The following is a 57671-nucleotide window of genomic DNA, read 5'->3' as shown; positions in this document are numbered from 1 at the left end:
GTTTCTCCATGCTGCGCGTTCGGCCTGATGTCGCTGTAGGCGAACCGTCCGGGCCTCGTCCAGGTGGTGGCCCTGGGCGATGCTGTCCAGTTCGACGGGGCCCCGCGCAACCGTCCCGCGTCCGGTGCGTTTGAGCAGGCCGGCTACTTCCAGGTCGAGCACCATGGCATCACCGGTGGCCCTGGCGACCGCGGCCGCCGCGTAGATGTCGGCTTTGTTGGTCAGCCCGTGGTGGGCGACCAGTTCGTAGATGCGGCGCAGGTGGTGCCCCAGAACAATCCACGCGTCGTGCACTGGTTCAATGCGTACCCGTTCCGCGTCTGCAGGATCGTTGGTTACGCGGTTCTGCATCGTCAGCGCGTACACGTCGGCCTCAGTGCCGATGTGTTGTCTGGCCAGCACTAGGGGCGCTCCGGGCCTTTCCCGAAGGTCAGCAAGTACCCGCCAGACAGTGTCTTCGCTCAGGAGCCCGCAGCTCAGTGAAAGGGTTCTGCCGCCGACCCCGACCAACCACGTCCCTGATCGGTGTTCTCCGGCGAGCACGGCGTAGAAAGCCATGCTCTGCAGCACTGCGTGCACTGTCCAGCGGTACCTTTTGCCGGCGAACTCTCGATCGGCCCACGCCGTTGCATTGGCGAGCCAGTCCCGCAGATCCTTCGGCCCACGCGGTCCTGGTATGTACCCCCCCGGTGTGTTCTTAGTCTTGTGCCGCGGGGGAGATGACTTTAAGACGTTGGTGATCAACCAGTGGAATGCTTTGGCGACGTCGCGTTCGAGGGCTTGGTCGCTGCGGTGGTTGTAGCGGTGGTAGGCGGCTCCGAGTCCTCGGCTCCAGGGTCCGTCGGGGGCGATCATTTCGCGCAGGGTGGCGAGGCTGTGGCCGCGGGCGATGGCGTTAACGACCACCGATTGTCGAGCCTCGTGATTGGACTGCCATGTGAGTCGCGCGGGGTTGATCGTTCCGTGGGTGGCATAGGCGGCGACGTCGGCGGGGAGTGGATCGTGGCGGACATACTGGCCGCTGATGCGTCGGTCTTCGCCGGCGCCGACGGTGTATTCGGTCGTGGTTTCCGGGGAGTCGGTCGTGCTGGCAGAGCGCTGACGGGCGGGAGGATTGAGAGCGCCGAGGAGCATGAGCAAGCGCGGGAGCAGTTCGGGATCGGAGCGTGTGGTCAAGGCCTCGACCGCCGCCTCCAGGGTTCCGTCGAGCTGACGGTAGCCACCTTCTCGGCATGGAGATCCTGGCGGCGTCATGCAGCCTGTGTCGGCGTTGGTGTTCGGGGTGATGTCGAGTGTGGGGAGCCGGGCAGCCAGAAGCCGCACTAGGTGTTTCATTTCGTCAAGTGACGCTGAGGTGCCGATGGCTAGTGGGCAGATCAGGTGTCGGCCACCGCTGCTGGATCGGTCGGTGACTACGACGCCGCCGCAGTCAGTGAGCCATTCGGCGGCGCGGGCCACGTCCGCGGCCACGGCCGCGGGCCCATGCAGCTTGGCATCGAAGTCCAACCACAGAGTCTGGGTACGGCGCTGCGAGTAGAGGTAGACAGCGGCTGGCCGGCTCGGCAGTCGCTCGCAGTGTTTGGTTGTGTCGCTGAACTTCCCCGTATCAGGGTTCCACAGACGCATCCGGTTGCGACCAGGCGCAGCCAGGAGTCGTGCGAGCCGATTCCACACGACCTCCGGTGCGCAGGCCGGCCGCGTGCGACCGGCGGGGGATACCGCCGTTGTCACGGGCTGGTCGCGGAACAAGGGTGCGGGCAGGGCTGCTTCGGCCGTTCTGCACCCGCCAACGTTGCATTGGGATGTCGTTCATTGCGGCTCACAAGGGCGTCCTCTATCCTGGAGCCAGCCTTGCGTGGCTGGCCCCAAAATCGGTCTCAGGCAATTCGGTTGTTACGGGTCTCTGAACGGAAGTTGGCGCTTCAGTTCAGGTTCGGATATCCCCGCTTCGGCGGGGATTTCCGGTTTCTGACCCTGCTTCGTCGTAGGCTGCGGTGCAGCGCCTGACGCGTCAGTGAAGTGCTAGGTCTGTCTCCTTACGCTCGTGTTGACGCCGAGTTTGTCACGAGATGCCGGTTAAACCGGTCAGACACGCTGGTCATGCCCCTTGTTTGTCGAGCGGATGCCCATCAATGGCCTTCCTTCCAGTTCCTCGCCCGGCTTTGCAGGCTCCTGCGCGTCGTGTCAGCCGACGGCAACAAACAAGCTGCGGGGCGGCCCTGCGGCCCGAATTTCACCGCGCGGGTACGCCTGGAAACGTGTGACGTCGGCGGTGTCTGGCAGCTAAGCCGCGGGTCGTCAGCTGACACAGCGAGTCGAGTTCCGAGCAGCGCACTGACGTCCCGTGTGACCTGCCGGGATGCGCGTCCCGGGTTAGCACATCGGACACGTCCCGTACCTCCGCCACCACAGGCCCGACGAAGCTCTGATCCGCCGGTCGCGGTGGGCGAGCCTGTGATCGCTGTCCGGGCGGGCTCTCTGCCCTGCGCCCAGCTGCCCTGCGCCCAGTTTCGTTTGTAGGTCCTGCGCTGGAGATGTGGCATTTGGATGCTTGAACGCCCTTTCGATCCGAAGGCGACATACCCTGTAGTTACTTCTCGCGCTGTAAGAACTTCTCACGTGGTTCCTTGCGTCCGATGGGACGTACAGTACACAATAGAGCAGTTCGTGAACACTTTAAGCACATACACGCACGGTTCAGGAGAGGCGAAGCGATGAGCAGCACCCAGAAGATCAGCTTGGACCCCCAGGCTGCGGCAGCGCTGGCTGACCGCTACGACCGCTACGCCGAGGAGTTGGAGCAGTACGTGGCCTCGACCCAACCCGATATGGCGCAACTGAGCACCCAGTTGGGGCCGATCTATGCGGCGTTCATTCAGGCCAAGGCGTTCGAGACGACCGAGCGTGCCCTCGGCTACGAGCGGGTCATCGCTCAATACCGCGCTCACGCGCAGAAGTTGCGCAACCACCGCAGTGGGTTTGAGATGGCCGACGACGACACCGCCCGCGCTATCGACGCAGCAGTACAAATCTGACATCGTGCATTGGGTATCGGCGTGGTGACGGACGCGGGACAGGGTTGACATGGTTGACATTTCGTTCGATCCCACCGCCCTGGTTGCCCACGGCCGCGACCTGGCCGATGACGCGGCCAGCCATCCTCCGTCGTGCACGGGCTGCCAGCCAGCAGCCCCCGACGAAGTGTCGACGGCGGTGGCCGCCTCGTTTACTGCGTGGGCCACAACGTTGGAGTTGCTCGTCGCCCAGTCGGTGGCACACCGGGTGGCCGGCGGGCTGGCAGTCTCGGCGACCGGTGTGGGGCTAGATCAAGGCGACTCCGAGGCCGCCGCGGTGATTGCCAGCTATGGGCAGGCACCGCAATCCTCGCCAGCTCCCGTGCTTCCCACCGCCGGTACACAAACACCACCGCTTCCGGTGGCTCCTGCGGTGCCTGCGGTTCCGGCAGCGATGCCAGCAGAAACATGGGCGTCATTCATCCATGGCGGCCCGGGCTCGGAGCCACTACGAACGTTGGCCACCCAGTTCCGCACCGCCGCAAGCGAGTTAGAGAAGCAAGCCGGCGAAACCGAACGGGCCGCACGAGGTGTCGATGCGAACTGGAACAACGGGGATCAACCGGCCGGGCGCAATCTCGCTACTCATGCGTCGTGGCTGACCGATGCGGCAAGCTACGCCAAAACGCTGGCTACATCGGCAGACTCGGCGGCGAACACCGTCGATAACGCCAGGACCGCGACACCGACACCGGAGACATTTCAGACACTGCGCCGCGAGTACCAGGCAGCCCTGCAAAAGTTCAATGCCAGCGCTGGAACCGTCAGTGAACCGTTGGTCATCGCGAAGACCAACATGTCCACAGCGCAGGCTGAAGCCCTGGCCGCACAGACCAGCTATGCCACGGCAGCCAATGTCGATACGGGCACCGTTCCCGCGCCACCGCCCGCACCACCGCCGATCGTTGGAGAAGCACCGGGGGGCGAAAACCCCGAGCAGCCCAAAGAGTCCACTGACGAAGCCGACGATCAGCAGCAGGACGACCAGCCAGAACAGATCGAGAAGATCACGGAAGGTCCCGCGGCCAACAAGGCAGGGACCGACGGCGACTCGGCCATGAACGCCGAAACCGATTCGTCTGCGCCCTCACCAGGAGAAGTCGCCGCCCTGGACGGTGCATCTCCCAGCGATCCGGCCGCGGCTAGCCGCGCGATGGCGCCGGCTTCCGATGCCACCGCCGGGACCGCCGGTGCGGTCCTGGGCAGCATCCTGGGCACGGTGGGACAAGCGGCGTCGGGCATGATGCCCGGCGGCGGGGGAGGGTCCCCGTTATCGGCGCTGTCAGGACTTTCAAGTATTCCGGGCATGGGAGGCCTCCCTGGTACCGGTGGCACAGACATGGGGACCCCGCAGGACATGGGCTTTGATGATCTCAGCCCCGACGAATGGGGCACGACGCCGGCCAGCAGCGGCGGGGGAGGTGGCGCGGGCGGGCTGCCCGCCGGCGGTCCGTCAAGCTCAGTGTCGGCCGCGGCACCCGGTGCAGGCGTTCCTGCCCCCGCTGCCACCGCCCCGCCCCCCTCAGCAGGAGCAGCGGCGACAGGCCGCGTTGGCGGGCCGATGGGCGGCATGATCCCGCCGATGATGGGCGGCATGGGCGCCAACAACTCTGGCGAGCGAGATACAGACCTGCACCCCGACAAGCGTGTCGTACATCGCGAACACGTCAACACTGAACCGGTGTTCGGGGAGTTGGAACAAGTGCGGAAGCGTCCTGGGCGGCGGAAGTCGACCAAGACTCAGGAGGAGACCGATGGCGACACCGATTAATCAGGCCGCTGAAGCGGCATTAGCACCGCTGAACAAGATGCTCGACGCGATCTATGCATGGGACGAAGAAACTGACGCGTTCCTGTCCAGCACCGGCGACGATGACGACATCATCGTCGTCCACGACTCCCGAGGCCGTCTCATCGACCTCGATGTTCGCGAAGGGCTCCAACAAGAACTGACCATCCAGGAACTCAACGAGCAGATCAGCGACGCACTGGCCTCTAACGCTCGCCGGGCCGCTGACGGCATCGACGCCATCTCCGAAAAACTGTTCGCCGAATGCGCCAAGATCGCCTCACCGGAACTGCTCAAGCACCCCGTGGCCGACCAACTCGCCAAGGCGCTCAAGAGCCCGAACAGCGAACGGAGACAATAGAAATGCCAGCAGTACCTTCCTCCTCGGGCCAGTCAGCCGACAACATCGAGGTGAAGCCGCAGCAACTGGCCGCTGACGGTGCGAATACCGTTGCCGAAGCCGCCAGCGTTGTCGCCTCCACAGCAGGCACGATGGTCGGGGCGGCGGCTACGGCCTCCGGTGTCGCGCCTAACGCGGTGTGCGTGGCCATCACTGCAGCCATGAGTCCCTGGCCGGCCCAACGGGCTCTCTGGGAAAGCCAGGCCGCGGAGCTCGCGAGCCAGACCGCGGCCACCGACTCGACCTGTGCTGCAACGACGGAGGCCCAGGATGAACAGAACGGCGCCGATATCGCTGCCTCCGTGGCCGGCCCTCCCGTCTATTCGGTATGAGCGGCGTTTCAGCCAGGGTGTCGCGCTCCAGCAGTAGGCTCTAGACCACACCCCAGACCCAGGAGATAACGATGAGCCACCCCATCACCACCGGGCCCGGCGGGGGGCCAGCATACGGGTCGGGCTACCAGCCCGCCGTTGAAGGGACGCACTACCAACCGCTCCCCTCATACGGAGTCGCCCCTCCACCACCAGCACAGCGACGCGGTGTACTCATTGCTGCCATAGCCGCTACCGCACTGCTCTCCGCTGGGATTGGTGCCGCGGTGGGAACGGTCGTCGCCAACTCATCCGCGCCGGATACTTCCATGGCGGCACCGCCCGCTCCGACTCCGGGCACTGCGACAGATACTGGCGCCAGTGGTCACGCCCAAGACGTCGCGCTGTGCACACGCTACGCCATCGTCAACAGTGCGATTCCAAAGCCGTACGACAATGCGATGGACATTCTGCCTGCGGCGGCTGCTTTGCAGGCGTCGTTAGAGGAATACGCAGGGGCGAGCCAGCCGGTGCGGCAAGCAATTTCAGATGTTGTGTCCGCCTACTACGCCCGTATGGCAGTCTTCGGCGGTGTCAGGGAAAGGGGTCTAGCCGAGCCCCCTGACGACGATAGGCAGGCCGCACAGGCCGCATATGACCGGGCCTGGGAAGTCTGCGAGCTCGGCGCAGGATGACGGGTAGCGCGGAGACGACGTGGCTGCAGTAGGAAATCCAGGAGACCTTCAGCGGCCGACCGGGGCCGCCGCTGAGATGGCGATCGGTGAGTATTGGCCTGACATCAGCGAGACGTCCATTCAGGACGTCGCCGAGGAACAACGGGCCGCCGCTACACGCTTTTCCACCTACGGTGAGACCCTGCACCAGAAGGTCACCAATAGCCCCGACCTCTTAGAAGGGCAAAGTGGCATCGCGCGGGTTCAACGTCTCAAGAAGATGCGCAACCACGCCTACGACGCCTCTGACCAACTTGAGTCCACAGCCGTCACCGCCGAGTCCTACAAGAGCACCGTGGTCGGCCTCAAAATGGACCTCGCACGCATCGGTGATGCTGCCCAAGAAGCCTGGGAGAGCGCACAAAAGAGCAAGGCGGCGTTTTCTGTTGCTCCGTACAAAGCAGAGGCCGCGACCGTCTTCAGCACCGCACTCGGAGACATCGCCAGCGCACCGGCCCCCTTGCCCGGACCCGTAGAAGATGGCTCAGCCACTCCAGTCGATCACAAGACCCAAAAGGACGAACGAACTACCGAAAAGGAAGACACGGGTGCCGAGGAGAAGGCAAACACGCCAGACGAATCCGCGTCAGGGCAAGTGGATAAGAACATCTCTGAGGCGTCAATGCTGGACGGGAGCACACCCGACATAGAGAGCACTGGGCAAGCTGATGCGCCCATAACGGAGGCTCCTGCTCAAACTGTTCCCGATCCCGCAGTAGCTGCAATGTCGCCCGTTTTAGGTGCACCGACGACCGGTTCACCCGGCATGCCGACCTCGGGAGCATCGTCTGCGGGGAGCGGCCTGGGCGCGATACGGCCGCCGCAGATGCCGTCGGGCCTGAACGCGCTAGGCGGGAATTCGTTGAAGGATGCGGCGACGGCTCCGGCGTCGTCGATGTCGGAGGCATTTAGCAGTAGTAGTCCGTTGTCGAGTGCTGCGAGCAGCTTTCAGTCGGGTCTGGCATCAGGTATGGGTGCCTCCGGTGCTGTCTCTCCGACCTCAACTCCACCGTTGGAGAAATTCGCTGCGCAGCATCCTTCGGTGGCTTCTGTTGGGGCGCCAGGCCCGCAGGGTCCGGTGGTTCCCGCTCAGGCGACGACGGCGCCTGCACCGAGCGCTCCACCTCATGTAGGCGGTGGTGGTGGCGGCATGGCACCGATGGTGCCACCGGCCGGTGGCGGCGGCGGGTTGGCTCCCTACGTGCCACCCGGCGGGGGCGGTGCGGCGGTGCCGCCGGCTGGCGCGGGCACGGTGCCGTCTGCCGCTCAGTCTGCGCCGCCGCCGGTCGCCCAGCCGTCTCAGCAGGGTGGTGGTGGCGGGGCGCCGCTGGTGGCTGGCAGTTCCGGGGCAGGTGTTGGCGCAGTCTTGCCGGAAGCGGAGCCCAGCGCTGAATTGGTGCTGGCGCGACGGGTTTTGGACGGATTGGTGCGCGGCACTGAAGTCCGTGAGGACTTGCTCAATGGCGGTTTCGTGCAGTGGGCAGTGTCGGTGGTGCACCTGCCGTCGGGGCCTTCGGTGTCAATTGCATCGAGTGCAGGGGGCGGCGCGTATGTGCCGCCGGGAGTCTTCATTCCCAACTCGGCGCATCTGGCGGTCTTTGATGAGTTGTTGCCGCAGAGCTGGGCGAGCCGGTTCATGGGGGTTGAGCAGCCGACGGCGGTGTTGGCGGCTCACGCCGAGGAACTGTCTCGGCACGTTCCGGGCGCACGTTGGTCTGCATTGGTGACGACGGAGTTGGGAGTTGCCCGTCCGGCGGGCTGGCCGGAATTCGAGACTGTTCGTGCCGTGGACATTCTGCATACTCCGGGAGAAGCTCCGGGCGTCGGCGGCGGTTACGTGCATCGGTTGATGACGGTGGATGTGCCGGCCTGGCAGAAGGTGCAAACCGTGCTCCAGCAGGGGCTGGGTTTGCAGGCTGCCGGGACGATCACCGAGGGCGTCTTGGCTGCCGCGGCCGCGACTCACAGTCCAATGACGGGCGTGCACGGCCAGGTCCGGTTGATCGAGCAGTACGACGTCGATCATGTGTTGGAGCCGTTGCGCAGTAGGACAGCCGTGGACTGGGATGCCCATCATCACAACGTGCTGCAGCGCCACAACTCAGCGGTTTTGCACCCGAGTATGGCCGGGGCGGTACTCGACGCTGACGATTCGGAGGTATCGCAGGCTTCACGCCAGGTCTACGCGCACTTCTACCGCGCAGGTCTGATGATCGAATTACTCCGGTGTTGGCGGGAGCAACCCCCGTCGCTCCCCGACATCGTGTACTGCGCGAAGATCGCCGGCTTCGGCCACGTTGTCGATGCCGTGTTGGCACCGCCCCAGCAGCAGAGGTGAGCCCGTTCCCAGAGATGGCCGATTGCGGCCGAGGGGGTACTGGCACGCTGCGAGGACGGTGTACTTCCCCAGCGCACCCGCCACCCAGTAGGTGCTCGGGCTGGGCGTCACTTCGCGACGTCGTGGCCAGGACTGCGTGGATGTGCCTCAAGTGCTGTCATGCGGATTCCGTCGCGGAGTCGGGTCGTTTCCTCGAGGCAGTACCAAAGGCTGCGGCCCCTGAACTGGGCAAACGCCACATCCGAGCATGAAATGACAGCGCGGATGAGAAGGTGACACCGGATCTGAGACCCTCTAACCACACCAAACCCGCAGCAAATTGCCTGAAGTGTTCACGAAGTGCGCCACGGACTGACTCATCATGTATATTGTGTCTATCAACACGCGGGTCGGGTGACTTGGGTGTCGGTGTGGAAGGGGAACCGTGACTGAGCAACAGGCGTCAGGAGCTGAGACGGTCGACGATCTCGCCGCGCGGGTTGCAGCAACGGCGATCTCGGCGAAGCGCACCGTGTTTGTGCAAGTTAACGCACTTGGGTTCGTGTGTGGCGTGGTTTTGAAGCCCGAGGCACGCAATTGGGATGCGGTGACGCTGAATAACCGGGTCCGCAAGGTGGCCGCGGTGGCACACGATCGCTACCTGGCCAACCTGGGTATCGAGGGGACGTATCCGACGCTTGACGCGGTAGCTGCCGCCGAGCGTGCATTGGCCTTCTAGCTACGAGGAGTAGTTGCATGTCGTGGGACATTGTCGGCAAAGCCGTCGAGACGGTTATCTCGAACGCCATCGGTGGAATCATCCGGCTCGGTCCGTTGCTGACGGTGCCGTCGTTGCCGGCTTCCTCGGGACCAGGACAGTCGGGCGGGGCTGATAGCCCGCCGCCTCCGCCAGCGCCGCCAGCGGAGGCCGAAGGGCCGGCGGCCGAGGCCGCCAAAGAGGAAGCCCGGCGGATGGGCGAGATGCTGGAGCAGTTGGTCGAACTCGACAACGCCGGGATCAGCGTTGAAGACGTGGCCGCTGCCGGGGAGGCCGGGCGCAAGGAGCTTGAGGATATTCGCGCCGATGTGAACGCCAAGATCACCGAGATGAAGGCCGACGGTTCGCTGTACACCGTGGAGGGCCAGAAGGCGTTGATGGAGTTCATCAAGACACGCCTTGAGGAGGCCAAGGACATCATCGAGAAGGCCGCTGCGGATTCCGAGGACAAGGCTGCTGAGGCTGAACAGAATGGCAATAACTACGGCGGTGTGGGCACCCCTGTCGATGGGGGAGGCTCGCACGATCACGGCGCCGCGAGCGGCAATGATGCTGCGGTAGAAGATGATTCCGCTGAGGAAGCCGCGACGACGCCAGCGGGGATACTTGGTCAACCGGGTCTGGGCATGGGTATGCCGATGGGCGGCGGCATGCCGCTGGGCGGCGGCTTACCTGGCTTTGGTGGCGGCGGGGGTGGGCTCCCCGGTTTCGGTGGCGGTGGGTTGCCGTCGGGCCTGATTGAGCCGTTGGCGGCGGGTTTGTCTGGTCTTGGTGAGCAGGAGCCGGTGGAACCGCTGGAGCTCAAAGACGACGACGCTCATGGCCCAGACGATGCCGAGGGTCCCGAACTCAAGGATGAGCACGGCGGTCCTGATGGTGATGCGGCTGCCGAGGACGCGGGCGATGCCGCAGCGGCTGAGGACGATGAAGCGGCGCAGACTCAGGCCGCTGCTGCAGACCAGTCGGGGCAGCAAGCCGAGACGCTGGAGCCGCCGGCCAAGTCCACCGATGTGCAGTTGCCTGATGAATCGGTGACCGAAGCTCGCACAGCGCAAGGTGCGGCGGCGGTGCGGGCGGCCCTCAACGGCACCCCGGTGGCTGAGGCATGGCAGCAGGCCGCTGGTGTGGCGTTGCCGCCGGCGGGCACGCCGGTGACCGAACCGGTCCCGCCCACCCAGCTCAAGGCCGGTGATGTGGGCATGTGGAAGGACCACATGGTGATGGCGTTGGGCAGCGGCAAGGTGTTGGTGTCCGGGCAGGTGCAACCGTTGGAGAGTGTGAGTTCTGGCCCTGATTTCTTGGGATGGTTCGATCCGACTGCCGCAGCTGGCAAGACGGGGTCGCCTACCTCGGCGCCCACCGCTGACTGAGTATGAGGGCGTGTGACCAATGCTGACCCTGCCGAAGGCCCACTGACATGTCGGTGGAGGGGTTTGTGCGTGCGGCCGGGGGTGTGATGGGGCAGGCGCGGGATGGGTTCGGGACCGGGGTCGGGGTGTTGTTGCCGGTGCCGCCGTTGGTTCCGGTGCCGCCGCCGACGATCACTCCGGGTGAGGGCCAGGCCGCTGACGGCCAGCAGGACGCCGCCTCGCAGGCCAATAACGCCACCGCAGCGTTGAGCAGTCTCGATGACACCGGTCGCGCCGACCTCGACGCGTCGGTGGCCTCGGCTGCGGGGGGCCGGGTGAATATGGAGGCGATCATCGGTCAAGCGGTGGCCGATGTGCACGCTCTGGGGTTGAGCACCGGCACTCCGGAGGGCAAGCGAGCGCTGATCGCGGCGATCAAGACTCGGTTGGAGGAGACGCGCGGCACGGTGGAAACCGGCAGCGGCGAGGCGGGGACCCATGCCGCGGCCGCGAATGCCAACGCCGCCGGGTACGGAGATGTCGCTGGCCTGACCCGGCCGGCGGGGATGCCCGCCAACCCGCTGGGCGCCATGCCGATGGGCGGCGGGATGCCGATGGGCGGTGGGATGCCAGCCGGTGGTGGCGGAATGCCCGGATTCGGCTCCCCACTGTCCGGCTTGTCCGGCCTGACCGCACCCTTCACCCAAGCCGCCAAGTCCGTCAGCGGTGGGGGCAGCGGTAGTGCCTCGGACGGCGCGGGGCGGCCGAAGGCCGCCGTATCGCCGGCGGCGAAGATCCCTCTGAGTGCGGTGCGCTATGACCGTCAAGACTTCCCGATGGGCAAGGACGCCTACCGCAAGTACATCAGCGAGGCTCTCGATGTCATGGGGGTCGATGATCCAAAGGCGCGGGCCCGGTGGACGACCGGACTCATGACGGCTGCGGCGCGGGAGTCCAGTTTCAATCCGCTGGCGGTGAACACCTACGACATCAACGCGACTCGCTTGTCTGGCAGTGGACCCGACGGGTTCCCGGCGGGGTCGTCGCGTGGCGGCGTGCAGACGATTCCCGAGACCTTCGCCAGCTTTCATCAGCCGGGGACCTCAACGAACATCTATGAGCCGGTGGCCAATATCTGCGCCTCGATGAACTACGTGATGAGTCGGTATGGCGTTGATCCCAGCGGTTCGAACCTGTCGAAGGTCGCACAGTTCAACCCGAATTCGGCGGGCGGTGGTTACTGATGTCGGTGGAGGGGTTTGTGCGTGCGGCCGGGGGTGTGATGGGGCAGGCGCGGGATGGGTTCGGGACCGGGGTCGGGGTGTTGTTGCCGGTGCCGCCGTTGGCTCCGGTGCCGCCGCCGACGATCACTCCGGGTGAGGGCCAGGCCGCTGACGGCCAGCAGGACGCCGCCTCGCAGGCCAATAACGCCACCGCAGCGTTGAGCAGCCTCGATGACACCGGTCGCGCCGAACTCGACGCGTCGGTGGCCTCGGCTGCGGGGGGCCGGGTGAACATGGAGGCGATCATCGGTCAAGCGGTGGCCGATGTGCACGCTCTGGGGTTGAGCACCGGCACTCCGGAGGGCAAGCGAGCGCTGATCGCGGCGATCAAGACCCGGTTGGAGGAGACGCGCGGCACGGTGGAAACCGGCAGCGGCGAGGCGGGGACCCATGCCGCGGCCGCGAATGCCAACGCCGCCGGGTACGGAGATGTCGCTGGCCTGACCCGGCCGGCGGGGATGCCCGCCAACCCGCTGGGCGCCATGCCGATGGGCGGCGGGATGCCGATGGGCGGTGGGATGCCAGCCGGTGGTGGCGGAATGCCCGGATTCGGCTCCCCACTGTCCGGCTTGTCCGGCCTGACCGCACCCTTCACCCAAGCCGCCAAGTTCAGCGATACCGGCAGCGGCACCACCAAACTCGCCTCGGCCGCGACCGCAGCCCTGGATACCGCTGGGGCGGGGAAGGCCGACGAGAAGGGCCTGCAGAAGTACACCAAGTTGATGAACCGCGCGATCTCGAACGCTTTTCCCGAGATCAGGGAAATCGGTGGGGTGCGGCCGGATTCGCTCAAATGGCATCCGAACGGATTGGCCTTGGATGTGATGATCCCGAACTGGGATACCCCCCAGGGCCGTGAACTGGGGAATCGAGTGGTGAACTTTCTGATCCGTCATCAGAAGCCGCTGGGGTTGGATCACATCATCTGGCGTCAGCAGACGATCCAGCCCGACGGCAGCTCCACGATGATGGCTGACCGTGGCGACGCGACCCAGAATCACTTCGACCACGTCCATGTGGTGTCCTTGGGAGGGGGGTTCTAACTGTGCAGGAGTCGGAAAACAGCCACCGGGCCGAGCGCCGCCGCGGTGGCACCGGTCTGACGTACGCGTCCCTGGAACAGGTCGCTGCCTGGCGGTTTCTGTGGCATCGGATGGCGGTGGCAGTGGCCCGCCACTCGGTTCGGCTGGTCCACGATCCATCGAAGAACTACGGTGCGGCGGCCACAGTCGGAGTGGTGATCGGAGCCTTGGCGCTGGGAGTGTGCTTCGTGTTGGCCTGGCTGCGTCCGGCCGGGCAAATCGGCAACGCCAAGCTGGTGGCTGATCGCGGCAGCGGCGCCCTCTACGTCGATGTCAACGGCACCATGCACCCGGCGCTGAACCTCGCCTCGGCGCGGCTGATCCTCGGCCAGGACGCGTCCCCGACGCTGGTGCCGATGGCGCAGATCGAGCAGCGCCCGATTGGTCCGACCGTCGGGATCGCGGGAGCCCCCAACGATCTGGTGGCGCATACCCCGACCGAGACCGGGTGGGGATTGTGCGACACCGTCGGCACGCCGGGAAGGCTCGTTGTTCCTCGGGTGACCGCGTTGACCGGGTTGCCGGAGTTGGGTGAATGGGCCCACGAGATGCACTCCCCGGAGGCGGTGCTGATGTCCTACGGCGGCAACAACTTCTTGGTGACCGACGGGCATCGGTCCATGCTCGACTTGGCCGACAAGCCAGTCATGCTCGCGTTGGGGTTGCAGGCGGGCAATCTGCGACCTACGCCGATGTCACGGGCGCTGTATGAGGCGTTGATTCCCACGGCTCCGCTGCGAGTTCCCGATGTCCCCTCGCCAGGCGGTCCAGTCGGATACGCCTCGACGGCGCTGCCGGTGGTGTCGGGATCGGTGATCAAGTCCCAATCCGCAGCCGGTACCGACCAATTCTTCGTGGCGTTGCCGGCGGGCCTGCAACTGATTCCCGAAACCGTCGCGCTGATGTTGCATAACGCAAACGTGTCGGGGAAAGGCAAGGTTCTCGATGTGCCCGCCCCGGTGGTCACCGCTGCTCCGCAGGCCGTCGGGTTCGACATCACGATGTATCCCAACGGGCCGATCAAACTGTTGGACAAGGCCGCCGAACCGGTCACCTGCGTGCTGTGGCGCAAGGATTCCGGGGCACCGCAGGCCACGGTGACCACCGTTTCGGGGCGGCGGTTGCCGATCCCGCAAGGCGATGAGTCGCGAGTGATCAAGATGGTCTCGGCGCGATCGGGCCAACAGTCCGCCGACGAGGTGTACCTGGGGCGGCAAAGCGCGAACTTCGTTCAGGTCACCGGTGTCGAACCGGACTCCAAGCGCAGTGAGTCGCTGTGGTGGATCGGCCAGAGCGGGGTGCGCTTCGGTATCGAGACCTCAGATAAACAACAAGATCCGCGTTCGGCGTTGGGCATCAAGGACTCGACGCCCACCCCCGCCCCGTGGGCGGTGGTTCGCTGGCTTCCGGCGGGACCAGCGTTGTCGCGGCAAGCCGCGATGGTCGAGCACGACACGTTGGCGGCCAACCCAGCAGCCGCACCGATGCGGGAGAAAGGCGCAGGGCAATGACAAAGAAGGGTTTCGACAAGGAGAAACCGCCGGCACCGATGCTGCCGACACGTACCGTTACGATGCCCGAGATCGGGGAAATCTCCCGGCCGCCGCAGCCTCGACCGCCGGTCTGGGTGTGGGTGCTGGTCTTTGTCGTCGCGGTGATCGTGTTGCTGGTCATCATGATTCGCACCGGTGCCCGCTCGATCGGATTGGGCGGCATGATCTTCATGCCGCTCATGGCGTTCTCGCTGTTGATGATGATGCGTAATCGAGGTAGCGGGGCGAATGAGAAGACCAAGCCGGCCGCGCTCAACCAGACCAGGGTGGACTATCTACGCAATTTGGATGAATTGCGCGACGAGGTGGCAGTCGGAGCCAAGGAGCAGGCTGCAGAAATCTCCTACCACCATCCCGACCCGTGCAACGGGTCACTGCTTACTGTGGTGGGCACCGGGCGCATGTGGGAGAGACGTCCCACCGACCGGAACTTCGGCCATGTGCGGATCGGGCGGGGTATGACCGGGCTCAACACCATCATCAACCCGCCGCAGAAGGTTCCGCCGCCGGAGTACCGAGAAACCTCGACGGCGATTGCTGCGCGAGATTTCTTGTTGGAACAGAACGTTGTGCACGATGTTGGCCGTCCGCTGCATCTTTTCGACCAGATCGGGTGGGCCTTCTTTGCCGAGGAGGACCAACGGCCGCTGGTGCAGGGCACGTTGCGGGCACTGGTCTGCCAATTGTGCGTGTTTCACGGTCCCGACGTGGTGCGCCTGGCGGTCATTACCGATGACCCAGCGGCCTGGGATTGGGCCAAGTGGTGGCCGCACATTGCTGACCCTGAGTTGGTCGATGCGTGCGGGCCGGCGCGGATGATCTACAGCGATGTAGGGGAGTTCATGGAACGCTTCGGCGAGCAGTGGCGCAGCCGCTCCCTGTGGTCACCGCCGATGGAGGGTCAACCCCGCGCTGATGACCATTGGGTGATCGTGGTGGACATGCCCGGCGCCAACTGCGCTCCACTGTTGGGGAGCTCCGGTTTCGCCGGGGTGGCGGTGCTGGAGGCCACCAATGACTACTACTCGCCGCTGGCGACCTCAGCCACCGCGATGAAGTTCGATGCCGTCGGAAATCTGCTGCGGGCCAGGGAGGTTGTCTAGATGGTTCGGGTATCGCCGGTGGTTGAAGCCGGCCTTGCGTTCGCGGCCGCACCGGACGTCATGCCGTTGGTGGAGGCTGAGGTGTTGGCCCGTGCGGTGGCCGCCTGGGAGCCCGAGGATGCCGCGACCCGGTTCGTGGCCGAACGTGCCGCCGACGCGCGGGCGGGACAAGATTTCCTGGACTTGTTTCAGATTGAGGATGCCCGCGTGTGGGATCCGCACGCGCTGTGGTCTCAGCAGACTGTGACAAGCCGACTGCGCGCTCCTTTGGGGAAGAATCCCACGACCGGTAAAACGGTGTGGCTAGACCTCAAGGAAGGCGCCGAGGGCGGCATGGGGCCGCACGGCATGCTGACCGGGGCCACGGGGTCAGGCAAGTCGGAGACTCTGGTGTCGTTCTGCTTGGGGATTGCGATGCTGCACCCGCCTGAGACATTGCAGATGATCTTGGGCGACTTCAAGGGCGAGACGGCGATGATGAAACTCGCTGCGCTTCCGCACTGCCAAGGAGTGGTGTCGAACTTGGCCGGATCCACCGCGCGGCTCGACCGGTTCGAAGACATGATCAATGGTGAGACCGCCCGGCGGGAAACACTTCTCAGTCAAGCGGGCTACAAGGACGTCCGCGATTATGAGCGTGCACGGGCCACCACCCGTCCCGATCTGCCGCCGTTGGGGACCTTGCTGATCGTGTTGGACGAGTTCAGCGAACTGCTGCGGATTCGCCCGAAGGTGGCCGAGACATTTGATGTCGTGGCGCGGAAGGGGCGCGGTCTGTGGATGCATATCCTCAACGCCTCGCAGCGCGTGGAGACTGGTCGGATGGCCGGCATGATCGCCCAGCAGACGTACTCGATCGGTTTGAAGGTCAAAGACGCCAGCCAATCACGTGCGGCGATCAACTCCACCCGTGCCTACGAGGACCTCAAGGGCGCACCGGAGGGCACCGGCTTTCTGGTCTTCGACGATGAGCACACCCTGTTTCGGTCGTACTACGTGTCAGCACCCTTCATCCCCCCGGTGGCGGGAAAGCAGCAGCGGCGGCGGCAGGCCGGCCAGTACATCGATCCTCGGCCGTTCAGCGCCGCGATTCAGCCGTTACCGCTGGACATCGAGGTCGGGGAAGATCCGCAAGATAGTGCTGGCGAGGAGATCTCCGCTGAACAGATGAGCGTGGACGCCGACACCGTGGTGTCGGTACTGGTCGAGCGGCTCGCCGCTGCGGGCCGTACCACCCGCGCGATGCACCAGTTGTATCTGCCGCCTTTGGACGAGACCCCGGTACTGGCTGTCGATGATGTGGCCCAGGAGTTCTGGGGACGGGACTGGCTTGATGTCTCACCCGATTCCGGGTTGGTCGTTCCCTACGCCCGAGAGGACGACCCGTTCGACCACAGTCAGAAGTTGCTCAGCGTCGACCTGTCGGGAAGTAAGGGCAACGCCGCCATCATCGGGGCGACGCAGAGCGGCAAATCGACTGCGCTGCAGACGCTTATGGTCAACCTTGCGGTCTCGCATAGCCCTCAACGTGTGCAGTTCTACGGGATCGATCTTGGTGGCGGCAAGCTGCAGAGCATGTCAATGCTGCCGCATGTCAGCGGCATCGCCGGGCAAGGCAACGAGGAACGGATCACGCGGATCATCAGCGAGGTCGAACGGTTGCTTACCGCCCGAGTTCGCAGTTGGGAACTGGCCGGGATCGATCTGGCCGAGTTCCGCGCCCGCAAGTTCGCCGGCAAACCTGGCGAGGTTCCCGAGGATGACCACGGCGACATCTTTTTGATTGTGGACAACCTGTCGGCGCTCAAGATCAGAGACCAGGACCTGTACTCCCGGATCAGCGAACTGGGTGCGTCCTCAGCGCTGAACTACGGGGTCCACCTGCTGATCACCAATGATCAGTGGATCAGCTTGCCCTACAACCTCAATAGCAAGTTCGGCACTCGCATCGAGCTGCGGATGACCGATTACCGCGAATCGGAGATGGGCGATCGGGAACGGGCCAAGACGGTCCCCGACCAGCCTGGCCGCGGGCTCAAGCAGGGTGGGCTGCACTTCTTGATGAGTGCACCTGTGGCCACTGCGACCTATGCCAACTCCTCGGCTGCGCAAACGTACGAGCAGTCCGCGGTGGAAACCACCTGCGGGTTGATCGCGCAGTCGTGGCAACAGCAAGGCGTTCCTGCGGCCCTGCCGCTGCCTGAACTGCCCACCGAACTGGCATTTGACCAGCTTGGCGAGGTGCCAGCGGGCACACTGAAGCTAGGTGTCGGTGAGATCGCGCTGGACACGATCGGAGTGGATCTGACCGCAGCGCCCAACTTCTATGTGGTGGGCAGTAGTGGTTCGGGCCGCACCACGGTGATGCGCACGCTGGTGACAGCGATCCAGCAGACCTTCACCCCCGAACAGGCCAAGATCATTGCCTTCGACCCCGATCTGAAGTTGGCCGCTTACATCGACGCGCCCTATCTGGCAGTGCACGTGGATAACCCGTCGGCCGACGTCGGCGCTATCGCGGCGAGCATCGCTCAGCGGTTCACCACACATCGTCGCCCACCCGAGAACGCCACCGCGTTGGAGCGGGCGCAATGGCGCTTCAGCGGCCCCCGCTACTTCATCGTGATCGACGACCTCAACCTGTTCAATGCGCCCGGTTCCACCACGCAGTCACGGCTGATGCCCGCGTTGGAGCCAGTGATCGAGCGCGGCAGGCAAATGGGCGTCCACATCCTGGCCAGCCTCAACATCTCCGGATGGATGGCAACCAGTGCCCACAACAAAATGGTGGTCGCCATGGACCGTGCGGGGGCGGGAGTTTTGATCCTGGACGGCAGCCCCGCCGACGGGGCCATCGTGGACAAGATCCGCGCCGCACCGCGGGCACCTGGACGCGGTGAACTGGTGTATCGCAAGCTGGGACGGCAACTAATGCAGGTGTCGCTGCCGCCAGCGCGGGAATCTCACCAGGACCATGGGGACGATTCATGGTGAACTTAGTGACAACGTCGGCACTCCGTGGTGGAGTAGCAGAGCAAACACGCAGCCAACACACACCCAACAACCAAAAAGTGTGCAGCAGGTGTTTACCTACTGACTAAATGTGTATTAGTCTGCAGTAGCGGGGAACAGAAGGAGTAACGCAATGTCGGCTTTGTCGATTTTCTTGGAGCCCGGCGGGGTCGCCGCCGCGGCAGCTGCCACTGCCGCGCTGTCGTCGGAGGCCGCCGGTCACACCGGCCAAGCTGCGGCGAGCGCGGCCGTCGTGGAGCCGGGCCTCGATGACATCTCGATCGTGAACGCCGCCAAGATCAGGGCCTACTGCGCCGAGGTGACAGCCATCCTGGCCTCGGCGTCCGCGCAGCAGGCGCTTTACGGCCTGGCCAATAGCAGTGCCGGGGTGATGACCACGGTCAGCGACGCCGCAGCTGGCGCCGTGATCGACTCGGTCATCTAAGAAAGACAGGTTGACGCTATGCCGCCGGGGGCTTATCAAGCCGAACCGCCCGAGTTGACCTCGGCCCAATTCTGGCTTGGCCCTGGAGCCTCGACGTTTTTTGCCTCCGGTGCCAACCTGCAGGCGCTGGCCGGGGCGATCATCGGGATGCTCGGCGGCCACGTCGCGGTCGAGGGGGCCATGGCGGCGAGCTGGCCGTCGCTCAGCGGCGAGATTGCCCGCTTGGCGCACCTGCCGCACTTGGCCTGGTTGGGTTCGGTGGGCGCGATGATCGCCGAAGCGGGCATCGCGGTGGATGCGACCGCTGCGGCGTTTGAAACAGCAAAGTTCAGCACGCCGCAGCCAGGCGAGGTCGCGCTGAACCAGTCCGAACACGTCGCGCTCAACGGCGCCAACTTCCTGGGCATGCTGACCCCCCTGATTCTGGCGAACCGCGCCGACTACGGGCGCATGTGGGTTCAGGGCGTGTCCAGCAAGTACGCCTACGAAGCCGGATCGGTGCCACTGCAGACAGTGCCGCCCTTGCCGCCCCCGCCACCGTCGACGGTGAGCGGATCCGGGGGCGGTTCACCGGAGTCCTTGGAGAAGACGGCTGCCGAAGCTGGTCTCCCGATGGAGGGCATGTTCCAACAGCTGACGAGCATCCTTCCGGCGATTGGGCAGGTGCCGATGTCGGTGATGCAGTCGGCCGGCAGTGGAGGTCCGCTCAAGAGCGTGACCGAGCTGCCCCAGCAGATGCTCGGCCAGCTCGGGTCGCTGGCCTCTGCAACCGACTTGAATCCCGACGCGGGCCTCGATGCCGTCGGCGGGGGTTCTGACTGGGTGACCGCAACGCCCCTGGCCGGGGGTGCGGTAAATGCGTCGTTGGCCGGCGGCGGGGGTGGCGGTGGCCTTGGCGGTGCGGGCACCCTTTCTGCGGCCTCCGCATTGCGCAGCCCCGGTTCCTGGTCCTCAGCGGTCAGTGCCGCGGGATCGGTGGGCGGGGAGGCCACTTCGCGATTCAGCGAGGTTCGCGCCCAGGCGACCACCGTTCCGGCATCAGCCGGTGGCGGTATGGGCGGCATGATGGCGCCCATGGCTCACGGCGCGGCCGCTGCTGGAGCTCAGAACAACAACGAGAACAAGACGGCGCAGACCGATTCCAGCCAGGTTCTGGCCTCTGCTGCCGATCTGTTCCGATCGCCCGATGCCATGCCGGTGATTACCGGGGGAGGGGGCCTTTCCCAGGCCGCCGGTCCCGGAGGCAAGGAGGCGCCGGTGTGACAGGCGAGCGGGAGACCGCCAACGCTGAGCAGTAATCCCAATCCGGCGCTCCGGGGCGGGGGGAAACGAACCAATCTGGAAGGAATTTCGAATGGATATCTTTGGTGATGTCGACTCCATGCACGGCGATTCTTCGGCGCTGTCGGAGAAGGAGGAGCGGCTGCGGTCGATGGTGCAGCAGCTCGGCTCGATGCTGGAGCACGCCTCCACCGGCATGCAAGGCAAGGGCCGCATGGCGCTGCAGCGGGCCGGCGAGGACCTGCAGACCTACGGCAACCAGCAGGCCATGATGCAGGGCGAGCACAGCGAGAAGATGAACACCTCGGCGGCACACCTGACCGCCGGCGACGAAGACGCCGCTGGCTACCTGTCCAGCATCGACACCATGCCGGTGTGACCAGCACCAGCTGACCTGAGCTACACAGACGAGAAAGCGAGCACGATATGACCATCCAGTACAACGTTCCCATCGTTGAGGAGTGCAAGAGCATGCTGGCTCAGTGCTCCGTGCTGACCCAGGAGGTCCACGGGGACGCAATGATGCTCAAGGCCAGGGCCGCCGAGCACTTCCGCGGCGGCGGCGGCGAGGGCTTTCAGGACGACTACACCCGCGTCATGACCTACGTCGAGGGCTTGGCCGAGAAGCTCAAGAATGCCGAAGTGGCACTGGGGATGGGCCTCGATGGGATGGTCCAGAAGGACGCGGCGATCCGGTCGCAGTACGTCTAGGACTCTGTGGCGCGTACGCCAGAGAGGCCCCGTGGCTCGACGACGGCCCGGTCCTGCACCAACTGGCAGGGCCGGGCCGTCGCCGTGACGGGGTAGTGGGGAAGTGGTCGACATAGAAGGCGGGGTATAGCGGTGCGACCGACATTCGTGAACCGGCCGGCACCAACGGTGGCCGGTCCGCAACCAGCCACGTCGGTGGAGTTGACCCGAGATGCGCTGTGGCTTCTGCAAGCACTGTGCGGCGTGGAGCGGATGCCCTCGGTGCTGGTAACCAGGCCGTTCACCGACACCGGAGATCCAGCTGAACGACCCTGGGGACATCCCGGCGTGGCCATTCTGCGCGACAAAGGCCTAGTGTTCGGCGATGCCGTACATCCCCAAGTCCGGATGTGGCTGGAGACGCTGGGAGCACCAGATCTGGTGCTGGCCTGCCTCATTCGACGCGGCGAGAATCATTTGCGCGTCGCCATCGCCCGGCGCGGGGACATCACCGTCTCTGCCATGCAACACGTCGATGACATCACCATCGAGTACCTGGGGCACGCCGCGACGGTGTCGAGTTTGATCGATCGGCTCCTGCCAGTGTGCGGTGCGGCGATCGAGCCCGCACAGTTCGATACAGTGACGGTGCCGACCGCGGGCCTGCTCGATGGACTGGGCAAGGTCGCCCGTGGCGAACACAGCGCAGCGGTGGTGTTCGGCGACCTCGGAATGGACAGTGACCAGTATCGAGTGATCACCGCTGCTGCTGACAACCCGATCATGGAACTGTCGATTACCGCGATGACCCCCGATGAGTCCGGGCAGATCCAAGTGAGCAGGACCGCGGCCACCGTCACCGATACCTCGCAGGGCCGGGTGCTAACTGGGCCTGTGCGCAGCGACAACGGTTCGTGGTGGACGTTAATCACGCCGGGCACGACCCCGGCAATCAAGTCCGCGGTCGCCGCGGTGTTGTCGATGGTGGGCTTCCGCAACTGGGGCGATTCAGCACCTCAACGCCCGTAGCGGCGCTCCCGCGAAGGTGGCTGACCCCACTCAAGGAATGATGACATCGATTACCGCACACCAAAGTCAAACAATTTGGGTGTACAACATATGTGTCTGAACTGCATTAGTATGTATGATATGTACGGCAGCAGGCAGTGCTAGGAGGTAGGCCGTGAGGCGCAAGGGGAACGAGTCACCGTGAGCGACAACGACTTTTACAGCCGATACCTGCAACCGGAGGAACATCCAGCACCGGGTGCTGATGCCGCAAGCATTCCCCCCGAGTCCCAGCCGAGCGGCGAGCGTCTGACCGACGCCGGCGCCGCCGAGCACAACGACCCACACACCGATCCACGGATGCCCGTCGCCGGGGACCCCACTGCCACCCCAGCGGACTGGCCGGACACGCCCGCACCGCCGCCACCAGGTGCCACCACGGCAGCGAGCTGGCCGGAAACACCACCTCCGCCGCCCCCGGCGGCCACCCCGCCGCCAGGCTGGCCTGAAACGCCTCAGCCGGCGGCCGACGCAGACAGCGGCGGCAGGCACGCGATGGGAGCCATGTCCGCGCCGCAATATCCGGGGACTTTCCCCCCATCGCAGCCTGGATATCCGCCGCCGGGGCCGCCGGTGCCCGGCTACCCGGCACCACCGGGTCCACCTCCTGGGTATCCGGCGGCGGGGCCGCCGCCCAGCGCACACCCGGCGGCTCCGACACCGCCGCCGGCCTGGTCTCCGCGTCCGCCGGAAACACCGTCGTGGCCTGCTCGTGGTGGCGAGTCCGTCGGCCCGATGCAGGCGCAAGTCCGACAAGCCGATCTAGTACGTCCGTACAAGCAGTCGCCGGAAACAGGCTGGCGCAGAAGGCTTTACAAGACCACCCGCATTAACCTCGGGCCGGGTGCCAGCGAGCGCGAGTGGAACGACCTGCGCCGGCGGTTGAAGGTCAACCTGCGGGGCACCTACGTGATCGCGGTGCTGCAGCAAAAAGGTGGGGTGTCAAAGACAACGACCACCCTTGGCATCGGTGCGGCGCTGGCGCATTACCGCAGCGACAAGGTCGTCGCTATCGACGCCAACCCGGCGTCGGGCAACCTGGCGAAGCGGATAGACGAACCCAGCACTGGGACCTGGCGAACACTGCTCGCCGACCCGAACCTGCATTCCTACAGTGACTTCCGGCATCACCTGGGCATGGATTCCACCTCAGGGCTGGAAGTGCTCGCCGGCGACCCCGGCGACGCGGTCCTCACCGGCCGTGAGTTGACGATGGCCTGGCAGCGATTGGCCCGGCAGTACCCGGTGGCCTTGCTGGACTGTGGCAACCAGATGCGCGATGACATCACCGCCGCGGTGCTGTCGATGGCCGATGCGGTGGTGGTGGCCTCAACCACCCGTTACGACGGCGCCGAGGCGGCGCAACAGACTCTGAATTGGCTTATCGCGCATGGCTATCCGGGCCTGGTGAACTCAGCGGTCATGGTGATCAGCAATGTCAACAAGATCACTCCGACCAAGGCTGTGCGCAATCTGCACGAAGGGTTCGAACGCGTGGTACGCGCGGTGCATGACATCCCTTATGACCCGCACCTCAGCGACGCCACAGCGATCGACTTCAATCGCCTGGCCCCCGCGACGCGACGGGCATTCATCGAGACCGCGGCCTCAGTGGTGGACGGGTTCGCCGGCGCGGCCGACAAAGATCCCGGTTACCGACCGCAATGGCCCGACCAAGGCGAGGGGTGGCGATGACCGCAACAACCGAACGCGGTGCGCACGGGGCAGTTCCGAGCAGTAAGGTCCGGCTGGCCGAGCAGGTCAGAGTGGCGGTGCTGTTCGAAGGCCGCCAGAAGGATGTGACGTTACCGGCAAGCTCTCCGGTGGCGGCGGTGGTCGATGCGCTGGTGCGTCGTTTGCAGGCCAACGAGGACGGCGGCGACGACGGGTTACGCGAGCCCGATGAGACCGGCATGGTCAGCCCTGGTCTGGTGAACCTCACCCACATCGACGGCCGTCCCCTTAATCGCACACAAACGCTCAGCCAGCAGGGCGTCGTCGATGGCGACCTCCTGGTGCTCGAAGTGGTCGATTCCGAGGTGGAGTTCACCCCGGTGATCGAATCGCCGTCCTCGGCGGTCGCGGTGCTCAACAAGGCACGGACCCCCGTCGTGACTGCGGCCACCGCGCGGCTGGTCGCCGGGGTGATCATCGCCTCCACGGTGGCCACGACGATCGCCCTGCTGATGCTGGCCTGGTCGCGGAATCGCAGCGCGGGCCATGACTGGAACCTGATTCCGGCGGTCAGTGCGCTCGCCGTGGGAGTCTTGCTGATCATCGGAGGGGCTCTGGTCTGGTCTCGGCAACGAGATGCCGTGACGGCCAATGCGTTGTGGCTGCCGGGGGCGTTGATCGCGTGTCCGGCAGCAGCGCTGATGGCGGCCCCCGGCGATATCGGGACCTGGCACGTCGCTTTCGCCGCGGTGGTGGCGACAGTCCTGGCCGCCCTGTTGTGGCGAATCAGCCCCGCGCCGCGCGGCGCGATGGCCACGATCGTGGTCGTCGGAACGGGACTGGCGGTGCTGGCCGTCATCCATGCCCTGACTGGAGCGACGCTGCAGAACATGTCCGTCGCAGTGATGGTGCTGGCCCTGTTCGTGCTCACCGGGGCACCCAAGATCGCGGCACGGATGGCTGGTATCCCGGTGCCGCCGTTCCCGACGGTCACCGGCAAGGACACCTTCGACAACGCCGACGCGATCGCCAAGGAAGCGCTGGTGGCCGCCGAGCACCAGGGGACGCCCAGCGTCGAGGCGCTGCGCAGGGGCGCGGCCGCAGCCAATACGTACCTCAGTGCGCTGTTGTTGGCGGTGGCGGTGTTTTTCGTGGGAGCCTCGTTCTTCGTGGTCGATCCCGGCCAGGGGCGTTGGTGGTTGGCGACGGTGTTTGTCGGTGTCTTAGCGACCGTGCTACTGCTGCGGGGCCGGGCATTTGCCGCGCGTGGGCAGGCGATCACCGTCGTGGCCGCTGCCGTCCTGATGGTGACGATCACGACGGTGAAATATGCACTGGCCTGGCCGGGGCCGGAGGCCGCCTACGGGGCAGCCGCAGTGCTGCTGTGCATCGGCATCGCCGGGGTCATCGCCGCGGCTGTGGTTCCCTCACGGGTGTTCTCGCCGGTGTTCCGCAAGATCATCGAGTGGTGTGAGTATCTGCTGATCGTCGCGGTCCCGCCGCTGGCGGTGTGGCTGCTGAATCTGTTGTCCTTGGCGAGGAACATCTGATGAGGCCCGTGGGTCTGGGCCGGCGCTTGGGAGTCGCCGGGGCGGCGTTGATGTTGGCGGTGGTGTGGCCTTCGGGCACCGCGGCCGCGATCACGCCGCCGGCGATCGATCCGACCGCCGTTCCAGCGGACGGCCAACCCGGTCCCGACGAGCCGATGAAGCAGCGCTACGAATGTCCTGGCAACGGGCTGCTGCCGGGCACCGACGTCGCAGCAGTACCGGCGGCGCAAGCGTTCATGAATCTGCCCGAACTGTGGAAGTCGGCGGGGCGAGGCGCTGGGGTCAGCGTGGCTCTGATCGACACCGGAGTGTGGCCATCACCGCGGTTACCGCATTTGCGCGGCGGCGGTGACTACGTCATGGGCGGTGACGGACTGTCTGACTGCGACACCCACGGCAGCGTGGTGGCCAGCATCATCGGGGCCAGTCCTGCCGAGGGCGACGCGCTCGTCGGGGTCGCCCCAGACGCCGAACTGATCTCCATTAGGCAGTCCTCGGGCATGTTCGCCCGCGAGCGCGGCGCCAACGAGGATGACGCCCGCGCAGGCACCGTCAGCACGTTGGCTCGAGCGATCGTGCATGCCGCCAACGCGGGAGCCCGTGTCATCAACATGTCGATTGTGTCGTGCGTACCGGTCCATAAGCCGGTCGACCAAACGACGCTGGGAGCCGCAGTGCGCTATGCCGCGGTGGAGAAAGACGTCGTGTTGGTAGCGGCGGCCGGCAACGTCAATGCCGCCAGCGCGGGGATGCCGACGGGCGCGGGGTGTTCGCAGAACCCGAACATTGACGCCACCAACGTCAAGGACCCCCGTAACTGGGGCGGGGTCGTCACGATCAGCACACCGTCGTGGTTTTCCGACTATGTGCTGTCGGTGAGCGCGACTGATGACCAGGGCCAGCCCGCGGTCACCGAGCAAGGCGGCGACCTGAGCCTGGCAGGGCCGTGGGTAGGGGTTGCTGCACCCGGACTTTTCGTGGAGGCAGTCAACCCCGAGGGGGCGATCATCAACGCCACGTTCGATCCGCAGACCGCGACGCTCAAACCCATGAGCGGCACCAGCTTTGCCGCCGCCTACGTCTCGGGGCTGGCGGCGCTGGTGCGCGCGAAGTATCCGAATCTGCCTGCTGCGCAGGTGATCAACCGCATCAAGCAGACCGCGCACTCCCCGGCAGCGGTGGTTGATAACCGGGTCGGTTATGGGGTGATCGACCCGCTGGCGGCCTTGAACTTCGACGTACCCGAGATCCCTGTAGCCCCGGAGAACCTGACACGACCGCTGGGGCCACCACTGCCCCCACCCCCACCGGATCATCGCCCGATGATCATGGCGGTGGCCGGCAGTGCCGCATTGTTGATCGCGCTTGCCGTGGTGCTGCTCGTGACATCGATGTCCAAATCGCGACGAGGACAATAGGGGCGCAACGTGACCGTGCTCGATGACCAAATCCCCGGCCCGACCGCTGGATTCACTGATGTGATGCGGCGCTGGCGCCTCGATCTCCGATTGAAGCTGGTGGTGGTGGCCGAACTGATCGCCGCAACGATCCTGGCCATCGCCTCACCAGTGCCCTGGTGGGTGGTGCCGGTGGTCTTGCTCGCGGTACTGCTGGCGGCGACCGTCAGCTACAACGGCGCGACCGCGGCCGGGTGGCTGGTCCGGGCAATCCGGTTCGGGTACTTCCGCCGCTTCGAAGGTGCCCGCGGGGACCGTGCGCGCATCCCCGAGACCTTCACCGTCGACATGCCCGGTGCCGGGCCGATCGGGATGATCTGGGATGGCCAGTACGCAGTGACGATGATCGCCCTGCATGGGCGCCCGTTTTCACCGACCGTGCTGGTCCCGGCCGGCGCGGAGACGGTGGACACCATCCCGTTGCAGGCCATCGAGTCGCGTCTGCGGCAGTTCGCCGGCCTGGAGTTGCACTCGGTCGATGTCGTACAGGTGGGTAGCCGCGTTGCCGGTGATGGCGGCTACACCCCCAAGTACGCCGAGATCGTCGGCGACAGGGCCGCCGTCGGTGACCGTCGGACGTGGCTGGTGCTGCGGCTGTGCCCGCAGGCATGCCTGGCAGCGATGCTCTACCGCGGCGATGCCGCCGCGGCGGCCGCCGCCGCAACCGAGCGGGTGCGCCAAGCGGTGTTGCGCAGTGGATGCCGCGCAGTCACGAGCACCGAGCTACAACTGCGGGCGACCATCGAAGCGTTGCTCAACAGCACCGACCTGGACCGCGTGCAGGAAAACTGGTCGAACCTTGACGCTGACGCCGACTACGTCACCACCTACCGCATCGCCGGGCGTGACTTGAACACCAAATTGATCAACGACCTGTGGACCGTGCGGGCACACCGGACCGTCACCACGGTGCGACTGTTTGGTGATACGACCGGTCGCACCCGCGTCGCTGGACTGGTCCGGTTCCACACCGACATCCCGATGCCGAATCCACCTCTGCTGGCTCTGCAACCGGTCTCCGGGCAGGCATTCGACTCACTGCTCGCTTCCCTGCCGCTCGGTGATCGCGCATTGCGGTTGGAGATGTCCCCACGACTACTCGGCGACGGCGCTGACCTGAAAATTCCGGTGGGTCCGTCCGGGCCGCTGTTCGGGATGACCGTCACCGGAGTGCCCTTCCTCATGCCGCTGACCGACCCGTTGCGAGCAACCCGTGTCTCACTGAGCGCTGATCTGTCCGTAGCGATTCCCTTGCTGCTGCGCACCAGCGCTGCTGGCGCGGTGATCCTGATCCACACCGACCGTCCCGCCGTGTGGCAACCGTTGTGCGACAACGATTACCGGATCAGCCTGGCCAGCGATCGCGACCCTGTCCGACCGCCGACGGTCATCGTGGCCGACGGAGAGGGGCTGGCACTGACTGCTGGCGAACGTGGCCACAGCTTGGTCACCCTGGGCCCCGTCGACCCCGATGCGGACGTGACAATCGTGCAGGAATCCCCGGATGAGCTGGTGGTCGGCACGCCGGCAGTGCGCGGCGTGCGACTGTCTGTGATGCGTCCGCGTAACGAAGCACAGTTCCTGACCCACCTGCACGCGGGAGTGATGCAGCCATGATTGATGAGCGCTCACTGCAGGCATTGCAGGCTGCGATGAAGGTGTTCCACAGTGCACCGGATCGGGCTGCGCAGGTGTTTGTGTTGGCGACCGGCGACGACCCTGAGCTTGCTGATGCGTGGTTGGGTCGCTACGCCACCGGAGAGCGCTCGGTTCAAGTGCTGCAAAAGCTCGCCGCGCATGCCGACCGGCTCGGTCAGGGCCTCAACCGGATACAACACCGGCCCGCCGACCTCGGTGCCTATTTCGACATCGACTACGTGCGTCTGCCGATCATCGACGCGACCACCGCGCGGCTGGCCTACGCCGCCGCCCTGCTCCAGAAGCAGGACTATCAAGGAACCGACGACGTGCTGGCCACGCTGCCGGCCGAAGTTCCCGCCGTGGCCTATGTCCGGGCGTGCCTGGCCATCGCGACCCGGCGGTGGCCCGATGTCCTTGTTGCGGTCAGCAGCTGTGGTCACTGGCACAGCGACCCCCATCTTCGGCGGGCCGCGAGCCTGCAGGAAGCCTGGGCGGCCGCCAGCCTCGGCCTCAGCGACCGGGCTCTAGAGGCAGTGGATCGGGTGGTGAATCCGCCCGCTGACGACGCTGCCGGCGGGTTGCGGCCCAGCGCTCAACAAGCCAGCGACGACTTGAACCGGGATGCACTGTTCTGCCGAGCGCTGGTCCTACGCCATCTGGGCCAGGCCGAGGAAGCACGAACAGCCCTGACCAACATCCGGGTGCAGTGGCCCAACTTTGAGCGCGCTCAAACTGCCTTGTCTGATCCCACCTTCAGTTTGCAGATCACCGACCCGCAGACCATCGACACGCGTACCGACCGCTGGGATCCGGAGACGGAGACCAGCCCCGAAGAACGGGCCGCCCAAGAGTCGGCCCGCTCGGCGCAGTCGCTATTGGCAGAAGCCGAAGCAGAATTGGAGGCCATGGTCGGCCTCGATGAGGTCAAAGCTCGGATCTCTGAGCTACGTCACGACTCGATCGCGCGGGTGCTACGCGAGCGCAAGGGGCTGCCGACCTCGCCGGTATCGCGGCACCTGCTCATGATGGGGCCACCAGGAGTAGGAAAGACCGTCTCGGCGCGAGTGATCGCCCACATCTTCTGCGGATTAGGGCTGCTGCGCGACCCCGCCGTCTACGAGACCCGGCGAGACAAACTGGTCGGCCGCCACGTCGGCGACACGGAGAACAACACCCGAGAACAGCTCGAAAAGGGTATTGGCGCCACAGTCTTCATCGACGAGTTCGGCGACCTGATCCACAGCGGATACGGAACCGGAGACCCGTTCGGTCAGGCGATCATCAGCACCTTGGTGCCGTTCATGGAGAACCACCGCGACGAAATGGTCGTCATCGCCGCCGGCTACCCGATGGCCAGCCAACGCGTGCTAGCAGCCAATGACGGCTTGCGGTCACGGTTTTCGACCATCATCGAATACACCTCGTACAACCCCGACCAACTCGTCGCGATCATGGAAGCTATCGCCGGTGCCGATAGCGACAAATTCGCCCCCGAGGCGCTGGTGGCGGTACAGCAGAAGTTCGGCGAGTACTACAACACCCAGATCACCAGCAGCGAGGGCGACATCATTCGCGTCATCGACGCCTTGGGCAACGGCCGGTTCGTGCGCACCGTGGTCGAAAAGGCACAACTGAACCGCAACAGTCGCATCGTCAGTTCACTCGGGTTGAGCGGGGCCGATCTCAACGACCCCAACCTCGGTGCTGAACTCGACGCCGATGTGCTGACACTGTTGACCGCCGAGGACGTCCATTACGGCCACCAACAAGCACTCCCGCCGAACATGCGCACCGCGCGTGCCGCCGACTGGCTGGCTGAGGCAGAGGCACAACGTCACGCCAAAGCGCCGTAGGTGCCCGGCTTAGCTGACACCCATGAGCTTTGAGCTGTTCGACGGATGTTCCCTTCGCTGAGACCGCTGCGACGGGCTTGATCTTCACATCCAGAGGGAAACTCGATCAGAATCCAGCGAGCTTTTCAGCCTGTTTTCTATAGATCGAGACCACTTGCTCCTTTGTCACTTCACCCGGCCCATCACGAGAGACCTGGATGCCAATCATGGTGCCGCGGACGAACCCGACTCCCCCGAAACTACGCGAATTGTACGCACCCACAAGAAGATCAGACGCACCAGGGATGTCGATCTTGCGTTGCTCTCGGGCTACATCAATACCCATAAAGTTGTCTTCCCAGAATGTCCTGCAATCCTGAGGTGGATCAAAGGCCGCAACGTCAAGCTTGAATGTAGCCGGACTAGCCGTAAAGTTCCCCGACTTGTCATTGGTGACTGCAATCTGCCCCACGGACATCGCGCCCGCCCACGGACACCTTTCGTCAGCGGTCGGATCGGCCGCATTACGACCCATGGGCGCATTCTCAACCCTGCGTACCTCGTGAAGCCAGCGGTATTCGCCCTCGACGGGAAACTCTTGCTCGGTCAGAAACATGTCGCTGGTCAAGTTCGTAATGTCTGGCTTCGCAAGAGCGTTAGCAACCACATCGGAAGCGGCCCCGCCGACGCCATCGGTAAGCGACGGCGCCCCCGAGCAACTCGCCAGTAGCACAGCCGCCAACACAGCGGACGACATCCCGACCAGCCTGCACAGAACCATGAACTTCCCACCCCTTTGTCTAGAACAAGCGATGTGTCGAGGAGCAACCGTCATACACATCCATGTGCAGATGCCAGCCTAATTTAACCCGCCTCCCCGCACGCAGTGAATAACCCTCCCCATGCGTCCAGCCTCCAACCGCCACAGCTTCGGCGAGGCGAGAAGACAGACCATGGGTCCGCTGCACGATGCCGATACGTCGGTCGATACCAAAGTTCATCAATCCCGACTGATACGCATTGACCGCCTCGGTCTGTGCAATCATCTCGGCACGCACGGGGTTGTTGATCACCTTGCGGATGCGTTTCACCATCGCGGCCTGGCCTTCGCCCCGAGCCATGCCCTGCTTGATGGCCTCTGAATCAGCTTGCGGTTCGTGTCGGTCACCTGAGACAAGCCAGCTCAGACGTCACCAATCGTGCAGCAGACCCCATTAAGAACACCCCGCGTGCATTCTCTGATGAGAGGGTGCGGTGTCAGGCCCACATCAGGCACGCATCCATAGGGCGGACGGTAGTCGCAGTCCGGACGGGCGTGCAGCATATGTCGACGTGTTGATTGATTATGCGCTTTCTGGCAGCATGCAGTCATGATGTCAGGGGACGATCCGACCCGTTACGTGGATTGTGAGTATGCGGCGATCGTGCAGGCCGAATCGCTCCTGCGAGTGGGCAAGCAGGGACTTGGTCGGGACCGTCCGGCGAGTATCTGGGACGTCCAGGCAGTGAGTCCCCTTGCCGCGCTGTTGTTCGCCGCGTCCCCGCGCGGAAACGACCGGGGCATCCAGTGGGTACGCGTAGCCGTCGACAACACCGATCCGGAAGATGTGCAGACGCCCGGTTGGGCGCAGGCAGCGCTGAGATGCTCCGTAGCAGCCACCATGTCAGGGCAATCGGTCGTGGAGATGCTGACAGCGGCACCACGCCATAGGAATTCGATCCTCGCAGCGGTGCGTACCGCCTTGGACGCGCTGGACGCGACCGAGGATCAGTGGGAGCAGCGTTGTGGCTAGTTCCGCGGTGAGCGCGGCCCCGGCGTTTACCCCGACGCCCACCACCTACTGCGGGTTTGCTCGGCGGCGGGCACCGAGGTCCGGGGAGGAACTGTACGTGCCGCGCAGTGCCCCGATGGTGCTGGTCTCGGCACCCTCGGACACCGGAAAGTCGCGTCGGATTCTGGCACCGGCCGCGGTGTTGTGGGGCGGGCCGGCGGTCGTGGTCTCCTCAAAGGACGACCTGATGCAAAACGTGATGCAACGGCGTTGGGGGCCGCGGGCATTGCTTGATTTGCGGCCCCTGAAATCCCCGGTCTACCCGGACGGCATTGTCGCCAACACCTATGACCCGACGGTGACCATCGACAGCCCCTATGAAGCCTTGACTGTGGCCGAAACGATCATGCAGATGTCGACGGTGGGGTTGGGCTCAGGCGCGGACCAGGTCTCCGACGGCGGCGTGTGGGAATCCCAGGCCGCCGGGCCGCTGGCGGCGTTCTTGTATGCGGCCAGTCCCCAGGGCAACAACAAGGGTATGGACTGGGTTTTGACTGGGGTGGACAATATCGACCCGGAGAACACCGCTGAACCGGGGTGGGCACAGGCCGCCGCGATTTGCCACGAGTACCCAACCCTGTCGATGGGCATGTTGCGGATCATGGAAATGGATCCGCGGCAGCGGGATTCGGTCGCCATCACTATGCGCAAGGCGATCACACCGTGGCTGCGGACCTCTTTGGTGAAACGACCCGGCGCCGAAGCCTTCACCCCCGAATTCCTCGATGACCCACAGGCCACGCTGTACGTGCTCGCGCCGGCAGATGGCACCGTGGCGGGGTCTGCGGTGACCTTGCTGGATTCTCTGGTGCGACGCTGGCGTGAGAAGACTTCCGCGCGTGAACCGATGCATCGACTACTGATCATCGTTGATGAGTTGCCCAACACCGCACCGATTCCGTCGCTGCGTAGGATCGTCGGTGAAGGCCGTGGCCTCGGGATCAACTTTATGGCCGCAGTTCAGGCATCCTCGTCGCTGGACACCGTCTACGGCCCCACGTACGCCAACGAGTTGCGCGACATTTTCGGCGCCTCGGTGATCATGTTCGGCGCCCGCGAGGAAGAACTACTGACCGCCGCCGAGAACTGGTCGGGGCTGACCAACCGGCGCAGTCAAAGCCTCGGGCAGGCCGATGCCCACAAGAACCTCAGCAGCGACCTGGGAGCCACACTAAGGTGGCAGGAACTGCTGCCACCAACTCGGGAACACGCTCGCCTGCTCGTCAGGGGTGGTGTGGGCACATCCGTCGAGATTCCGGACTGGTCGGTGTTTCTGCACTACTACGACCAGGCCATCCGTCAGATTCTCCAACGGAGTGGTACAACAGATCGCGTTGCTGAAGAACACTATTCGCGTGCGGCAAACCGACTTCGGAGACTGTGGGCCGACCACCGCAACGACGTAGAGCTATAGGCTTCGTCACCGCGGGCCATCTCAAAATGGAGAATGGCGGCTATTACAGGCTGGTGCGCAACACCTTTGGAGGCGGCCCCCCGAGACCGGGCCACACTTTAGAATTGCTGATCATTACGGAGTCGATGACGCTCACCCGATGCGATGCCGCTGGCCGGGGCATAGCTCCACAATCGCCGTCCGCACCTGATGGTTAGCCAGTGCGGTCCTCACTTCCAGACCTGCCGACAAGATCGCTGCTTCTGTCATCAGGCCTGGGTGCGCTTTGAGGTGACTGCATATCGTATGACCTTGATCAACCAGGACCTCGTCTGACGGCCATTCGTCGGACCCGCCAGACCACGCCTTGACGCTTCGCAGGTAACTCTGTTCGGCAGCCGAAAACTGCCGCGCGGTTCCCTCGGCACCGTGATCAGGCGCTCCGCACCCGCCGGCGATAGCGGTCGCAGCAGCCGTGCCGGCTACTCCGACAACGACACCGGCCCCGGCGATCCACGGCCAACCACGGGCTGCGGTCCACCGAACCGGCGGCGTCACCGCAGCAGGCAACTTGCCCGATCCTGGCGGATTCACTGACGGCTTCGGCTTTCGACCCGGCGGTTGAGCGGGTCTGCGACCAGGTGCGCTACTCGATGCCGGCGCCGTCGAACCTGGAGCCCTCGTAAATAGCTTCGCCGAGAAGCCCGGCCAGCGCCCTTCCCCCTTCACAAAGCCGAATATCACCAGCCCAGCTACCGCCACCGCTGCAACAGCGACAACGGCCAAAAACACCAAAAAAAGAACGAATAAGAAGTCGGACACCGCGAGCCCCTATCCCGATGCCCCGACGGTCTGGATATCCCCGGAGCGAGTCGTCCTAGATATAGCACCACCAGCGTCCTGATTCATTGAATCGACGAGAGTAGTTGGCGCAGGCAGGCATCGACGGGGGCGACTGTCCTAAGAACACCGCGCTGAACGAGGTATGGCTGACGCGCGTCAGCCACTGAGGCTATGGTCAGAAAAACGGTCACTGGACACACAGGGGGATTTTCCGTGGGGCGTCGCGAACGCAAAGCGCTGAAGAATCTGAAAGCCCAGCGGGCAGCGGAAGAAAAGCTCGCCGCCGAGGATGCGAAGAAGGCAGCCCGCGAAGAGCGCATGGAGCAGGCTAAGGCCGACTGGGCCGCGAAGTCCCCCGAGGAGAAGAAGAAGGTCTACAAGTGGGTCGGCGGCGGCGCCGCCGCATTCGTGGTCCTAATTGCGCTCAGCGGGGCGTGCGGCGGCGACGACAAAAAGAGTGACAGCAACAGTGACGCTGCCCCGGCCAAGGAAGCCGAGGCCCCGCAGGTGGTCAAGGCGCCCGTCGTGATCCCGTCTCCGATCTCGTTCGCCGAGGAGAAGAACGGGATCAAGGTCGACGCGGTCGATCTCGGTCAGCACATCGTTGACGGTGTCAACCGCGAGCGGGGGATCTTCGACCGCGCCAACTGGCGGATCGTGGCGCAGTGCGACTACATGGTCGGCAACACCATGAAGGCTGGCGTGATCAAGTCCGACGAGTTCGGTGTGATCACCGCTGCCGAGCAGGGCGCGTCCATCGCGGACAACAGCTTCAAGTTCATGCTGGACTGCCCCGCTGCTCCCGCTGGGGCATCCACCGCGCAGGACCCGCCCCCGGCAGCCGCGCCCGAGCCGGCCCCTGCTGCCCGTCCAGATCCGACTCAGGCTGAGGTTCAACTGGCATTCCAGGAGTACATCGATGAGCGGGCCGCAGCAGGGGTGATGCTCGCCGAAGCGGTCACTGATGTGTCGGTCAACGGTGGGGTAGTAACGGTGGTGATGGATGCCCCTCCCGTAGTTCTTGAGCTGAGCCCCTACGACAATCACGCGGAACTGTTCGGCATCCCGGTGGCGTTCGACGATGACGAGGGCCTCTGGCTGCGCCAGGTCGTCCAGCGTGTAGATGTGGTCAGCGCAGCCGGGCAGTCAATGGGTTCGATGACCGCCGCCGAACTGCGGAAGATGGGTACCGGCGAGTAGCCGTGCTACGACGATCTCGCATGTGGCCGGGTGGGTGACCTGACCACGAGATGGGAAGTGCCAGGCCTCGCGCGGCGAACTCACCTAGATACCGGGGCGCACAAACGAGGTTCTGCGCCGTGGAGTCCAACGCCCAGGTAGATGCGAGTTGCAAATGGACGTCCGGCGCGGTCGGTCGGCTGCTAGATTCACTTCCAGCTATAGCAGAGCAACGCCGCTGCAGACACTTCAAGCAGATCCATGGGGGGATCCAATGATTCGTACAGTGCTAGTCGCTATCGCAGTGAGCGGCATGGCGGTTGGTGGCCTGCTGTTAGCGCCTGGCGCGGCAGCAGCGGAAACGATCACTGTCCATGAGCTGTGCGAGGACCTTCGGCCCCACATGAAGATTGGCGTTGGCCTCACCTGCTCTACAAGTCCGTCGCAGTTCGTTGGCGGCACGCCCGTGGTCCAACGGGCGGCGCAGTATCCCGGTGCGTACCCGGTTGATCCGGCCAATCCGTGGTCTGACTGGGTCTTGCCGGGTGGTCGAGCATCGAAAGTGGTGAAGATCGGCGACCCGCGCGATGTGATGAGGGAATGCCGCAGCAACCCCGAGAACTACTGCGGTTGATCGCCGCACATTCGAGATCCCGTTGGACCAGCGCGACCACAGTCGCTACCCAGGTGTGCCACCAAAGTACGAGCCGCACGCGAGAGTCCCAGAATGATTTCCTTGCAAGATGATTCAAGGGTCACAGGGGCTTGGACCAGTACACCGGGGATGAGGAGGGCGAGGGTGACTGAGCGTAGTTGGCTTGTCTCGGTGGTCGGCGTGGCCGCCGTGCTCCTATCCTCGTGCGCGTTCCTGACTGGTGAACAGCCGTCAACAAGTGCACCGCCCCCGACCACATCTGTATCTCATGGTGAACATGCGGGGTCGGTGGTGGTCGATGGAGTGCGCGTGGATGTTTCGCCCGAGGGGGGCGACCTTGGGCGGCAACTCACTCTCACCCCTGCTGGTATCGAGGCTGAGCCGGGCGAGGCGCTCACGGTGTTGACCACTCCACTCAGCGTGGAGCTCGACCAGGGAGCAACGCAGCCCAGCGCCCCGGTGCGGTTGCAGTTCGATCTGAGCGACCGACCCGATCTCGCCGCGAAAATGACCTCCACCGCGGTACCTGTCGTAGAGTCGAGATCCACCAATGATCCGAATCAGCAGGATATGTTCCCCGCCACGTGGGATCCGGCCACAAAGACAGTCACCGCAGAAGTCACTCACCTGACCGCATTCTGGGTCAGTGTGATTGACGTACTGAAGGTGATCGAAGACGGGGTCGGTCGCGTCTTCGGCGAGATGGTCCGCGGGGAGTCGAAGTCACCGTGCCGCAACAAAAGTGAGCTGAACCTCGACGGCACCGACTATGTTTTGACCGCTGTGCGTCCCGGCGCAGTCGCCGGATGTCTGGTGAACGTCGACGGTGCGATCGGCATTGACTTCGAGAACGCCACCGGAGCGTTCTACGCAATCACGGTGGCGCCAGAGACCATCGGCGGCGAATGGATCGTCACCCAGACTATGAGCATGGCCGACTCAGCCGGAACAATCACTGCTGGCCTGACATCTACCAACAGGGGGGTACTGGCCGGCCGCTCCGCCGGACGGTTCATCCTCAACCGCGGTGTCACCGAAGGAGATATCCGGATGACCCCGCAGCCGCAGGGCATCCTCGCGAAAAGCCTGTTGTCTGGTATGAGCATGCTCAATATCGACCTGAAGCGTTTTGAGCACATTCCCGGCACATGGGACTGTTTTGCCACTGCTGACAACGCCACCGACGTCGGCCCCAAGATCACCTACGGCGAAGTCGTCAACATGATCGGTGATATCAGTCAGTGCCTTGTCACACATGCCGAAGCTCAAGGCGGCAGCAACGTCCGAAAGGAGGCGCTGCACCGCCTCAGCGTCGCCGTCGCTGTGCTCACCGAATTGCCCCAACAACTCGGGGATCTGGTTGCCGGTGGACTTGATGAGGCGTCTAGGACCTCGGTGAAGGACTTCCGGCTGCGCAGCTCTACACCAACCCCCGCCCCGCAGACTTCCGTACCAGCGGCGCCAGGGTCGGTCATCGACCGGGTCGAGGTGTCGACCTGGGCGTACGACCGGGTCGAAGGCGACACCTACCGCGCCGATAACACCGGCGCCAAAAGCATCCAGGTCTTTTGGAAATCCTTCTCGGGGCCAGACCAGGTCCGATCCGGCTGCACGTCGACCGTGCGCATCTCCGGTCCCGGTACTTCCGAAACCAAAGCTACTTCGAACTGCGACTCCTACAACGCCGGCACCTTCGTCAAAGCCAAGGCGCCCGGCGACTACACCGTGACCGTGACTGTAAGTCAAGAAGGACAACCCGACGTTATCGCCGAACGCACCGTCACTGTCCTGCCACACCGGTGATTTGCGTCCGCTTTCGAGCGGGCTTCGGCGGCGAGCCTGAGGCGGTCCAGCGCCTCCTCCTTTCGGACACGCCCGGCACCTCGGATCGGTCCTGCGGGAGCACGTAGCCCCGATCTGTGCCGCCAGGGCCCCATAGCTCGTCTAGACGGACTTTACGGAGCGGCGGTTAAGCGGATTGGCAGTACGCGAGTTTCTTGACCGAGGTTTTGATCTACGTCCAACCGACGAGCGTGGTGCTTTCATCGAGGTCAATTCCATTCAGCTCGACTTCTCTTGGGGCGCCACCGCCATTGCTATCGGTGATCCACAGCTCGGATACGTTTCGCCTAAATGCGACATGCTGCCCGTCTGGGCTCCCAACAGGATTTGAAATTCTTGATTCGTTTGCTTCCGGCAGCAGTGAAACTTTATCTGCGGGAGTGCCAACGCCGCATCCCTCCTCGTCCACCTTCCGAACTATCAGGGTCCGGTCCGTGTAGTCATTGCGCATATCGGGAATGAGGGCAGCCCGGTCGAGTGAAATGTAGGGGCCTCGATTCTTTCCGCAACTCCATTTCCGGGCGTATAGTTCGCCAGCGCCGTTCCGTGCGATGTCGGACGTTCGCTTGCCCTTTAGGTTGCCAGGGGGGTCGAGAGGCTCTGCCGCGGCCACACGTGACCCGTCACTTGCCTTGACCACGTACCAGGCGACATCAAGGTCCCTTTGTTCGGTGAAGTAGAAGTTCCCGGCGCCATCAAAACCGATTGCTTGGTAGGCGGGCGCAGGCCCATCGAAGGGCCCCGAGGGCACGCCCTCTGGTGTCACATCGGTGAACGAGCCATCTTCGTTCACCCATCCCACAGTATTCGAGTTCTTTCGCGTAACTGCGTACCTTAATAAATCTGGAGCTAGCCGAATATCGTGGCTATCGAGCAGTGTTTCGTCTTTGTAAAAATCAACATTTTCGAATACGGCATGTTTGGAGTAGTTACCTGTTTGGGGGTCGACAAACCCGATCGTCACGCGTTGATCATTCCGAGTCTCTACGACGAGTCCAGACCGGACGGTTTGAACTGGCACAACAGGGGACGGATCAACACCGGCGGTCTCACTTTGTGGTTGTTCTGAAGACTGCGCAGCAGTCGCTGGCGGCACCGGCTCATCCGAAGAAGACGAACACCCGGCTACGAGCAATCCGATCGCTGTGGCGGCCGCAGCAGCGCGACGACAGCGGACATGCCAAGTGGCTGCTGACACAACCCACCTCTTCCATTTTTCTTTCACCGTGCCACAGAAAGCTTCGTGCATTCTTAGCAGAACGCTGTTCGAAAGGCGGTCCATATGGCTGGACTTCCGAAACAAGCGTTCGACGGGGGGCGGGGTGGCGGCGTCAATGGCCGCAGCTCGTTGAGCTGGCGCGTTCCTGTGGGACTGGGGAGGTTCAAGAAGTCCTGTGTCCCGAGCTCGGGCCGGAAGGGACGATGGGGACACATGGGATGGTGGGAAGCGGAACAGCCGCCGGACTTCGTCCATCAGAGGCCAAGCTTGGCATTACCGCGGGCAGAACCCACATGCCGCACGATACGAAGACGGGCCGTCCACGGACCCGGCGATCTGCACAGCGGTAGCACCCGGACCCGTGCGCACCCGCCGAATCAACACCTCCAACCGAGGCTACCGGCCCAGCTTAGGGCGCAGAATGGGCACTAAGCCCCGCAAGAACCCCAGGTCAAAGCACCGACTGGTCCAAGCGTGGCTAGAGCGACTTAACTCGGGTGGTAGCGCAAGCCGATGGTGCTTGAGGGAGTCAGCGCCTCCGAGACGGTGGTCTTGACTCCGACCCCGACGGCTGCCGTTGTCCAGATGATGCCCAGCACGTTAAGCACCAGGGCCGTGAGGAGCAACGCCGAGGATCGGGGGAGTGAGCGAGTAGGTCCGGCGCCCAAGGGGGTCAGTTCGATGGGTTCTGCGACCGTTTCGGTGTCGAACAGCGAGGGTGCGGTGAGGTCGTCAGGTAGCAGTTGCGCAGGCAGGTCTACGGACGGCGGTGGCGGCGTCAGTGGCCACCACTCGGTGGAGCCGTCGATGGCCAGCCAGCCGTTGAGAATGCCGTAGATCCCGGCGGTGAGCGCGGCTGCGGGGATCTGGGCCATCAGCCAGGGCGCCAAGATTGCGCTGCTCAGGCTGGGGCCTGGGTTGTAGAGCACGGTGGTCAAGGCGCCGAGGACTGCGGCGGCGATGAGCAGCGCCGGTACTGGGTAGGAGCGTAGGCGGTCGGGGATCAGGGTCTCGATGCGCTGGTAGAGGAATCTGCCGACCGCCCAGCCGAGGGGCGCGGCGAGCGCCGCCAAGACCACGATGCCCAGCTCTAGTTTGGCCTCGACGGTCTTGGCGCCCCTGCTCAGCAGTGGGTGGGTGGCGTGATCGTCATAGGGGTTGGGGCGGGCTCCAGCGGTCTCGCGGTGGCGGCGGCGAATTCGTCGGTTGAGCAGCTCGGCTCGGCGGATCTGCATCGTGAAGATTCCGGAGTGCTCCGCGATCCACTCGCGGCGCAGCTCGTCGTATCGGTCAACACCCGGCTTGAACAACATTTGTTTACGTGTTGTCTTTCTGTGTCTGGTCTGTCACGATGAGAAACATGTTGGACAGCGTAGCGCCGGGACTGGCAGTTGTCTCCTTCTTGGGGGAGTCCGCAACGCTCTACCTGGGTGTTGTGTTTGGGCTCTTGCTAATTGGGGTGTTGCTGCGCGTGTCTGTGAACAGGCTGGGCCGCCGGGATGGCGTCCCTGGTCCGGCTGCGGCAGGGGGCGGCGGGGGTGTCTCGATTGCTTTACCCGTGAACACCACTTCGCCGTCCAGCGTCGTCGCGGTGGGCGGATCGCACCTGTGGCCGGCCACGTTGGTGGGGGCACCGCGGCCCGCCGCTCGCGGCCGTGCAGGCGCACCGCAACAGGACCCAGTGGGGCGGTCGTGGCGGGGGCAGCGGCGTCGGATAAGCCCGCGGGCGGCGGCCACCCTGCATCACGGTGTCGATCCTCAGCGGAGGCCGCGATGACGATGACCAATGAGGAGTGGACGCTTCAACTGCAGACGCCGGGGGATGCTGATGGTCTCTACCCTGATGCCCCCGGCTTCGAGCCTCCCGAGGGCGCCCAGGCCGACCATGAGGTTGACGACGACGCCGAGGTAGATGACTTCTACGGTGACGAGGAACTGGGCGAGGATCTCTACGACGAGGACGAGCAGGACGGGGATGACCCGTTCGATGATTACGCCGATCCGATGGGCGTGGCCGAGGGGTTCCCGCGTGACCTGGTAGCTCCGGTCGATGGTGACGAGGACCGCGGCGAGCTGGAACGGCCGCGCCGGTTCGACGGCAAGATCGCGATGGGCTTTGCGGCGGCGGGGCTGGTGGCGGTGTTGGTGGCGATCGTCGGTGCGGTCACGGTTTACGGTTCCGATGAGCCGGCCGCGCGTCCGACTGCCGCATCGGTCACCGAGCCTGGCGATCTGCCGCCCTCACGGCCGGCGCCGGCGAAACCTGCGGTGGCAGACACCTCCGACCGGCCCCTTCCGTACACCGCCGATGCCGCGAAGTCCTGCGCAGCGGGGTCGACTTCGGCGCAGACGATGGCCGGGGCTGATCCGCACAGCGCGTTTGTCTGTGTGCGCGGTGGGGCCGACGGACAGGTGATCGAGATCGACCTGTCGAAGACCTACATGATCACCGCGATTTCCTTGACTCCCGGCTGGGTGGGCAAAGATGCCAGCGGAGTGTCGCAGTGGGGGCAGTATCGCGTGGTCACCACCGTGCAGTATCTGTTCAACGACACCGACTCGACGCTGGTGACTCAGGAAACCAAGAACGTTCACGGTGAAGCCGTTCAGCCGATCAAGCGGGTCCTGGCCTCCAAGATCAAGATCCTGATCCGGCAGACCTCCCGGCCACCGGCTCAGCCCGAGGCCGGAGCGTCACCGACGACAACCGCCGGGGGGTTCGCTGCCCCCACACCGCCGTTGTCGCTGGCCCCGCTGCCTGCCGACTCGATGGGTGGGCACCCGGAGTCCGACCCTGTCGATGCCGCGTTCGCGATCAAGAGTTTGAAGGTCATCGGCCACGAGCCGCTGTAACAGCGAGGAATCTCGATATGCAGATGAGCAGGATCTGGCAGCGCCGCATCCAACGGGGCAAACACACCGCCACCGCGGTCATCAAACCGCTGGCGATCGGTCTGGCCGCGCTGGCAGGACTAAACCTGGTGTGGCAGTTCTTGTTTGGCTCGCCGCCGGATCTCGTCACCCCTTCTCGGGAAGTGGTCAACAAGTCGGCGGTGGTCAGTGCATTCGCTCAGGACTACGTGTCGGTGTGGCTGACCGCAAGCCAGTCCGATGCCCACAGTTTGGATCAGTTCGTCTCGGTCCCCAAAGGGAATCTGCAACTTCCCTCCACTCCGGCAGTGGTGATCAACACCCCCACCGTGGTCGCAGTGACGTTTGCGGGCACCGCCGGCAAGGACGCCGACGCCGAGGTCTTCTCGGTGGTGGTGGGGGTGACCCAACGCCCGTATGAATCGGCCAGCCCGCAAAGGGCGCTGTACCGGGTGCCGGTGCTGTGGTCGCGGTTTGGGCCGCGGGCAGCGTCGTTGCCAGCGCGGATCAGCGGTCCCGGTGCTGGCGCGGATCTGCCCCTGAGCTACCCGACCACCCTCAGTGAATCGGACCCGGCTTACACCGTGGCCGCCGGATTCCTCACCGCGTACCTGACCGGCAACGGGTCGGTGGAGCGCTACGTCACTGCCGAATCGAAGCTGCTGGGCGTTGCCGGAGCCTATGAGAGCGTGACGATCTCGGGAATCACCGCTGTCACGCCGCCGCCGACAGCCCCCGCAGACGGGCAGACCGTGCGCGTGCTGGCGGCTGTCACCGCAGTGACATCGCAGTACGCGCCCAGTGAGCTGAGTTACCCGCTGACCTTGACCGGCGTTGGCGGTCGGTGGTTGGTGGCGGCCATCGACTTCGCTCCCGCAGTGTCCACCGACGACGCCCTGGTACCGGTCACTGTCGCCACCGACTGGCGCAGCGCACAAACCCCGAATTAACCCCTCTCATCAGTACACCCGGAAGGAACGCATCATGACCGTAACCACCCTGGCAGCCGGTGACTTGTTCACCGCCATTCCCTCGCTGTGGCAGTCCGCGCAGATTCCGTTGGCGATCATCGCCATCGCCGTCGGCGGTGTCGCCGGGGCGTTTTCGCTCACGCGCGGCTTCGGTGCCGCCGCCGGCCGCGTGCTCGGAGGCATCGCCATTGCGGCCATCATCCTCGGCGGGGTCGGGCTTGCGGTGAGCATCAAGAGCACCGTCGACAAGCACGGCGGCGGAATCACTTCCGGCCAGTTCGGCTGAGCGACCGCAACAACCCCAGCAAGGAGTCATGGTGGCCGACGACGCAGATAAACCACGCCGGGCGCGGGTCTACGCCGATGTGCGCGATTTCCCCATCTATCTGTCGCACATCGACGACAACACCCGGCTGTGGTTTGCGCCGTGGCGCATCTGGGACGGGGCCACCTTCCTGGTCGGCTCTGCGGCCACCGTGTGGGCGACCCGCCACTGGCTGGAATCCGGGCATGCGGTCGCGGTCTTCCTGTTCGGGGCGGCGATCACCGCCGGACTGACCGTGCTGGCTCGCCAGGTTCCCGTGTCGCGGCCCAGTCCGTTCTATCGGATCATGTGGCTGCTGGAGGGCCTGGTCCGCAACCGCCATACCGCCGCCGTCGACGGGCGTCGCGACGCGTGGCTCTCGCCGCCCGAGGAGGTCATCGACAACCTCATCTTCACCCCCGGCGGTGTCTACGCCGAGTTCATTGTCGACGGGCAACCGGGCGGCATGATGTCCTACGCACTCAAGGACGCTGTCTCCCGAGGACACCGCCCCCTGGTCCGTCAGCTTCCCTCGGGGATGCTGCTGTGGGGCGCCAACGTGCGTATCAATCCGCGACAGTTGTTGCGGCGCATGCTCTCCGGGTACGAGCGCTATCCCAACTGGATTCAGGAAGTGCGGGATTGGGAGCACTTCGTGCAGATTGAGCCCTTCTACGAGCAGGTCTTCGGACTGCGTATCCCTGTCGATGCCGGGATGGAGGGCCGCAGTGGGGTGGGCGGTCTGGCCAAGATGGCGACGGTGGTGGCAGGGCGCGATCCTGACGACCCGCAGTCGCTGGCCGGTTATCGCGAGATGGTCGACAAGCTCCTGACGAAGATTCCCCGCCAGTTCAATGCACGCCCCGCCACCCCCCGCCAGATCCATTGGTGGTACCGACGTCGCTGGTCGCTGGGCGCACTCTCCGAACCGTTCCCGCATGAGCCAGGCGGCCCGGATCGGCTGACCAGCACCGACTTTGCCTCGCTGATGCCTGCCGACTTCGACGGCGGTGATCAGATGTCTCGTCGTGACCACCGCAGCTGGTGGCGGCGGCTGCTGCCGTCGTTGGCGCCCCTTCTGGTGATTCGGCGGCCCAAGCAACCCGCGAGCTATCAGAGCATGCTCGCCGTGGCGCAGCTACCGCGAGCGGGCCTGGTATACCCACGGGCCGAGTATCTTCTGTCCCTCTACGACGTCGAGGTCGATTCCGAGGTCGAGGTCGACTGGTTTCAGCACGTGAGCACACGCGCGGCTGAGCGAGCGTTGAACCAGATCGACCGTGCTCAGCGCAATCTCGATGACCAGGCGTTCCAGCGTGGGTCCGCGCGAGCCAGCAACTCTGATCTGGCCGAGCGGTACGCCGCCGGCGAGGAGTACAACGCCAAACTGCGGGCCAGCAAGTTGGAACGGGAGGTCAGCGCCGCCACGGTAGTGGCCGTCGGTGCAGCGACACGAGACGCACTCGACCGCGCTGCACATCAGTTGCAGACGCATTTCGCCGAGGAGCTCGACACCACGTTGAGTCGGTGGCGTGGCAGCGCACAGGTGGCGCTGTGGCAGACGGGCATTCCCGGCAGCGAGGAACGCAGCCCCCGGAGTCAATTCGACCAGCCGACCACCACCACCGAGTGGGCACGGTTCTCACCACTGGTGTCCAACGAATTGGGCAACGACACCGGAATCCTGTTCGCGCGGAACATGGCCACCCGCCGTCCCAGCCCGGTGTTGCTGGACCCCGAAGGTGTCGCACACCGCCGGGGCGCACCAGGGGTGCTGTTCTTCGGTCCACCCGGCGGCGGGAAGTCACAGGGCGCCAAGCGGATCGTGACCGAGTTGCTGGCCCGCAACAGCCAATGCTCGATTGTCGATCCCGGCACCAACCGGGAGTGGGAGCCGGCCCTTGCCCATCTTGGGGATCGGGTCGTCTACATCAATCCGACCCGCGGGGACGTGTCGATGGACGGTCTGCGGATCTTCCGGCGCGAGATTGCAGTGGAACGCACGCTGGACCACCTGCTGCCGATGATGGGTGTCGAACCGGACGCCGAAGTCGCCCGGCAACTGCGGTTCTTGCTGCGTCCAGATCAACGGGTGGCTGAGAGCCTCGGCGCCTTGGTCCGGTACCTGAACAGTCTGCGCGGACAGCAGGCCCGTGAGTACGCCGATTTGACCGCCAAGCTCGACATGTGGGCGAACATCGACTACCTGCGGGCAATGTTCGACGAGTCGCTGCCTGTGCCGCCGATCGCCGAAAGGGATGCCGTTGTCTGGTTGACCTCCGAGTTGGAGTTGCCGACGACGGCGCAAACCGAGGACCTGCACCAGTACCGCCGTCAGAGTGCTCGGGCGCGGGCCGGGTTTGCGATCTACGGGATGATCGCCGCGCTGACCCGTGAGGCATACACCGGGCCGCACCGCCGACCGGGAGGATTCGGTTGGTTTGTCGCTGAAGAAGCGCGGACCTACTTCTCCTCGCCGGTCGGGCAGGAGGACGCGGTTCGTTTGATCACCCAGGGCCGCAAGGAGCGTTACGGCCTGATCGCGATCTCCCAGCATGTGGAGCACTTCCACGGCATTCCGACAAAGGACTTGCCGTCGCGGATCATCACACCGTTCAAGCCCATTGAGCGGGACCAGGCGCGGACAGAGTTCAAGGCCATCGGCATCGACCCCGACGAGTACCCCGAAGTGCTCGATCTTCGCACCGTCGAAGGGCACGGGTATGCCTATCTCATTGACGAGTTCGGCCGGGCCGGGCTGGTAGACATGCTGCCCCCGGTGCAGCAAGAGCGCGTGCAGGCATTTGACACCCGAGGACTCGATGACACTGCGGGAGTACATCTCCCATGCTGACCGCCTACTGCGCCTGGCGTTACACCCATCCCGGCCTTCGCCGGGCATGGCTGATGACCCAACTCCTGTGGGCCGGGGCGCTCGTCGCGCTGGTGACTGCGCCTCAGGCCAGCGCAGCAGGATTCACCAATGCCGTGGGATGGACCGGGATCACCGACACCACCGGTCAGCCCATCGGGTCGTACTTCATCGGCACTGTCTCCATGCTCGATGCCGTTCGCGAGCAGGGCAGCGACATGAGCATGCTGGACCCCTCGTCGTGGGTGCCCGGCCTCGCTGACCGTGTCCAGATTGCGTTGACCTACAGCCAGTTAGCGACTCTGCTGGGGCTGTGCTGCGGATTCCTGGTAACGGTCTGCGCCCTGGGGATCTGGTTCATCAAGTTCGCGTTGGGGTCGGTGTGGCTGGGCTGGCTGGGTGCGCTTGCCGCCCCCGTGGCCGCGGCGATCGGCCATTTCGTGCAAACCTTCCAGATCATCCCGCTGGCCCTGGTCATCTGCTTGTTCGTCGGCGGGATGCTCTGCTATAGCCGGGGTTTCGGCACCGGGGCGGCGGTGATGGGCAGCGGATTTCTGGTGATCCTGCTGATCGCCTTGTTCCTGCGTGACCCGGTTAAGGAGTTGGTGGGCGAGGAGGGCTTGCTAGCCGTTGGCCGTTCCCTCGGGTTCCAGATTTCCTTGGGAGTGGGCAACAACGGGTCGCTGGCCGGCGGCAACATCGATGCCCAGACCACGGCGTTGACCCAATGGATGGCCACCGTGTTGGTTCGCCACCCCATCCAGATCGCCAACTTCGGGGAGGTCATCGACAACTACTCCGGCTGCGCGGCGGCCTGGAATGCCGCCCTGAACAGAGGCAGCGGCATCGAGGGGACCTCTGCTGCGATCGCCGGAGCCGCCAGCGGGCCGGTGCAGGCGATGGAGCAATGCGGCCGGATGGAAGCGGTGGTGCATGCACGCCAACTCAGCGGCGAAACAGTCGGATTGATGTTTTTCATGAACTGCATCGTCTTGGTGCTGTTGCTGCTGCTGTGCTACATGGGCTGCGAAGTGATCCGCATCGGGTTTCTCACCTTCTGGAACGTGTTGGTGCTCGTCCCCGCCGCGGCAGTAGCCGTCGCTCCGGGACCGCAACGTCAGTACGCCAAGCGCACCGCGCTCAAACTGCTGGTGCACGGCGTGGAGATGATGTTTGCCACAGCGGCTTTCGGTGTCGTGCTGGTGATCATGTCCCATGTCACCGGCAACACCATGCCGGGTATGGATATCGGCCATCCGATCATGAAGATGATCGTGATGCTGCTGATCACCGCAGCGGCGGTGTTCGGATTCCGCGCGCTGCTACGCGGCTTCGGCGATTCCGGGCTTCCCGGCCCGATGACGATCGCCAAACGGTCATTCCAGTTCGGGATGGGACCTGCCGGGCAGGCTGCGGCAATGCGGGGCAATGCCCGCGACATGCGCCGGATGATGCGCGATGACACCGGACTGCCGAGTTCTGGTCAAAACTCCGACGTCGGTAGCCGTGGGCCTGGGTCAGGGCCTGGACGCCGACCGCATCCCCCGACGCCCGCCAGTGCCGGATCGCGCGGCCCAGGATCGGGTCCCGGCGCTGGTGGTGCGCGCACCGTCGCGCCGCCAGCGGCGACCCCCGCCAGCAGCGCGGTCCCGGCGAGCACCGCATCTGGTGTGAGCAGTGGCGCGGGGGCCGTCGGTGCCCGCGCGGCGGCCGCGGCGCCAGCAGCAGGGGCTGGTGCTGGGGCGGCCGGGACGGCGGGTGTAGCTGGGACCGCCGGCGCATCGGCGCTGGCGGGGCCGGCCGCCCCGGTCGTCGCCGGGGCGGCACTGACAGCCAAGGCTGTTTCTGACCGTCGCAGCAAAAGTGACGACAGCACCGCAGGACGTCGACCCGCGCCGCCACCACCGCCGCCGCCTGGGCAGTCAGCAGGATCAGCTCCTGCCTCCGGCCGCACGGGCAGATCCGCAACGAGCCCACCGGCTGGAAATACGGCCGCAAGCACCCCGCTGTCGGACCGCGGTCGAGACGAGGACCAGCAGCCGCCACCCACAGCAGGGCGCCGCGAGCAGCCCCCACAACGGTAAGAGAAGGAGGCCAATGTGAAGCACACCGCCAAGCGGCGCATCGCAGACGGCGACGGCGCCTCAACCCCATTAGGGGCACGACGCGTCCAGCCGCCTGCGGGGCACTGCAGCCACGGCATCTCAGAGCGCGTGTACTGGGCGATGTCACGACTGACCCATCATGGCTGGACAGTGGAGCAGTTCGGCCCGCACGGGTGGTCCGGCCGCGACGAAGCGGGACAGCAGCACGTCATCGACGCCCGCGCGTACGGCTTCGGTGACCCCTCGTTGCCACTGCATGTGGGTCGACTCTTGGCTCACCTGGGGCGTCTAGAGATAGCCGAGCGCACGGCCGCGGAGCGCTTGATCACCGCCAAACTGCGGCTGCACATGCCAGCACGCAAGGCACACCCAGACGATGCACGCACGGCATGGCTCTTACCGACGGGCCAGGCCCAGCCGTGCGCTCCGGTTCGCCAGGCGTATTGGGCAGCACTGACGCTGACCGATGACTACGGATGGCAGATCACCAACGTAGGCGCGGCCGGCTTTGACGCCATCACACCGGGCGCTGCCCGTGTGACTCCGTTTCGCCCCAGTCGGCGGTGCGTAGCCACGACGGCTGCCACCCTGGCCAACCTGCTGGCCTCGATGGAGGGCAGGCACATCATCGAACTGGCCGACCTGATCTCGGCGCACCGCCGGGCGAGCCACACCACACTGACTGCGGCCATGGGGGATTCCCGATGACCGCCATGATTGCCGCCCCGCAGATCGCGCTGCCGCACGACGAGCGGGCACCGCTGAGCTTTGACCACGCCGCGACGTTTCGGCAGATCGCCCACGATCTGGACGCTGCCGAGTTCTTCGACAACTCGTCGGACAGCACCGCAACTATCGAACGGCAGAGCTGGGCGGCAACAGCGTTGTTCGCAGTGCGTCTGGCCGGGCGCAGCGACACACTGCGGGGCCTTCACCGCCACGGCGGCGGCGGCACCGACCACACCCGGTGTTCCTGCAGAGACACGCCGGGCAGCGGCATTCAGCAGGTGTTGTGCGACTACCTCCAAGCGCCCTCCGATCCACTGGCCCTACCAGGGCACACGATGGGTCTCACCCTGCGGCGGCCGTGGGCGTCGATGCTGATGGTGCCCGAGGAAGCCGGCGGGAAGAACGTCGAGAACCGCACCGACACCACCGCCTACCGCGGCCCCGTCCTGATCTACTCCGGGGCCAGGCTCGACCTCGCCGGCGTCGAGATCGGCACCCGTAAAGGATTACGTTCCATGGACTTCCACGCCGCCCAGCAGGGGTGGCTGGGGGCTGCGGTGCTCGTCGATGTCCACCGCGCTCGCGGCTGTTGCTCCCCGTGGGGCAACACCCGCAAGACACAACAGCTGTACCACTGGGTATTCGAGTCGCCCGCACGCCTGGCCCGCCGACCCTGGCGAGATGGCGCGCGGGGGTTCGTTGGGCTGCAACCGGTGTCGTGGTCTGCATTGGTCAATCCGAAGGTGTACCGCGAGGCGCAAGGAGGACGGCAATGATGGACTACGACACCACCAATAGCCTGGGCCGAACCGCGCTACGCACTGAGGCCGATCGCCGGCAACAAGCCGAATATCACCAGCGCGAACGGGACCGCCGCAAGCGCAATGCACTCAGTCAGATCGTGGGGGTACTCGATGATGTCGCCCCGCAGCATCGTCCCCGTCCCCACCACCGAGACGATGTCGCCAGGTTCTACGGCGTGCCCGACCGCAGGGTGCAGACAGTCCTGCACCGCCATCGCGAGGAGTTCGTCTCCGACGGCTGGCGCGACACCGATCCCTACGGCCGGCCGCACGACTTCTGGACCGACCAGGCGGTAGTGCGGGCGGGACTGCTACTGGAAGGCTCGACGGTAGCCGCGCACTTGCGGCACCTGCTGGGGGAGGGCACGTTGCCGCTGGTGTTTTCACTCAGTGACAGCCGGATCAACGAATGCCAGCAGCTGTACCGCAAAGCGCTCGCTGTCGTCGGTGACGTGCACGATCTGAGCCCAGATGAGTTGTGGCACACCATGCAACAGACCGACCGTTACGAGTTGATGGCGCTGGTGGTGGCGTTGGCTGCACTCGTTGACTACGACAAGCCCAGCCCCGGCGCGTGGCTGCGGGCACTGAGCACTCCCACCGGCAAGCGCAAGGACGGCAGCGTTCGGCGCGGATTGGCGTTGCTGATCCCGGCGCGGCAAAGCATCGACGACCGTCGCCAGCCCCGCCCCGGCGCCGCGTTGAACGCTGCCACGGACAACGGTGGTAGCGGTTCCCACCCCGACGACGGCGAATCCAAGAGGGAAGCGTTGTGACCAGAGCCGAGACCTTTCATCTCCGCGCTCAACTGCTGGAACTGTTACGCGCTGCTGAAAGGCCGATCAGCACCGCAGCGCTGGCCAGGATGCTGCCGTGGCACACCGAACGATTAGACCTCGGCTGCGAACTGGTCTGTCTAGCTCCACGTCCTAAGCGCACCATGGAAGTGGTTGAATGCCACGGCAGCTGGCACATCATACGCCGACCACGCAGTTCCCAGGATTCCGGCGCCGGGATCTACCGGCATCTGAAAAGCCTTGCCCACCAGGGCAGTGTGCGCTCCATCAACCGGGGTCCACGGAAAGTGGAGTGGGAATACATTCGGTCGCGCTAGCTGGCGGCATGCAGTTTCCTGTGCTGCGCTCTCGGCTGGTCAGGATTCGGGACCGTTAGCGGGCTGTCGGATGACTCGCCAGATACTTGCCGTGGCGTTGCTCTGCCACGGCGGCAGTCACCTTTGGGGCGGGTCGTCGGGGCACGGCAATATATTGCCTAACGCGGTGGGCTGCTGGTGCTCGCTGACTTGTATCCCGGCTGGGCTAACATGGAGGAACAGGATGGTCTACGCCATCGAATTGGTCGGTGACAGAGTCACCCTGCCACCCGCTGGGTCTCTCAACCCGGAGGGTGTCTCATGGGCACGGATCCGAGGCGAGGATTCCCACAATATTTACGCCCGCCGCTTAGTGGAGTTCGCTGACGCATCGTATGCAGCGCAGGGTAAACGTTTCGGCACGATTTCGGTCTCGCTGGCCCTCATACCGAGGCCGGATAACCCGTATGACGCCGATGCGGTGTCCATCGCCTTACCGAACGCGATGGGCGGCGACGCGGAAGACCGCTGCTTGGGCTACCTCTACCGACACACGATCCGTAGCTGGGGAATGGATAGCGGCGGCCGCACGGACCTGGTTGCGAGACTCGCTGCATTGTCGAAGGACCGCGAAGTACGCTTCACCGCAACGATGTCGAGAGACACGGACCCTGCGGACTTCGACGACGAGGAGGACGAGGACGACTGGGATATCTCGTATCGTGTCCCGGACCTCCAACTTGATCTGCCGAAGGCTCAGATCATGGCTGGAGCGATCGCGACCTTCCTCTCCGAACACGAGACGCGCGGATACGGATTCGATGCTGCGGACCCCAACCGCGGCTGGCTGTCTACGGCCCGTCGGCCCGAACCCTTGACACCCAAACGCCGTTGGCTTCAGGACTTGCGTAGCGAACTCATGAAACGCCTGAAAGACGAGGTTGTCACCCATACGGACAGCAATCGTCACACCAGCCTGCAGGTGCGCAGACGCCAGGAATTCGCCACTAGGGTCGTCAACGAGCACGGTGGCTGCGTTGGAGTCGTCAGGACCAATCCCGACCTGGTGATGGTCGGAAGCGAATTCGACAGGCCCGCGGTGATTGAGGCGCTGACTCGTGAAGGAATCGCGCTTCCGTTCGACCCTGCGCCAGGATGGTTGAACGCATCCCTCCATCCAGATTCGAGCGGATGGATCTATGTGGTGTGGGTCGGCAGGATCGCGGGATTGAACGTTGAGCCGATTCTGGCCGGCTTTGACGTCGAGCAAAGTGAGCTGCACGTCTTCGCCGCCGAGCTGGACGCTCCGATCCAGGGGCTACTTCGCCGCGCCGGGTATGTTCCGCGCACAGTGTTGCTAGGCGACCACCCTCGTGATCCAGATCAGTTCTTCGGCCAGGATCTGATTGCGCGAGTGGAGTATCCACCGACCGCTAGGAAGCTACGGCCCGAGGTGCGAGCCCTACTTCCTGAAGATTGGGCCCACCATATTGAGGCCGGTTGGCGTGCGAGGGAGGAGGTGCGATCGCGTAATTCGACGATCAGCCACACAATTTTATCGTCCACTCCGTTGGAGCAGCGTCCTCCTGATGATCCACAACTGCCAATGGGTCTCATCGACACCTACACTGTCGGCGACGAATCCGATGAGACACCGTGTCGTCTGTGCGGCGAAGCCCTAAACCCGTACGCAGAACCTTCGCCGTACTGCCTCGACTGCGTTGACGACGCCCGATCGGGTCTCTTCGTCGATCTCGGCTTCAACGAAGCCTGGCACCCGGCGGTCATATGGTCACTCAATCAGCTTGCTGTTATCGAGTTCGGCGGTGCCCCAGCGCAAGCTCAGCTCCGCAAGCTGCCCAAAGACGGGCCCAATGCCGACCTACTGATGCTGTGCCGAATGCTCACAGCCAGACGCGGTTTCGCCGTGGCCGGCGGGGAGCGAAAGGTTTACTCTTGGACGGATTGGCTTGGCCAAGCGGGACTCCTTGCGGACGGTTTGCGAACGAGCCGCGGCGTCACTGTAATGGCAAAGGACGGCCACATCTGTCGCTCTCTCCTCGAACGCCAAATTGACGACTTCTTCTACGATCACGGGATCTCACACGACATCGAACCGCACTATCCTTTTGACGCCGAGATCAACCGCGACGGTTATCGCGCAGACTGGCGACTTTCCGACGGCACATACGTCGAAGCCCTTGGCTTCACCGCCGACCCGGTATACATGGCTAAGGCGCAACGCAAGATCGACTTAGCCGCCAAATACCAGATCCCCATCGTGACCGTCACTGAGGCCGAGTTGCCGGACCTGCACGCTATCTTCGCGAAGTGGCTTCCACCCCAAATCGAATGGCAGACGGCGACTACCCTTCCGCCCCGTCCGGCCACGATTGGTAGGAAGAGGAAATCGAGGACCGACGCCAATACCAATGGCCAGAATCAAGCCAACTCGCAATCGCGATCCGATCGCCTGGAGCGTTGTCGTACTGCTGTTGAGCTCCAGGCCGGTGGTGCGACAAGAATGCAGATATCCGAGCATCTCGGAGTCAGCCTGGACGTGGTTGGAGACCTTCTCAGGGATGGAAAGTTCTATGCAAACCCGAAGTCCGATCAACCCAGGAGTGCATTGGCACAGAAGGCGGCGGATGCACGGGTACGTGGCCTCACCCGTGCCGGGTTCCAGTACGAAGAACAACTATCAAACGCTAAAGCGAAAGAGTGCTGGCGCGACGCCGACGTCCTGTTTGGCGAGGCGCTTCCATCTCAGCACGACGACCATTAGGACTAGGGGCGAGCTGGCGGGCATTGCCGAAGGTGAACTCGTGCAACAGTGTTCCGATCGTTGAGGGTTGCCTCGGTACGACACCCGAAGACCAGCTCGATTCCTCAGCGGAGCGAGGTGTGGGTTCCTTGATGAAACCAGCGATTTCGTCCTTGGCCTAACTATCCCGTAGCTAAGCTACTGGGTCTGCTGCACGAGTAGGTGACAGTTTCGGTCACGCGGCCTGACTGGCCGGTGTGGTCATGCGCAGCGTGAAGTCATCGAATGACAGCACGGCTCTGATTTTCACCGGAGCGCCGGCGCGGCGCATAACCGCCGAGGGTGAATCGGTGGAAAGCTATTCCGCCTGCCGGTCGATCGAGTGCGCACTGCGGAACTCCATACTTCGCAACCGGTCGCTTACCCCGTGGGCGGTGCGGTGACGGTGGATGATCTGTTTGTATTCCCGCAGGGCAACGGTGATTTCGGTTGTGAGCTGGTCGGAGGGGAGGTTGTTGGCCTGGGTGAGGGCGGCCTGGAGGTCGGGGGCCTGTGATGGGGTGTGGCGGATAGTGCCGGTTTGTGTGGCGCTGAGGGTGCGTGCCCAGGGCAGGTCTTTGTTGAGGAGCCGCAGCAAAGGTGCCGAGGGTGCGGTCGACCAGGCCCGAGGGTCGGTGTCGATGAGGATGAGACGGGCGTCGGCGTTCTGCGCGGCTTCTGCGAGTTCACAGATGTCGGTGGGGGTCATGTGTTGGGCGTGATCGATGACGACGATCGTGCCGGATGCGGTAGTCGCCGGGTCCAGGCGAAGTGTGCTGGCATCGATCGCCTCGGGGTGCAGTGCGCAGTCGGTCGGGTCGTCGAGGACTCGGGCGGGGGCACCCCAGACGATGCGGCGGTCTTGGGCGGCCGCGGCAGCCTCCAGGATGGCCAGCTGGGGGAGCACTTCGGCGCGGTCGGTGGCGGTCACGGGAGTGATGGCGAATGGGTTGGCGGCCACCGCGGTCAGGGCCGCCGCTGGGATGGGGGAGAGTTTGGACAGCGACGTCGGGTCGAGGCGCAAAGGTGCTTGGAAGGTGTTGTGGCCTGCGGCGGCGAGCACTCGAAGTTCGGTGGTGATGGTCGGGAGTTGTTCGATGATGTGTTCGGCGGTGCGGGTTTGGGCGTGGGCGAAGGCGTGGGCGGCGGCGGATTCGGCGTCCATCAGTTGATCGAGTAGGCGGCGTAGTTCGGCGCGGCGGGTGCTGACGAGCCGGTTGTCTTCGGCGCGGCGTTCGGCGATCAGCGCGTCGACGTCCGCGTGGGTGACGATGTTCTCAGCACCGCCGGCGGCGGCCGCGCGCTGCTCGGTGGCCTCACGCAAAGCCGAATGCCACCGTTCTGCCGGGGTCTGCGTGGGCAGCGCCACGGTCGTGAGGAAATTGAGGTACTGCGCCGCTGAGGCCACGTCGAGGGGGTCGCTGTCCTCGGCGCTGCGCAACCGGTCGTAGTCCTGTTGGGCGGCCTCGATCAGGGCCAAGTTGGTCGTGTATGCCTCGTCGTCGTCGTGCCAACGGTCGAGCACAGCTTCGACTGCTGCCAGGTAGGGGCGGTCGGCGTCGGCGCGCAACCGCATCTCCGCGATCGTGTCTTTGGCGGCCTCCACGGCGGGTCCTCCGGCGGTGGACTGCACTTGGGCGGTGAGAGTTTCGTAGGCGGTGACGGCGTCGTTGTATTGCTCGCGCAAGGCCCGCACGTCGGCTTGGGCGGCGGCCAGCGCGGCGGCCGGGGCAGGCCGGGTGGTGCTTAAGGAATCGAAATCGAGCTCGTAGTAGTCCTCGTCTGCCACCACAGAGTGGTCGTCGGGCGGGGCCAGCCAGGTGTCCTCGTAGGGGTCGGTGGGCAGATCGTCGTGGAAGCCGAGGGCGGCGGCGAGCACGTCGGAATCCGACAGCGCGTCGGTGAGCACCAACGGTTCGATGGTCGGGTGGGGGCGCTGCGGGTCGGGGTGGCGGTGTTGGAGTTCTTCGTATTCCTCGTCGGTCAGTGGCGGGTGCTCTGGTGTGGGGATGTCGTGGTCGTAGGGGTTGTCGGTGGTGAACAGATCGATCGAATAGGTCAGCAGCCGCGCGTACTCGTCGGGGCGAATGTGGTGGCTCAGTGCGGCATCGGCATCGGCTAGGTGTTCGGCGGCGACGTGGAGCAGGTCGAGGGGTTGCCAGCGCTGAGGATCAGCGATGGCGATCGCCGTTACGAGCGCGGGGAAGGCGGGGTCGGCGGCGATGGTCTCGGCCAGCGCGCTTCCGAATACGGTGTGCAGATCGGGCAGCCAGTCCGGTCGCAGGCCGTTGTTCGCGGTCTCCAAGAAGGCCGGCGACAGCGTTCCGCACAGCCGCCACCACAGGGCGGCGGCGGGCAGTTCGTCGGGCAGGGGCCGCTCGGCGGTGGCCTTGAGGAGCAGTTGTTTGATGTCCACCCCGGTGCGGGATGCCTGCGCGAGATGGCTGGCCAACTGGGGCCAGAACGGGTCAGTACGGAGGCGCGGGTCGATCGAGTCGACCAGTTTGTTGTAGCGGCGGTGGTTGTCGTTGGCGCCGATCACTGCAGCGCAGCGGTTCTCCAGACGGCGCTGGGCAGCGCGTAGTCGGGCGGGGTATTGCTCGGTGCCGGTGATGCGGGTGTCGGCGTCATCGACGTCGACCGAGGCGCGGAAGACCGCGAGATCGGCAGCGAGCGCGGTGTCGGCGCCGACGATGGGGCGTGCCCATCGGGGGGCGGTGGCCGGCGTCCATGCGGCGGCTTCGGCCCGCACCGCGGTGTCGAGTTCGCGTACCAGTTCGGCCCGGCGGCTCAGATAGGGACCCCAATGTGGGTCGTCGCGCAGTCGTGAGGGGATAGCGGCAAGCCAGGGCAGCGGGCCGGTTCCTCCGGAGTGGGCGCCCGACGGATCGAGTCGCCAGTCGATGACTGCGGCCGGGTCCGAAGCGTCGCCGAAGTCCCCGGCGTTGACCACGGCGGCGAGCCGCTTGAGCGGGTTGTAGCCGTTGGCGGCGATCAACGACAGGTGCTGACGCAGCACCGGCCAGGCCGTCGCTGTGGTCAGGCCGGGCAGGATTTCCTCGGCGCGGCGGTCCAGCGCGGCGTGCTCGGTGGGTGTGAGCAGTTGCTCGGCGGCTGCGCCGACGGCGTGACCGTACATCTGGGTAGCGGCGGCCAAACGGCGGCGCGGGTCTGCGGTTTCGCGGGCCAAAGAGGTGGCCGACACCTGTGCGGCGTCTCGGGCCAGGGCACGGGTCAGTACGTCGACCGCGGTGTCGGGGTGGGTGGCTTTGGGGGTGAGGATGCGGTGCGGATCGTTCTCAGCGGTCGAGAAGTAGATGTGGTTTTCCTGCACACCGCGCGACAAAGCGGTGTAGATCTGCTGGCGGCTGAGCCGGTCTGAGCCGACAGTGTGGCAACGGTGTCGGGCGGTGGCGCCCTGTGCGCTGTCGATGGTGGCGGCGTAGCCGAGGGTGACGTGGGCGCGCACGTAGGCCGCTGGCAGATGGCGATGAATGCCGGATTCGAGGTGCGTGACGGTCAGGGAGCCGTCGGTGTCGACGGCCGTCACTTCCCAGCGATAGCCGTTGCGGACGAAGTCGTTGGTGCCGACGGTGAGCATCCGGGCGTTCTTTTTGGTGAACACGATGTCTCCGACGCTGGCGCGTGCCCCGCTGGCCAGTTGCGCTTCCACGGTGGGCACATCCTCGCCAAGTGAGGTGAGCCGGTGCAGGCGAGCTCGCTCATTGAGTTCA

Annotated in this window: 41 protein-coding genes and 1 pseudogene (1 of these 42 running past the window's edge); 36 read left to right on the top strand and 6 right to left on the bottom strand. The window is 64.9% G+C overall.

From position 1 onward, the window contains the following. On the bottom strand, positions 1–1506 hold the 5' portion of the coding sequence (locus KXD98_RS27925; protein ID WP_260765583.1) for a hypothetical protein. Its footprint begins 225 nt before the window's first position; only the first 1506 of its 1731 coding nucleotides appear in the window; the start codon lies at positions 1504–1506; its stop codon lies beyond the left edge, outside the window. 1208 nt (positions 1507–2714) lie between these two features. On the opposite strand from KXD98_RS27925, the gene KXD98_RS27920 reads away from it, so the two are divergent. From KXD98_RS27920 to eccA, 22 genes are all read left to right on the top strand, one after another. Further along, entirely contained in the window at positions 2715–3035 is a 321-nt protein-coding gene (locus KXD98_RS27920; RefSeq protein WP_069406285.1) for a type VII secretion target, read from the top strand. A gap of 49 nt (positions 3036–3084) precedes the next feature. After that, on the top strand, positions 3085–4845 hold the full coding sequence (locus KXD98_RS27915; protein ID WP_236439829.1) for a PPE domain-containing protein: 1761 nt from the start codon (positions 3085–3087) through the stop codon (positions 4843–4845). After that, entirely contained in the window at positions 4829–5224 is a 396-nt protein-coding gene (locus tag KXD98_RS27910) for a hypothetical protein (protein WP_069406287.1), read from the top strand. The genes KXD98_RS27915 and KXD98_RS27910 overlap by 17 nt, the downstream gene beginning before the upstream one ends. Before the next feature lie 2 nt (positions 5225–5226). Next, entirely contained in the window at positions 5227–5595 is a 369-nt protein-coding gene (locus tag KXD98_RS27905) for a hypothetical protein (RefSeq protein ID WP_236439831.1), read from the top strand. A gap of 750 nt (positions 5596–6345) precedes the next feature. Further along, on the top strand, positions 6346–8646 hold the full coding sequence (locus KXD98_RS27900; protein WP_236439899.1) for a hypothetical protein: 2301 nt from the start codon (positions 6346–6348) through the stop codon (positions 8644–8646). Positions 8647–9070: 424 nt separating this feature from the next. After that, entirely contained in the window at positions 9071–9364 is a 294-nt protein-coding gene (locus tag KXD98_RS27895) for a hypothetical protein (RefSeq protein WP_236439833.1), read from the top strand. Positions 9365–9381: 17 nt separating this feature from the next. Next, positions 9382–10773: a DUF4226 domain-containing protein gene (locus tag KXD98_RS27890; RefSeq protein WP_260765580.1), complete on the top strand. Its 1392-nt coding sequence runs from the start codon at positions 9382–9384 to the stop codon at positions 10771–10773. Positions 10774–10820: 47 nt separating this feature from the next. After that, positions 10821–11996, top strand: a complete 1176-nt coding sequence (locus tag KXD98_RS27885; RefSeq protein ID WP_260765579.1) for a transglycosylase SLT domain-containing protein — start codon at positions 10821–10823, stop codon at positions 11994–11996. Then, positions 11996–13078 carry a hypothetical protein gene (locus KXD98_RS27880; RefSeq protein ID WP_236439837.1) on the top strand — a complete coding sequence of 361 codons (1083 nt, stop codon included), beginning with the start codon at positions 11996–11998 and terminating at the stop codon, positions 13076–13078. Before KXD98_RS27885 ends, KXD98_RS27880 begins: the two co-directional genes overlap by 1 nt. Before the next feature lie 2 nt (positions 13079–13080). After that, positions 13081–14628, top strand: a complete 1548-nt coding sequence (eccB, locus tag KXD98_RS27875; protein ID WP_260765578.1) for a type VII secretion protein EccB — start codon at positions 13081–13083, stop codon at positions 14626–14628. Then, complete coding sequence (locus KXD98_RS27870; protein ID WP_236439842.1) at positions 14625–15773, top strand: cell division protein FtsK; 1149 nt, start codon at positions 14625–14627, stop codon at positions 15771–15773. The genes eccB and KXD98_RS27870 overlap by 4 nt, the downstream gene beginning before the upstream one ends. Next, positions 15774–18767, top strand: coding sequence for a type VII secretion protein EccCb (eccCb, locus tag KXD98_RS27865; RefSeq protein WP_236439843.1), 2994 nt, complete (start codon positions 15774–15776; stop codon positions 18765–18767). A 151-nt stretch (positions 18768–18918) separates the two neighbouring features. Beyond that, positions 18919–19230: a hypothetical protein gene (locus KXD98_RS27860; protein ID WP_069407201.1), complete on the top strand. Its 312-nt coding sequence runs from the start codon at positions 18919–18921 to the stop codon at positions 19228–19230. A gap of 18 nt (positions 19231–19248) precedes the next feature. Beyond that, positions 19249–20493, top strand: a complete 1245-nt coding sequence (locus KXD98_RS27855; protein ID WP_069407202.1) for a PPE domain-containing protein — start codon at positions 19249–19251, stop codon at positions 20491–20493. Between the two features lie 91 nt (positions 20494–20584). Continuing rightward, on the top strand, positions 20585–20890 hold the full coding sequence (locus KXD98_RS27850) for a hypothetical protein (RefSeq protein ID WP_069407203.1): 306 nt from the start codon (positions 20585–20587) through the stop codon (positions 20888–20890). A 47-nt stretch (positions 20891–20937) separates the two neighbouring features. Beyond that, positions 20938–21222 carry a hypothetical protein gene (locus KXD98_RS27845; protein ID WP_069407204.1) on the top strand — a complete coding sequence of 95 codons (285 nt, stop codon included), beginning with the start codon at positions 20938–20940 and terminating at the stop codon, positions 21220–21222. A 132-nt stretch (positions 21223–21354) separates the two neighbouring features. Continuing rightward, on the top strand, positions 21355–22230 hold the full coding sequence (locus tag KXD98_RS27840; protein WP_236439847.1) for an ESX secretion-associated protein EspG: 876 nt from the start codon (positions 21355–21357) through the stop codon (positions 22228–22230). Between the two features lie 180 nt (positions 22231–22410). Continuing rightward, positions 22411–23964: a MinD/ParA family protein gene (locus KXD98_RS27835; RefSeq protein WP_236439848.1), complete on the top strand. Its 1554-nt coding sequence runs from the start codon at positions 22411–22413 to the stop codon at positions 23962–23964. Then, positions 23961–25493: a type VII secretion integral membrane protein EccD gene (gene eccD, locus KXD98_RS27830; RefSeq protein ID WP_236439849.1), complete on the top strand. Its 1533-nt coding sequence runs from the start codon at positions 23961–23963 to the stop codon at positions 25491–25493. Before KXD98_RS27835 ends, eccD begins: the two co-directional genes overlap by 4 nt. Then, the gene (mycP, locus tag KXD98_RS27825; RefSeq protein WP_236439851.1) at positions 25493–26911 is read left to right on the top strand and encodes a type VII secretion-associated serine protease mycosin; all 1419 of its coding nucleotides are present in this window, start codon (positions 25493–25495) and stop codon (positions 26909–26911) included. The genes eccD and mycP overlap by 1 nt, the downstream gene beginning before the upstream one ends. A 9-nt stretch (positions 26912–26920) precedes the next feature. Continuing rightward, positions 26921–28567 (top strand): type VII secretion protein EccE, encoded by a 1647-nt coding sequence (gene eccE / locus KXD98_RS27820; RefSeq protein WP_236439853.1) that lies wholly within the window; start codon positions 26921–26923, stop codon positions 28565–28567. Further along, on the top strand, positions 28564–30444 hold the full coding sequence (gene eccA, locus KXD98_RS27815) for a type VII secretion AAA-ATPase EccA (protein WP_236439855.1): 1881 nt from the start codon (positions 28564–28566) through the stop codon (positions 30442–30444). Before eccE ends, eccA begins: the two co-directional genes overlap by 4 nt. A 106-nt stretch (positions 30445–30550) precedes the next feature. Here eccA and KXD98_RS27810 read toward each other — a convergent pair whose 3' ends face one another. Both KXD98_RS27810 and KXD98_RS27805 read right to left on the bottom strand, forming a co-directional pair. Beyond that, positions 30551–31051: a hypothetical protein gene (locus KXD98_RS27810; RefSeq protein ID WP_236439856.1), complete on the bottom strand. Its 501-nt coding sequence runs from the start codon at positions 31049–31051 to the stop codon at positions 30551–30553. Positions 31052–31223: 172 nt separating this feature from the next. Further along, positions 31224–31544, bottom strand: coding sequence for a hypothetical protein (locus tag KXD98_RS27805; protein ID WP_236439858.1), 321 nt, complete (start codon positions 31542–31544; stop codon positions 31224–31226). Between the two features lie 249 nt (positions 31545–31793). On the opposite strand from KXD98_RS27805, the gene KXD98_RS27800 reads away from it, so the two are divergent. The 5 genes from KXD98_RS27800 (at position 31794) to KXD98_RS27780 (ending at position 38128) form a co-directional block, all read left to right on the top strand. After that, positions 31794–32216, top strand: coding sequence for a type IV secretion system protein VirD4 (locus tag KXD98_RS27800; RefSeq protein ID WP_236439860.1), 423 nt, complete (start codon positions 31794–31796; stop codon positions 32214–32216). Continuing rightward, positions 32209–33669, top strand: coding sequence for a type IV secretory system conjugative DNA transfer family protein (locus tag KXD98_RS27795; RefSeq protein ID WP_236439862.1), 1461 nt, complete (start codon positions 32209–32211; stop codon positions 33667–33669). The genes KXD98_RS27800 and KXD98_RS27795 overlap by 8 nt, the downstream gene beginning before the upstream one ends. Before the next feature lie 1035 nt (positions 33670–34704). After that, entirely contained in the window at positions 34705–35691 is a 987-nt protein-coding gene (locus tag KXD98_RS27790; RefSeq protein WP_236439864.1) for a hypothetical protein, read from the top strand. Positions 35692–35974: 283 nt separating this feature from the next. Beyond that, the gene (locus KXD98_RS27785; protein ID WP_236439866.1) at positions 35975–36304 is read left to right on the top strand and encodes a hypothetical protein; all 330 of its coding nucleotides are present in this window, start codon (positions 35975–35977) and stop codon (positions 36302–36304) included. Between the two features lie 330 nt (positions 36305–36634). Beyond that, positions 36635–38128 carry a hypothetical protein gene (locus KXD98_RS27780; RefSeq protein WP_236439868.1) on the top strand — a complete coding sequence of 498 codons (1494 nt, stop codon included), beginning with the start codon at positions 36635–36637 and terminating at the stop codon, positions 38126–38128. Positions 38129–38339: 211 nt separating this feature from the next. Here the strand turns inward: KXD98_RS27780 and KXD98_RS27775 are convergent, their stop codons facing one another. Continuing rightward, positions 38340–39131 carry a hypothetical protein gene (locus tag KXD98_RS27775; protein ID WP_236439870.1) on the bottom strand — a complete coding sequence of 264 codons (792 nt, stop codon included), beginning with the start codon at positions 39129–39131 and terminating at the stop codon, positions 38340–38342. 743 nt (positions 39132–39874) lie between these two features. Further along, positions 39875–40699, bottom strand: coding sequence for a hypothetical protein (locus tag KXD98_RS27770; RefSeq protein WP_236439872.1), 825 nt, complete (start codon positions 40697–40699; stop codon positions 39875–39877). Between the two features lie 460 nt (positions 40700–41159). On the opposite strand from KXD98_RS27770, the gene KXD98_RS27765 reads away from it, so the two are divergent. The 9 genes from KXD98_RS27765 (at position 41160) to KXD98_RS27725 (ending at position 53919) form a co-directional block, all read left to right on the top strand. Further along, positions 41160–42239 (top strand): hypothetical protein, encoded by a 1080-nt coding sequence (locus KXD98_RS27765; protein ID WP_236439874.1) that lies wholly within the window; start codon positions 41160–41162, stop codon positions 42237–42239. A 23-nt stretch (positions 42240–42262) separates the two neighbouring features. Further along, positions 42263–43207, top strand: coding sequence for a conjugal transfer protein (locus tag KXD98_RS27760; RefSeq protein WP_260765573.1), 945 nt, complete (start codon positions 42263–42265; stop codon positions 43205–43207). Between the two features lie 34 nt (positions 43208–43241). Continuing rightward, on the top strand, positions 43242–43514 hold the full coding sequence (locus KXD98_RS27755; RefSeq protein WP_236439878.1) for a hypothetical protein: 273 nt from the start codon (positions 43242–43244) through the stop codon (positions 43512–43514). 28 nt (positions 43515–43542) lie between these two features. Beyond that, positions 43543–46386, top strand: coding sequence for an ATP-binding protein (locus KXD98_RS27750; RefSeq protein ID WP_236439880.1), 2844 nt, complete (start codon positions 43543–43545; stop codon positions 46384–46386). Further along, a complete protein-coding gene (locus tag KXD98_RS27745; protein ID WP_236439881.1) occupies positions 46380–48488 on the top strand; it encodes a hypothetical protein in 2109 nt (702 codons plus the stop codon). Before KXD98_RS27750 ends, KXD98_RS27745 begins: the two co-directional genes overlap by 7 nt. 15 nt (positions 48489–48503) lie before the next feature. Beyond that, positions 48504–49217, top strand: coding sequence for a hypothetical protein (locus KXD98_RS27740; RefSeq protein WP_236439884.1), 714 nt, complete (start codon positions 48504–48506; stop codon positions 49215–49217). Further along, entirely contained in the window at positions 49214–50014 is an 801-nt protein-coding gene (locus KXD98_RS27735) for a hypothetical protein (protein ID WP_236439887.1), read from the top strand. The genes KXD98_RS27740 and KXD98_RS27735 overlap by 4 nt, the downstream gene beginning before the upstream one ends. Beyond that, positions 50011–50817 (top strand): hypothetical protein, encoded by an 807-nt coding sequence (locus tag KXD98_RS27730; protein ID WP_236439888.1) that lies wholly within the window; start codon positions 50011–50013, stop codon positions 50815–50817. Before KXD98_RS27735 ends, KXD98_RS27730 begins: the two co-directional genes overlap by 4 nt. A gap of 561 nt (positions 50818–51378) precedes the next feature. After that, positions 51379–53919 carry a hypothetical protein gene (locus KXD98_RS27725; RefSeq protein WP_236439891.1) on the top strand — a complete coding sequence of 847 codons (2541 nt, stop codon included), beginning with the start codon at positions 51379–51381 and terminating at the stop codon, positions 53917–53919. Between the two features lie 337 nt (positions 53920–54256). On the opposite strand, the pseudogene KXD98_RS27720 reads toward KXD98_RS27725, so the two are convergent. After that, a pseudogene (locus KXD98_RS27720) lies at positions 54257–57671 on the bottom strand (TrwC relaxase); the annotation flags it as partial.

This window comes from Mycobacterium sp. SMC-4 (assembly GCF_025263265.1).
Taxonomy (GTDB): domain Bacteria; phylum Actinomycetota; class Actinomycetes; order Mycobacteriales; family Mycobacteriaceae; genus Mycobacterium.
The sequence above is the reverse complement of the archived record's forward strand: the minus strand, read 5'-3'. Positions and strand labels throughout refer to the sequence as shown.

Excerpts from the sequence above, each read along its gene's own strand:
- KXD98_RS27920 (WP_069406285.1), top strand. The coding sequence starts at position 2,715 with ATGAGCAGCACCCAGAAGATCAGCTTGGACCCCCAGGCTGCGGCAGCG.
- KXD98_RS27915 (WP_236439829.1), top strand. The coding sequence starts at position 3,085 with ATGGTTGACATTTCGTTCGATCCCACCGCCCTGGTTGCCCACGGCCGC.
- KXD98_RS27910 (WP_069406287.1), top strand. The coding sequence starts at position 4,829 with ATGGCGACACCGATTAATCAGGCCGCTGAAGCGGCATTAGCACCGCTG.
- KXD98_RS27905 (WP_236439831.1), top strand. The coding sequence starts at position 5,227 with ATGCCAGCAGTACCTTCCTCCTCGGGCCAGTCAGCCGACAACATCGAG.
- KXD98_RS27900 (WP_236439899.1), top strand. The coding sequence starts at position 6,346 with ATGGCGATCGGTGAGTATTGGCCTGACATCAGCGAGACGTCCATTCAG.
- KXD98_RS27890 (WP_260765580.1), top strand. The coding sequence starts at position 9,382 with ATGTCGTGGGACATTGTCGGCAAAGCCGTCGAGACGGTTATCTCGAAC.
- KXD98_RS27885 (WP_260765579.1), top strand. The coding sequence starts at position 10,821 with ATGTCGGTGGAGGGGTTTGTGCGTGCGGCCGGGGGTGTGATGGGGCAG.
- KXD98_RS27880 (WP_236439837.1), top strand. The coding sequence starts at position 11,996 with ATGTCGGTGGAGGGGTTTGTGCGTGCGGCCGGGGGTGTGATGGGGCAG.
- KXD98_RS27870 (WP_236439842.1), top strand. The coding sequence starts at position 14,625 with ATGACAAAGAAGGGTTTCGACAAGGAGAAACCGCCGGCACCGATGCTG.
- eccCb (WP_236439843.1), top strand. The coding sequence starts at position 15,774 with ATGGTTCGGGTATCGCCGGTGGTTGAAGCCGGCCTTGCGTTCGCGGCC.
- KXD98_RS27860 (WP_069407201.1), top strand. The coding sequence starts at position 18,919 with ATGTCGGCTTTGTCGATTTTCTTGGAGCCCGGCGGGGTCGCCGCCGCG.
- KXD98_RS27855 (WP_069407202.1), top strand. The coding sequence starts at position 19,249 with ATGCCGCCGGGGGCTTATCAAGCCGAACCGCCCGAGTTGACCTCGGCC.
- KXD98_RS27850 (WP_069407203.1), top strand. The coding sequence starts at position 20,585 with ATGGATATCTTTGGTGATGTCGACTCCATGCACGGCGATTCTTCGGCG.
- KXD98_RS27845 (WP_069407204.1), top strand. The coding sequence starts at position 20,938 with ATGACCATCCAGTACAACGTTCCCATCGTTGAGGAGTGCAAGAGCATG.
- eccD (WP_236439849.1), top strand. The coding sequence starts at position 23,961 with ATGACCGCAACAACCGAACGCGGTGCGCACGGGGCAGTTCCGAGCAGT.
- mycP (WP_236439851.1), top strand. The coding sequence starts at position 25,493 with ATGAGGCCCGTGGGTCTGGGCCGGCGCTTGGGAGTCGCCGGGGCGGCG.
- eccA (WP_236439855.1), top strand. The coding sequence starts at position 28,564 with ATGATTGATGAGCGCTCACTGCAGGCATTGCAGGCTGCGATGAAGGTG.
- KXD98_RS27805 (WP_236439858.1), bottom strand. The coding sequence starts at position 31,544 with ATGGCTCGGGGCGAAGGCCAGGCCGCGATGGTGAAACGCATCCGCAAG.
- KXD98_RS27800 (WP_236439860.1), top strand. The coding sequence starts at position 31,794 with ATGATGTCAGGGGACGATCCGACCCGTTACGTGGATTGTGAGTATGCG.
- KXD98_RS27770 (WP_236439872.1), bottom strand. The coding sequence starts at position 40,699 with ATGTTGTTCAAGCCGGGTGTTGACCGATACGACGAGCTGCGCCGCGAG.
- KXD98_RS27765 (WP_236439874.1), top strand. The coding sequence starts at position 41,160 with ATGACGATGACCAATGAGGAGTGGACGCTTCAACTGCAGACGCCGGGG.
- KXD98_RS27760 (WP_260765573.1), top strand. The coding sequence starts at position 42,263 with ATGAGCAGGATCTGGCAGCGCCGCATCCAACGGGGCAAACACACCGCC.
- KXD98_RS27755 (WP_236439878.1), top strand. The coding sequence starts at position 43,242 with ATGACCGTAACCACCCTGGCAGCCGGTGACTTGTTCACCGCCATTCCC.
- KXD98_RS27750 (WP_236439880.1), top strand. The coding sequence starts at position 43,543 with ATGGTGGCCGACGACGCAGATAAACCACGCCGGGCGCGGGTCTACGCC.
- KXD98_RS27745 (WP_236439881.1), top strand. The coding sequence starts at position 46,380 with ATGCTGACCGCCTACTGCGCCTGGCGTTACACCCATCCCGGCCTTCGC.
- KXD98_RS27735 (WP_236439887.1), top strand. The coding sequence starts at position 49,214 with ATGACCGCCATGATTGCCGCCCCGCAGATCGCGCTGCCGCACGACGAG.
- KXD98_RS27730 (WP_236439888.1), top strand. The coding sequence starts at position 50,011 with ATGATGGACTACGACACCACCAATAGCCTGGGCCGAACCGCGCTACGC.
- KXD98_RS27725 (WP_236439891.1), top strand. The coding sequence starts at position 51,379 with ATGGTCTACGCCATCGAATTGGTCGGTGACAGAGTCACCCTGCCACCC.